The sequence below is a fragment of the Komagataeibacter ossonobensis genome (assembly GCF_057359305.1).
The window spans coordinates 1-54,828 of sequence record NZ_JBXAYQ010000001.1; the positions used below are offsets into that span (position 1 = coordinate 1).

Consider the following 54,828-nt stretch of genomic DNA (forward strand, 5'->3'; position numbering starts at 1 on the left):
AATCGTCGATCTCAGGGCATCCTGGACCATTGAGGAACGCTGGCTGGCATCGAAATGCGGCTGGTCTCCTTTCGTGGGCAAGAGGCTGACGGGGAGACCTGTCGGCACCGTCATAAGAGGGAAGCGGGTGATGTGGGAAGGAGAACTTCTCGGGGAACCCGCGGGAATGCCGCTAAGATTTGATGCGACTGACAGGCCCGCTTCCTGATGTTCCCCGGAAAATCATGTCCTCGTGAGAGGGCTGGCGACCTGATGAAAAACGATGCCATAAGGCTGATTCTGGCGAGCGGCTCGCAGACCAGACTCAAGTTACTGAAGCAGAGCGGCATAGAGTGCGCGTGCTATCCTGCGTCTGTTGACGAGGATGGGCTCAAGTCACACTGGAAAGCAGAAGGACGCAACGTCAGGGAGGTGGCTCTCAAACTCGCTGAGGAAAAAGCGTGTTTAGTGGCATCACAGCGCTGCGCACAGATGAGTTCTGAAGAGCACTGTTTGATAATCGGTGCCGATCAGATGCTGGAGTGCGAAGGAGCATGGTTCGACAAGCCTCTGAATCTTGACGCTGCTGGAGCCCAGCTGAGAAGCCTGCGGGGACGCACACATGTGCTGCACAGTGCGGTCGTTCTTTTGGACAGGACGGAGATTGTCTGGAGACATCTGTCCCATGCGACGCTGACAATGCGGATGTTCTCGGACAGATTTATCGAAAAATACCTTCAGCAGGAGGCAGAAAACTGTCTGCAGTGCGTCGGAGCTTACCGTGTGGAAGGACCGGGGGGCCAGCTCTTTGAACACGTCGGTGGCGATTACTCAACAATACTTGGATTGCCTTTGTTGCCGTTGCTGGGAGAGCTGCGAAAAAGGGATGTTCTGGAATTTTGACGGAACGAAGGGTTCGGTGGTTCAGTTATGCTTCTCAGCAGTCGTGTTTTGATGTCGACCGGAAGTGAACACGCTTGAAACTGTCCGTGCAGTTCGTACTATATCAAAGAGATTCTGTTCGCGTTGTCGTGCATTTTCACGATTATCGGATTTGTCGCGCTTTCGGGAGAATGTCACGGGATTCCGGGAGGCTCTGGCAGGATGGTGGATTGAGGCACGTAGGATATCCTGGCGGGGCCTCATGCGTGAGTCGTGTGTCGTGAATCCTGCAGGGCGATGACCACCCCGAAGCAGATCACCCCCCATCCAGGACTGCATGCGCGCGACGGTTCCGAAGACGGACCCGCGCACGTATTTCATTAATTTCGTGCATGACGCGCGAGTGCGCTTGCTTAGACGCTGGCGTGCCTCAGGCCCTTCACGCTGCTGAGATCGCTGTCCGGTAACGCTGTTCAACCATCTCCCAGTCCACCAGATCTGTCAGGAAGGCCTCCACATATTTCGGTCGCATGTTGCGATAATCGATATAATAGGCGTGTTCCCATACATCACATGTCAACAAGGCTGTTTGGCCATGTGCAAGCGGGGTGTCTGCGTTAGCTGTTTTGGTAATGGTCAGTTTCTGACCATCATGTACGAGCCAGCCCCACCCGCTCCCGAACTGGGCCAGACAGGCATTTTTGAATTCCGTTTTGAAATTACCCAGAGAACCGAAATCCGAAACAAGCTGTTTTTCGAGAGACGCAGGAATAGATCCGCCGCCTTTTGCTTTCATGCTAAGCCAGAAAAAGGAATGGTTCCAGTGCTGGCCGGCCTGGTTGAACAGAACCTTCTGCTCGGGGTCGGACGCTGTTTTCCGGATAATTTCATCAAGAGCCAGTCCGTGAAATGGACCGCTGGCAGTGAGTTCGTTGAGCTTGTCAACGTAAGCCTTATGATGCTTTCCGTGGTGGTATTCAAGCGTCTCGGCTGACATGTAGGGCGCGAGTGCGTCGGGAGCATATGGAAGCTCGGGGAGCTTAAACATGTGATATTCCAGTTCTATTTTAGAAGAGCCCTCGTTTAGGAGGGGCGTCCCGTAGCCGGGGCGTCTTCCAGCCGGGTTTGCACCACGTGGCCGGCAATCGTGTAAACGTTAAGCGCTACAGTGCGCGCGCGAGTCACAAGTGCTTCAGTTTCTTCCGACAGGGGGAGGGAGTCATTTTCATGTTCCATCACCCAGGCAACAGCCCAGCGCAGAAGCTCCGCGCAAGCGTGCCGCGCCTGCAGGGGGAGGTCAGGCAGGCTTGCGAGACGAGACAGTTCGTTACAGGCAGAATGTCGAAAATAAGCAGCTTTTTCAGCCTGCCGCTCCCTCAGAAACAGATCGGTCAGATTCTGACACGATATGCTAAAAATGGCGGGAGCAGAGAGCGGTAGTCCCGTCTCCTGAAAATCGACCAGAATCCCGGTGGCCTCCGCCAGAGCGTCCTGATAGAGCCTTTGGGCTTCTTCCAGATCCAGACGTGCATAACTCTGATTGGCTAGAGGGTGTTATGCACCTTGAGCGAGTATAGCGGCGTTTCTGAGCATGAAACATGCGAAAGCGACGACATGGAGACTTGCGAGGGTTGAAGCGTAACGCTCGTAGTCCTTGACGAGCCTGCGGAATCGTGTGGCCCATGCGAAAGATCGCTCGACGACCCATCGGCGCGGCAGCAGGACAAAGCCGCGCTTGGCTTCGGGCAACTTGACGACTTCGAGTGCGATACCGTGCGTGCGAGCCGCCTCGTCTGGTTTTGAGCCCGTATATCCCTGATCGACATAGGCCAGTTCGACGCTTTCGTCAGTGGCCTCCTGAATGGCAGCGGCGAGGCGTCCGACCTCGGCGCGATCATCCCGATTGGCTGGCGTGACATGCAGGGCCAGCAGGTGGCCCAGCGTATCCACAGCCATATGCAGCTTCGAGCCCCGTTTGCGTTTGGCCCCGTCGTAACCGGCGCGAGGCCCGCTCTCGGGTGTCGAACGTAATGTCCGGCTGTCGAGGATGGCTGCAGTGGGTTCCGGCAGGCGACCAGAAGCCATGCGCAAGACGGCACGTAGATCGCAGGCCAGCGTCTCGAAGCAGCCGGCATCCATCCAACGACGAGACTGCTGACAAACCGCCGACCACGGCGGCAGATCGTTTGGCATCGCGCGCCAGGCAATCCCGTAGCGGATCACGTAGCGCAACCCGTTGAACAGTTCGCGCAGATCATGCCGCCGCTGTTCCGCGTCCTCTCGCATCAGGACCAGATACGGAACGACCAGAGACCATTCTTCGTCTGATACATCAGAGGGATACGGTTTGCGTGCGGGTGCCATCCCTCATTACTGCACCAATCAGGAACGAAAGTACATAACACCCTCTAGCCGCGTCAGATGCTGCCAGCGGACACCGGCTTCTGGTAACCGATCGGATTGTAACATTCCTACGGCATTTCGTTCCACGGCACAGGCGCGATAATCAGTAGATGTTTTGATATATGCAATATGCTATATTGCTATGCTTGGCGAAAGTCAGGAGACGCTGGCATTTGCGCTCAGATTGCCGGCTCGCTGTCCCTGTTGGCAGCTGCGTGTCTTCCTGAAATCGAGGGACGTCTTCGCGGCGCTGTTTTGGGCGGAACTCTTTCTGAATCAACTGTTACGTTATAATATAATAGTTTGCCAAAGGCAGAGGACTGTGTGCGAAATTACTCAATAGTCAGCACCAGCAGGCGGTGTGTTTGGATGGATGTAAGATGGAATCGTCGTCATTTGAAAAGTGCCTTCGGTATGTTCGTACCATACATGAAACGTTTGCCTCGGCGGAACGCGAGGAATGGCACGTCGCCCATACGGTGATGACTCAACATGTTACGTCCGGTCCTCGCTGCGTCCTGTTCTCTCCACACCCCGACGATGAAATCATTACTGGTACGTTACCGCTTCGTCTTATGAGGGAAATGTCTGCTTCTGTGATGAACGTGGCCGTAACAGCCGGAAGCCTGCTCTGTCGACGGTCAGAACGCCTTGAGGAGGCGCGTAACGCCTGTAACAACATAGGGTTTTCATTTTATGCGCCAGAAGGCACGGGTTTTTCAGATGTCACAGATACGGCCGCGCGTGATAATCCTCGCAGGTGGCTTAATGCCGTGAGATCGATTGCGGAACTCCTGCAAAAAGAAAAGCCCGACATTGTTTTTATGCCCCACGCGGAAGACTGGAATCGTACGCATGTGGGTACGAACCGGCTGGTTATGGCGGCGCTGTCACGCTGCCCTCAGCTGAGCTGTCTGGTTGTGGAAACTGAATACTGGGCACCTATGAAATCCCCAAATCTTCTGGTTGGTGCCACTCCAGAGGTCGTTGCTCATCTTATTGATGCGCTTCTTTGTCACGGGAAAGAATTGAAACGTAACCCTTATCACTTGCGGTTGCCGGCCTGGATGATGGACAACGTCCGCCGAGGCTCAGAACTTGTTCTCGGGCAGGGGGCCCAGAGTTACCAGGGTGTTTTTGCAACGCTTTATCGAATCAGGGAGTGGAATGGAACGTCTTTGGTGGAATCTTTATTTGGGAACCAGGTGGTTCCTGCTCATGAATCCCTGGCAGGATACTTGGGACTTATGACGTGTTATGGCTCGAACTCAGAAAGCAATAGCCGCTGACGTATATCAATGTGTCTAACTCCTTGCAGGGCAGGTGCGAGGCGAATCTGCTTGTTCACGGGAGTCGTGATTAGGCTCAGCATTCATTCTTTGAGGTAGAAGATGACGCTTGCTGCGATGTGGATTGCGAACAATGAATGTATGAGTGCAGCGGTCGTATCGTGTCGCCTTCCTTCGCCAGTCTTTCCGCTTTGCACGCATGTTTTCGATCGGATGGCGCTTTTTATACAGATGCCAATTGTAAGGTCGTTTTGATTTCCGTTTCTTCGCCGGCGGAATACAGGCTGTGATATTGCGTTCTGCAAGCGATAACCTGATCTGGTTGCTGTCGCAGCCTCTTTCCCTGATGACTTCTTTTATCTCATCGGGGCGGTTTGGCAGAAGCACGTCTGCGCCTCTCAAGTCATTGGCCTGCTCCGCAGTCAGATGAAGGCGGGCAGGTCGGTCTCTGAACTTATCCATTTTCGGTGTGACCCTGATCACATCGTTCCATGAATGATATTTATGGTTTGATGAAATCAAATCATTTCTGTTCAATGGAGTCTTCCGGCATAAGACGGGTAAGGCTCTTAACTGCAGACATGATGAAGGCTTCAATGATCAGGGAAACTGCATTTGAAATAAAGCGCATTCGCTTCGATGAGAATTATCATCCATCCGACAGAACGCGTCTCACGACCAATTTCGCCAATCTGGCAAGAGGAGAAAGCCGTCAGAAAAACCTGCGCAACGTGCTCAGGATGATTGACAATCGTTTCAATGGCCTGGCGCATTGGGACAACTCCATGGGGGATCGCTACTCCGTCGAACTTGAAATCGTTTCCATTGAGATGGACCTTGCCTTTGCCGGCAAGAACGACAGCTTTCCGCTGATCGAAGTTCTTTACACAACGATTGTCGATCAAAAGCACAACAAGCGCATAGAAGGTCTCGCTGGGAACAGTTTCTCGTCATATGTCCGAGACTACGATTTCAGCGTGTTGCTGCCGAACTACAACAAAGACAAGACGGAGTTCAGCGTTCCCCACAATTACGGGGATCTGCATGGCAATCTCTTCAAGAGCGTTGTGAATTCGACTGCCTACAAGAAGAATTTCAAAAAGCTTCCGGTCATATGCCTTAGTGTCTCAACCAACCGAACCTATCATCGGACAGAAAATCAGCACCCTGTTCTGGGTGTTGAATTTGAACAGCGCGAATTTTCCCTGACCGATCAATATTTCAAAAAAATGGGGATGGAGGTTCGTTATTTCATGCCCAAGAACAGTGCGGCACCTCTGGCCTTCTATTTCTTCGGTGATCTTCTCTCTGATTACTCCACGCTTGAGCTTATCAGCACTATCAGCACGATGGAGTCCTTCCAGAAAATCTACCGTCCGGAAATCTACAACGCTAATGCTGCGGCAGCGGACTGTTATAAGCCAAGCCTGAAGCATCAGGATTATTCAAACACTCGCATTGTCTACGATCGGGAGGAGCGTACCCAGCTGGCGACCGCGCAGGGCAAGTATACGGAAGAAAATTTCATCGAACCCTATCACCATGCTCTTGAGCAGTGGTCCGCCAGCTACGCCGCCTGATCAATCAGAATACAGGGTCATCTTTCATGAAAACACTGCTCCCCACATCAACGGCTGGTAGCCTGCCCAAGCCGTCATGGCTCGCCGAGCCCGAGAAGCTTTGGTCGCCCTGGAAATTGCAGGGCGAGGAACTTGTAGAAGGTAAACAGGATGCGTTGCGTCTGACCCTGGACGATCAGGACCGGGCCGGCATCGATATCGTCAGCGATGGCGAACAGACGCGCCAACATTTCGTCACGACGTTCATCGAACACCTCAGCGGTGTCGACTTTGATAACCGTCAGACGGTCAGAATTCGCAACCGCTACGATGCGAGCGTGCCGTCCGTCGTCGGCGCCGTGACGCGTGAGAAGCCCGTCTTTGTCGAGGATGCGACGTTTTTACGCTCGTTGACGAAGAAGCCGATCAAGTGGGCGCTCCCTGGCCCCATGACCATGATCGACACGCTCTACGACGGTCACTACAAAAGCCGCGAAAAACTGGCGTGGGAATTTGCCAAAATCCTCAATCAGGAAGCGAGGGAACTGGAAGCCGCTGGCGTCGATATCATCCAGTTCGATGAACCTGCCTTCAATGTTTTCTTTGATGAGGTGAATGATTGGGGCATCGCCACACTGGAAAAGGCCATCGAAGGCCTCAAGTGTGAAACCGCCGTCCATATCTGCTACGGCTATGGCATCAAAGCCAATATCGACTGGAAAAATGCTCTTGGGGAAGAGTGGCGGCAGTATGAAGAGATTTTCCCCAAGCTCCAGAAATCCAATATCGACCTGATTTCCCTGGAGTGTCAGAACTCTCGCGTGCCGATGGATCTGATCGAACTCATTCGTGGGAAAAAGGTGATGGTCGGCGCCATTGACGTGGCCACCAACACGGTTGAGACGCCTGAAAAAGTCGCTGATATCCTACGAAAGGCGCTTCAGTTTGTCGACGCCGACAAGCTTTATCCCTGCACCAACTGCGGCATGGCACCTTTGCCGCGTGACGTGGCGCGGGGCAAGCTCCATGCTCTGGGCGCGGGTGCGGAAATCGTTCGCAGAGAACTTTCCGCCTGACAGACTGCCGCAAGTGGATTCCGAAAGAGGGAGAGAGGTAGAGACAACCATGTCGATGCGCTCTCCCTCGGGCAAGCAGGAGGCGCTTCATGTCCTCCATGACGCCAGAATTTCCAGGGACGTCAACACTCTCGTAACATCTTCCGCGCTATGCAACGCCAGCGAGAAGTGCCCCGGTCCTTTAGGACCTTGGTTGCGATCGGTCGGAGTTTCCCCTCGCGGGTTCATTGGATGCGTTCCCGACTGGAAATGCGCAGCGCGCTCTGAAGCCTGGCAGGCGTGAGGGGCGTGTGCAGATGTCCTCCATCGCTGTAATCAGGCGTTCGACATCTCTTGCCATACCTGTCATGGGCCAGGCAGCACTGAGGACATGACCGAACCGGCGCAAACGCTTTCGATACTCTTCCCGTCGGCAGTCGATCATTTTGTGAGTTTCCGAGAGGAAATCGACAAAACGGGATATCTGTTCTCCTTTGGACAGTACCTGGCGATCAGGCCTTTGAAGATAGCGCATGATGTCTGCGGCAAGGGTCTGTGGCATGGTGTGCGTCAAAGCCTGAGCCGCATTTCATCCGGCTCAACGAAACCAGGGCACCATGCAACATGGGCATCCGAACGGACTTTCATCATCAGGATTGTCGTTCTCCGGATCGTCGCAGGTCAGGGATGGACCGGTTCCATGACGGGCCTGCTCGTTCAGGGGGGGCATAATCGTCGAGGTGTCGGAAAACGTTTCCTCGTCCTGCGGCGTGCTATGAGGCGTCATCGTTCGTCCCATAATACAGCTTGCCAAGTTCGATCGCCGGGCGGCCCTGGCTGCGACGATGCGCATTGGTATCCCGCAGCGAATAGGCGCAGCCGCAATATTCCTGCTGGTAGAAGCGTTCCTGCTTGCTGATCTCGATCATCCGCGCGGACCCTCCCCCTTTGCGCCAGTTGAAATCCCAGTAGGACAGCCCGTCATAGGGAGACACGGCGCGTTGCCCGCATTCGTTGATCTGCGCCATGTTCTTCCATCGTGAAATGCCGAGCGAACTGGTCATGACCGGGAAATCATGCTCATGGGCGTAGAGGGCGGTCCGCTCGAAGCGCATGTCGAAGCACATGGTGCAGCGCACACCACGTTCGGGCTCCCACTCCATGCCTTTTGCCCGGGCGAACCAGTCGTCCTTGTCATAGTCGGCGTCGACAAATGGAACGCCATGCTTGTCGGCAAAGCGGATATTCTCGTCCTTCCGGAGGAGATACTCCCGCTCGGGGTGGATGTTCGGGGTGTAGAAGAAGATCGTGTAGTCGATGCCCGATGCTATCATCGCCTCCATCACCTCACCCGAACATGGTGCGCAGCATGAATGGAGAAGCACCTTCTTCTGCCCGTCCGGGGGTGTCAGACTCTGTCTCGGCTTCTCGTTCATCGGTTGTCTCTTCCTGTTCCGAATAATCTGCCACATTATCCGACATGCAACGGCCGGTCGTCCGCAGTCCGAGGATATGGGCGATTGCAAAAGTCGGGTCCGCGCGATTCAGCGTGGAGATATGAAATTCGTTGATACCGTTGGTTTGCAAGGTCCGGATCTGTTCCACCGCCACGATACTGGCGACAATGCGCCGGAGTTCCAGGTTTCCGTCGGTGTCTTCAAAAAGACGCGTGAGCCAGACCGGCACCGTGACCCCGCAGAGCGTCGAGAAGCGTGCCACATGCTCGTAATTCGAGACCGGCATGATGCCCGGAATGATGGGCGCGGTGATACCAGCGGACTGACACCGCTCAAGGAAGCGCAGACAGGTCGAAGCATCAAAGAAATACTGCGTGATGGCGCGTGTTGCCCCCGCATCGAGCTTGCGTTTGAGGTTGTCGAGATCGGCTTCAGGGCTCAGGGCCGCCGGATGCGTTTCCGGGTAGGCAGCGACGGAGATGTCAAAATCGGCGATGCGACGCAGCCCTGGGACAAGATCGCTGGCATAGGCGTAACCACCCGGATGGGGCGTGTAGCCGACCGCGCCGGCAGGCGGATCGCCGCGCAGTGCCACGATGTGCTTCACCCCTGCTTCCCAATACCTGCGGGCGACAGCATCGACTTCCTCCCGCGTCGCGCCGACACATGTCAGATGGGCAGCCGGTACGAGGTCAGTCTCACGCCTGAGGCGCAACACCGTAGCATAAGTGCTGGCCTGAGTGCTTCCGCCCGCACCATAGGTCACGGACACAAAGTGGGGCGAAAGCGGTGCAAGGCGCCGGATGCACTGCCATAACCGCTGCTCCATAGGTTCTGTTCTTGGCGGGATGAATTCAAAGGAAAGCGCAGGTGTCGGCATGTCGCGGCTGCACGACAGCAGGTTACCGATCCGTTGTTCCGACACCAATCCGTTCAGTCTGTCTGTCATGTCAGTTGCAGGGAAACGGCTCTTTCCGTGCATGTCTTATGCAGGAGATCGAATTTGTATTCAGAGTCAAAGCACAGGAGGCCACGATTATCGGTCGGGATCATGGAAAACTATCCGAAAGAATCATGTAAGCCATCATGATAAAAATTTATGGAAGTGAACTGAAATGATATATTTTTATGATTATATAAATTTGGTGCATTACGAGAGGTAAGCCATGGGTGTTCTGGAGCGCAATCATCTGACAATTATTCGGGAAGTCGCGCGAGAAGGCTCATTGACGGCCGCAGGGATGCGTCTGAACCTGACCCAGCCGGCGCTCAGTCACGCCATCCGCAAGATTGAACAGCAGCTTGGCGTAAAGATATGGCGGCGGGAGGGACGCTCCCTTGTGCTCAATCAGGCAGGCGAATGGCTGCTTGCTCTGGCGAACCGCCTGCTTCCTCAATTCGAGCTGGCGGAAAGCCGCCTTGAACAGTTCGCAAATGGCGGACGTGGTACACTCCGCATCGGCATGGAGTGTCATCCCTGCTATCAATGGCTTCTGAAAGTCGTCTCTCCGTATCTGGAGCGATGGCCCAAAGTTGACGTGGATGTACGGCAGAAGTTCCAGTTTGGCGGTATTGGCGCGTTGTTCAGCAATGAGATTGACATCGTGGTCACCCCTGATCCGCTTTACAAACCCGGCCTGAAATTCACACCGGTATTCGATTATGAACTCGTTCTGGCCGTTGGCCCTGAACACCCTCTGCGGAATGAGAAGTTCGTCCTGCCGGAACAGCTTGCTGGCGAAACATTGATCACCTATCCCGTTCTGTCCGAGCGGCTGGATATCTATACGCAGTTTCTGCAGCCTGCCGGTATTGGTCCGCGGCAGCAGAAACAGATTGAAACTACGGATATCATGCTGGTGATGGTGGCACATGGAAGGGGCGTTGCAGCACTTCCACGCTGGCTTGTGGAAGAGTATACACCACGCTTTGACCTTTACCCGGTCAAGCTTGGTAAAAAGGGCATTGCAAAGCAGATATTTCTTGGTTACCGCGAAACTGATGAAGAGGTTCGATATCTGCAGGATTTTATCGAATTCGCTGCTTTACCTTCTTTGGTCGTTTAAGTATTTGTTTCGAAATCCATAATTAAAACCTGGTCGTGCTTTTCTTTTACATTGCCCGGTTTCTCTGATTTCTTCTCAATTCCAGACATTCGCCATTGCTGTCGTTTCCTGCCGGGAAAAGGCTGCGGATTTTGGGCGTGTCCGGAGCTTTTAGAGTCAGAGGGCTGCGCGGATTTTCGTGACGGGTTGAGAGGATGGGAGAGAGTCTCCTGTCCGCCCGTCATGGAGTTTTCGCCATGGCGACCGCTATTCCCAAAATCAGCCTGAGTTCGTCCCGTGACATCCCGTTCAACCGGCTGGCGCTGTCCCAGTCCAACGTGAGGCGCGTGAAGTCCGGCCTGTCGATCGAGGAACTGGCCCGCGACATCGAGCGCCGCGGGCTGCTGCAGAGCCTGAATGTCCGTCCCGTTTTGAATGACGAAGGAACCGAGACCGGCACCTATGAAGTGCCCGCTGGCGGCCGGCGCTTCCGTGCCCTCGAACTGCTGGTGAAGCAGAAGAAGCTGGCAAAGACGGCCTCGGTACCGTGCGTGGTGCGCGAGGCCGGATCGGCCATTCTCGCCGAGGACGACTCCCTGGCCGAAAACGTCCAGCGCGTGGCCCTGCACCCGCTGGATCAGTTTCGTGCCTTCCGTGACATGCTGGAAAAAGGCATGTCTGAAGAGGAAATCGCCGCAGCGTTCTTTGTCGCACCGGCCGTGGTTAAACAGCGTTTGCGGCTGATGACCGTTTCCGACACGCTGCTGGATATCTATGAGCAGGATGGCATGAAGCTGGAGCAGTTGATGGCCTTTTCCATCAGCGATGACCACGCCCGCCAGGAACAGGTCTGGGACATCGTGTCCCAGAGCCATAACCGTGAACCCTATGTCATTCGCCGCATGCTGACGGAGAAGACCGTGCGGGTTTCGGATGCCCGTGCCCGTTTCGTCGGGCTGGAGGCCTATATCGTAGCGGGTGGCCACGTCATGCGCGACCTGTTCGAGGCCGATGACGGCGGCTGGCTGCAGGATCCGGCTATTGTGGACCGGCTGGTCATGGAAAAATTGCATGCAGCCGCAGAGGATATCCGCGCCGAGGGCTGGAAATGGGTCGAGACGGCCCTATCTTTCCCATGGGGTCACACACGGCAGTTCGTCGAGATCGATGGCACGGAAGTGCCCCTGACCGATGAAGAGACGGCCCGTCTCGAGGCCCTTCATACCGAGCAGGAAAGTATCGAGGCTGAATACGCCCAGGCCGATGAATATCCGGACGAGGTCGAGGCGCGGCTGGGCGAGATCGAACAGGCCATTCTTGCCCTGGAAGAACGGCCCCTGACGTTCGATTCCGCTGACATGGCGCGGGCGGGGGCGTTCGTCAGCCTCGACAGTGATGGCACGCTGCAGGTGGAGCGGGGCTTCGTCCTGCCCGAGGACATGCCGGCCGAGCCCGAAGAGACCGATGATGCGGGCAGCGCCGATGAATACGGTCATCATCCGCATGATCAGCACGACGACGATACCACAGGCCATGGCTATGATGAGGATGGGGAGGGCGACGGTATCTCTCCCGACGTCGAACCCGAGGAGGAAGACGGGATCAAGCCGCTGCCAGACCGGTTGCTCACCGAACTGACGGCCTGGCGCACGCTGGCCCTTCGGGACGCGTTTGCCAGCAACCCGCATATCGCCCTGACTGAATTCCTGCATACGCTGGTGCGTGATGTTTACTGGCAGACGCCGGGTGCGGATTGCCTTGAAGCCTATGTCCGGGAAATCCCGCTGCCGGTCCAGTCGCCCGACATGCCGGGCAGCCTGCCAGTCCACGCGCTGCGCCAGCGCAACGAGGGCTGGAAGCACGATCTGCCCGAGGACGAGGATGCGCTGTGGTGCTGGATCGACGGGCTGGACGATGCCAGCCGCATGGCACTGCTAGCGCATTGCCTGTCCTTCGGCATCAACGCGCTCTACGAGCGCATGCCCGCCTATGGCGCGGTGTCCCAGCGCAGCGTCACCGAACGTCTCAAGCGTGCAGACCGTCTGGCATCTGCCCTCAGCCTCGATCTGGTGGAGGCAGGCTGGCAGCCCACGGTCGAGAACTATCTCGGGCGCGTCACCAAGGCCCGCATCCTGCAGGCGGTGCGGGAAGCACGCGGTGACGAGGCGGCTGACCGTATTGCCCACCTGAAGAAGCCCGACATGGCGCGCGAGGCCGAGCGGCTGCTCGATGGTTCGGGCTGGCTGCCCGAAGCGTTGCGCACGACAGGTGGTGCAGAGCAGGTGTCGGTTGAAACGGCAACGGTGGACGAGGGTATGGAGGCCATCGCCGCCGAGTAGCCCTTATGAGATCTAGGAACTTTGAGACAGCGGCTTCCGGTGACCGGAAGCCGCTTTTTTCATGTCCGGTGTCCCGGAAAGAGGGAGAGGGCGGCTTCGCCTTGGGTGCCGAATAACCGGCATAGAGGAGAGTTTTCCATGACCACAACCACCATCCTGCCCCCTGCGTCCCGTGGCGCCGCGTCCGGCAGCTTCCGGATCGATCCTTCGCGTGGGGAGCGTAGCGCCCGCGTCTCGTCCGAATGGTTCTCGCGGCCCGATGACGAGCGCTACCTGTCGCTGTCCGACCTGCATGCCGCCACACTGGCGCGGGCGGATCGGGCCACCGCCCGTACGGTGGAAAGCCGCGCCATTCGCGTCGAGGCCTCGCGCGACAATGCCGAGCGCCTGACCCTGACCGTGCCGGGGCAGAATGACCCGGTTGCGCCCACGCACTGGTCGTTTGGCCAGATGTGCAGCCTGGTCGGCGCGCCATCGTCGTACCTGCGTAACCTGCCGGCCCCACTGGCGGCGATCAATCTGCAGCACGGGCTGCTGTCGCACCGGGCCGAGCTGGTCAAGACGCTGGAAACCGAGGACGGACGCGTAGAACTGCGCGCCGTGACCGGCCCCGATTACGGCCGCATCTGGGACCATGAACTGGTCGGTGCGGTGCGGAAAATTGCCGGTAACGGCACAGGTGATACCAACTGGAAGGTGCCGGGTGTGATCGACTGGGCCACCATGACCCATAATCCGTATGTGGATATCACCAAGGAAACTACGACGCTGTATGCGTCAGACAGGGACGTGTTCCTGTTCCTTGTGGATGATACACACCCGATCGAAGCCGGGCGTCTGCCCAACGGCGATCCCGATCTCTATTTCCGGGGCTTCTATGCCTGGAATTCCGAAGTTGGCAGCAAGAGCCTCGGCATTGCGTCATTCTATCTGCGTGGGGTGTGTCAAAACCGCCTTTTGTGGGGCGTAGAAAATTTCGAACAGATCACGATCCGGCATAGCAAGTTCGCGGCCTCGCGTTTCGTGCATCAGGCCACACCGGCCCTGCGGAATTTCGCCACGGCTAGCCCGGCGTCGTTTGTCTCGGGCATTCAGGCCTCGCGTCGAGCGCTGGTGGCAAAAACCGACGAAGATCGGGAAAGTTTCCTGCGTCGTCGTGGGTTCTCCAAACCGGAAACCACCAGGATCATCGAAACAGTGCTGAACGAGGAGGGACGCAAGCCCGAGAGCGTGTTCGATTTCGTACAGGGAATTACGGCGTTGGCCCGTACGAAGACCAACCAGGACACACGACTGGATCTGGAGGGCAGGGCACGCAAGCTGATGGAGAAGGTCGGATGAACGCGCCCATCATCAGAAAGTGGCATGATGGGGAAGGGGCGGCGGACGAGGTCCGCCGCCTTTTGCCTGTCGGCAGGTCAGTCGTTCAGGTTGTCCTTGAGCGCCTTGGCGGGCGTGAAGGCCAGCTTGCGCGAGGCCGCGATCTGGATGGTCGCTCCCGTGGCCGGGTTGCGGCCTTCGCGGGCGGCGACTTCCCTGACCTTGAACTTGCCGAAGTTTGGCAGGGTGATTTCATCACCGGCCTTGGCGGCAGTGGTCATCGCCTCGATCAGGGCGTCCAGCACCTTGCGGGTATCGGTCTTGCTCGTGTCGGTGGTGGTGGCGATATGATCGACCAGATCGGCAATCTTCATGAAACTATCCTTTTGCATTCGGGCCTGTGCCCGTTGCCTCTGCCGTTACGGGGGAATCATGGCGGCATCAAGCCTGCAGGGAGGGTGAGATGACAGATACGCAATCATGGGGTGCTGGCGATCTGGCCCGCAGGCTGGCCGAGAACGCCGAGGCGGTCTGTCGCCATTACCTCTCGGCCGGGCGACGGCACGGCAATTACTGGCTGGTCGGGGATGTTCATAACACCCCGGGGCGGTCGCTCTATGTCCGCCTGCATGGTGGACCGGACGGGCGTGGTCGCGCGGGGAAATGGACGGATGGCGCGACGGGACAGCATGGCGATCTGCTCGACATCATCCGTGAAAGCCTCGGGCTGCTGGATTTTCGTGATGTCGCCGACGAGGCCCGGCGCTTTCTCTGTCTGCCGCAGTCCGAGCCACGATCGGCCCCTGATCGCGGCCGTTCCCATGCGTTCAGCCACGATACTTCGGGGCAGGCATCTGGCACCGCAGACGCCGCACGTCGGCTCTGGTCCATGTCCCGCCCGATTGCGGGCACACGGGCGGAAACCTGGCTGCGGCATCGTGACCTGACCCGCCTGACGGACCTGTCGTCCCTGCGTTTCCACTCGGATTGCTACTATCGCGTCGATGCCGATAGTCCGACTGAGACATGGCCCGCGCTGATCGCCGCTGTCACCGATCTGAATGGCCGCGTCACCGGTATTCATCGTACCTGGCTGGCGCGGGACGGAAAAGGCAAGGCCCCCGTCGCCATGCCCCGTCGGGCGATGGGTGACCTGCTCGGCCACGCCGTACGCTTTGGCATGGTGTCCGACGTTCTGGCCGCGGGCGAGGGGATCGAGACGGCGCTGTCGCTCCATGAGATCATGCCCGCTCTGCCACTGGCCGCCTGCCTGTCCTCGGCGCATCTCGCCGCCCTGATGTTTCCGTTCACGTTGCGCCGCCTCTACGTGCTGCGCGATGATGATCCGGCCGGGGATCATGCGGTGATGACCCTGCAGGCCCGGACGCAGGAGGCCGGGATCGAATGCCTTGTGCTGTCACCGCGTCTGGCAGATTTCAACGATGATCTCCGCTATCTCGGGCGTGGGGCGATGCGGGCGATCCTGCATCCCCAGCTTGCCCCGCAGGACGTGGTGCGGTTCCTGCATCCGGTCACGCACTGAGGCGGGCCGGGAAAGGGAGGAGGGTCATCGTCGTTTCCTGCCGTGCGGGGGCTGTCCCATTTCCTGATGGGGCGCGCCCGCGGCCTTTCAGGAAGGGGAGCGGGCGTCAGCCAGACCGGGCCTGCAATGGCGGAGACGGCTATTTTCCGCCGCGCGTGCCGCGCTTTGCATCGCGAAGCAAAATAGCCGTCTCCCTGCCATCCTCCACTGCGTTCCGGCCGCGCGTTGCGCGGTTCCGGCCCGGCCCTCGTCTGCCGCTATCCGCCCCCGGAAAGGCCGCGAGGGGCGCGGCCAGAACCGGAGGACAGACCCATGACCCGCACACAGGACGATTTCGAACCCGCCCACGCTACCTCTTCCACCGCCCATGTGCTGACGGAACTTCAGCTTTACGGCCACCGTCCGTTTGAGGACGAGCCGGACGCGAGGCCGCTGCCCGACGCCAGCCAGATCGAGGGCGCGGTTGCCGATATCTTCGACGCCCTGTCAGCCACTCTGACGGACACGCGGCTGGAACCCGATCTCGAACCGTTGCTCTGGTCCACGGTCAACGTCTTTCACCGCATGGTCGGGCAGGTAGAGCGTGATCTTGACCGCAACGAGGTGGCGCAGAAACGCAGCCAGCAGGAGCAGGATGGCAGCGAGATCCGCTCGGTGGAACTGGAGCGCCTCATCGCCGAGGGCCTGACCCTGCTGGAGCGACGCAATGCTTACGAGATCTTCCGCGACCTGGCCTGCGACCAGTTCGAACGCCTGACGATGTCGCCCTGGCGGCCACGTTCCGGTTCGCTGGTCAGCCGCAGCACCCTGACGGCGTCGATGATCGACAGCCGCGATTTCCTCAACGCCCGCCGCAAGGCCGAAACCGAATTGCTCGTGCCCCCCGGACCGAAGGTCGCGGTCACCGGCGGGCTCGACTACGAGGACCATCACCTGATCTGGAACCGTCTCGACAAGGTGCGGGAGAAGCACCCCGATATGGTGTTGCTGCATGGTGGCTCGCCCAAGGGAGCGGAATTCATCGCTTCCCGCTGGGCCGATCATCGTGATGTCGCGCAGATTGCCTTCAAACCTGACTGGAACCGGCACGGCAAGGCCGCCCCGTTCCGGCGCAACGACGCCCTGCTGAAAGTCCTGCCCATCGGGGTCATGGTGTTTCCGGGTTCCGGTATTCAGGATAATCTGGCCGACAAGGCGAAACAGATAGGCATCCCGGTCTGGAGGTTTCGCAAGGATAGTGGCGCGTAAGCGCCATTGTCTCTTTCGACTACATCCCGAAAACGATGATCGCTGCTTACGATTTTTCGCTGAGCGTCGATCGATCAGAAGTATCCGTCGGGCTCCCCGTTGCCCGCGCTTCCGGTTGAAGCAAACGGGACTGCCCGCGCGCCGGGAGGCCCCACCCGGAGAGAACGGGTGCGGGGCGTGACCTTTCGCCCCATTCCAACTGCGGGGACGATGGATGAGGGAGGCGGTGGCCCCCTTCCTCGGCGGTGAACAGGTCGAAACAGCAGCGGCGAAGGAGGGATCGTCCAGCGGGCAACCGGCTGGCAGGCCTTCGTTGGAACGACGGGTCCGTAGGATGCGGCCCGAACCGTTCGCAGCAGGGACGTGGCAGTCGGGGGCGGGTGTCAGGCCGCAGCCCGTGTCACCAGCATGGAAGACGGTCGCACCGGGCGAGCGCGATATTCTTCTGTGTCGCACGTTCCCCACCTGTCGGACCGGTCATGCCGGCATCGTCTCTCCTGGGGGGCTGTCGGGTCCGCACACCATGGCCTCTGTTGGATGGCTGATCTAGCCGAAGACCGGCTGCGCCTCGATCGGCTGGCCGCAACGGCGTTCCGGAACTTTCTTCCCCTGACGGCTGCGCCGTCATTCCTCGCGAGACAAGAAAGTTCCGGCCCTGCCGTCCTCCGCTGCGCTGCGGCCCTGAAGGGTGCTCTGCCGCTCGCCTCCGGCTGGTCGATCGCCATCGAGGCCACGGTGGTCGCGGCCCGATAACAGCATGGAGACACGACAATGGCTAACATCGGTTCCTTCAAGAAGGTGGGCGAAGGCTTCGAAGGCGAAATCGTCACCCTGGCCCTGCAGGCCCGCAACGTCCGGCTGGTGGCCGAAACCAACCGTCCCAACGACAACGCCCCCAACTACCGCGTCTATCTGGGCAGGATTGAACTCGGTGCGGCCTGGACCCGCCGCTCCAGCGAAGGGCGCACCTATCTGAGCCTGAAGCTGGATGATCCCTCTTTCGCCGCCCCGATCTTCGCAAACCTGTTCACCGACGAGGACGGCGAGGGCTACTCCCTGATCTGGACCCGGCCCCGCAGCCGGAACGGGGACTGACCCTCCCACACCCAACCCCGCCCGGTCTCCCCGGGCGGGGCCTTCCGGGTCTTTTTTTCCACGTGCTTTTCCGGGGTGTGGGTGGCAATCCTGGTCGCCCCACGTGGGACGCAGGAGGAACACGAGGCTTTCCCTTAGCCTTCCCATTGTACCATGCGCGAGGGCGAACCGCGTCAAGGACGCGTGGTCCCCCCAATTTTGCCCGACGCACCCGTGCCGGGCACGCCGAACAAAATCGGCTCCCCCACGCGCCGGCGAGCCGGTCGCCTGCGGCGATCCTTGACCCGGTCCGCCCCGGCATGAGCCGTGCGTCCTGTCTTCGAGAAACGAAAGGAGCAGGACGATGACCACGCTATACGACCACATCCAGATGCTGTGCGCCGAACTGACCAGCTTTCACCTCAGCCGGCGCGAGCGCCGGCAGATCGAGCGCGAACTCAAAGAAGCGCTTGCCCGACGCGATGCCGAGCCCCCCGCCTGACGGGGGCTTTTTTCTGGTCAGCCCGACGGTCTTGTCCGACAGGACTGGAGCCGCCTGAATGGTGCGTGGACGCCGATTCCTTTTTCCTATCGTCCGGAAAGAACGACGTTGAATATTCACAATGCGACTATTATAGTCGTATTTCTGGTGTGCAGGCCTTGCGTGTCGGATGTGATCGCGGATGATCACTGGCCGACAGGTAAGGGCGGCACGGGCACTTCTGAACTGGACACAGGAAAGGCTCGCTGAAAAGGCCCTCGTAGCATTGACCGCGCTCAAGCGCCTTGAATCCGAACGCGGTCTGGGCGTTCATGAGGGCACAATCGATCAGGTCCGTCGCGCGCTGGAAGCGGCGGGCATTCTGTTCATCGAGTCCGGACAGGGACGCGGCGTCATGTTTCTAAACGAGACTTCCGATATCCAGACGCGGCAGGGTCGGGGACGTGGCTGAGCGGATTTCTCCTGATCCGCTCCGTTCATGTCGTTCTTTTCCCCTTGCGTGCGCTGATTTCTGGCGGGGCGTGCGAGCCAGGCCGGTCAGCAATCCCGATCTTTGTTATCGAACCGATCTGGCAGCGGTATCATGAGGAGCCGCCATGACCGACCCGTCTTTCCTCGACCATCCCCCTCTCACCGTACGGGTGAACGCCTACGACGAAGCGCATCTCGGGCTCTACCTGCGCCTTCTGGTTGCGGAAGAAGAAGGGGCGGACTGGCGCGAAGTCGTTGCCGTGCTGTTCGAAATTGATCCGGTTCGTGAACCGGTGCGTGCGAAGGCTGTTCATGACAGGCATCTGGCACGGGCGCGCTGGATGACCGAAGCCGGTTTCCAGCATCTGTTGCAACCGCGCCTGCAATAGCCGGGCTTCGCCCCGGCTCGCGCATCGGCCCTGCGCTTCTCTCCCTGATAAGAAATCAGGGTCTATGCACTCCCGTTTCCGATCTGGCTGATGGAATCTCCCCCTTTTGCCGCATGGGGGACAGACAGGGAGGCCCGTATGCCCACATCCTTCTGGCGTTCACCGGAACTGCGCGACCATATCAGCCGTCTGGACCGCTCCGGTTTCGCCGTCGAATTTCTCCGCCGTAACACCACCTATCGCCGCGATTATGCCCGTCTGCAACGGCGGCTTGGCCGCCGGGGCGTGGATTCCGCTGCCGAGTGCGCGGCGTTCGCCCAACGCTGGGGGCTCTGTTTTTGTCCATGCGCCCGATAAGCCCGCTCCTCAGGGGCGCATGGTCTGGCGGCCCGAGGTTTCACCGGCCACGCTGATCCTCACACCCGCGCCACCGGATTTCGCCATTGTGACCCCGATCAATCCGGCGGTGCTCGGAACCATCCTGGCCCGTCATGATGCGGAAGACGACACGTGGCTGGTGATCGGCGATGCGACGGGCGATCTTTACCTCCGGCTTCTGAACCCGCTGGCCATCGGTCGCCCCGCTGTGCTTCTGCCGATGGATGACGCCGCCGAACTGCGTCTCGACGTGGCGCTGCGTTTCTTTCGCAGGCAGCGCGGTCAGCGCGTTGGCCTGCTTCCGCGCGCTCTTCAACTCACGCCGCTGCAGCGCGCGCGGCAGATGCAGCTCCTGCTCGCCTTCGATATTCACGAAGCGGGCGGCACCACCCGTGATATCGCCATCGCGGTCAATCGTTCATGGCAGGCCGCTTTACCGGCGGTCGAATGGCGCAACACGGCGGCGCGTCGCCATGCGGAGCGCCTGCTTCTTGACGCCCGGAACCGGGTCAGCGGCGGCTATCTGGATTTTTTACGCGGGCGATAACATAGCCGGTTTTCGCTCCTTCCCGCTGCTTTCCCCCATTTTCCTCACGCTGCTTCACGTCCGGCTCCGCCCGGCACCTCCTGCATACGCTCCGACGCGCGGGGGTGGACACTGACCTCGAAAAATCTTCGTCCACCCCCAACGCCCGCTTTCTCCGCCACCGTCATCCCGATCCGCCGCACCATCCCCGCGGCGCTTCGAGACCAGATGGAGGTATACCATGCTCGACAGACACGCGCCGTCACCGGCGCGCTACCTGCGCACACATCAGGCCGCGCAGATTCTTGGCCTTTCTCCCCGCACGCTGGAGAAATACCGCTGCCATGGCAGTGGCCCGACCTTCCGCAAGCTTGGCGGTCGTGTCGTCTACCTGATCGACGACCTCGACGCCTGGGCTGCCGCCAGCGCCTGCCGGTCCACGTCTGATCCGAATTATGACGAGGCCCGCTCCGCCGGCCTTGATCGCCGGTGAGGGGAGGATGGACATGCAGGCCCGTCATACCCTCACGGCCAGCGAGCGCAGCAGGCTCCTGCCGTTCGTTGTCGCCAGTGGCGAGATCAGCCCGCGCGACCAGCGCGATCTGATGGAGCGACCGTTTTTCTCGCTGTCCAAAACGAAGCGCACGACGCCAATCCTCTACGCGGCAGGGGACACGCGCGTCGAGGTGTTCGGGATGCCCGAGCACGGCATGGCGACGATCTGGGACGCTGACGTGCTGATCTGGGCTGCCAGCCAGATTGTCGAGGCGGAAAATCTCGGCCTTACAACGTCACGCTTCCTGCGCTTCACCCCCTACCAGTTGCTCACCGGTATTGGCCGACAGACCGGGGCGCGGGATTATGGGCTCCTCAGGGCGGCACTTGCCCGGCTCCAGTCCACCGTGGTCGCCACCACGATCCGCCACGGCCAGAACTGGCGACGGCAGCAGTTTTCCTGGATTACCGAGTGGGAAATCTGCGCCAGCCGCAACGGTCGCGCCGCTGGTGTCGAGATCGTCATTCCGGAATGGCTCTATCGTGGCGTGATCGACCGGTCGCTGGTGCTGGCCATCGACCCGGCCTATTTCCGGCTGACGGGCGGCATCGAGCGCTGGCTTTACCGCGTGGCCCGCAAACACGCGGGTCGCCAACCTACCGGCTGGACTTTCGAGATCGGGCATCTGCACCAGAAATCCGGCAGCCTGATGCGTCCCTCGGACTTTGCCATCCAGATCCGGCGTGCCGCCGCCAGCCAGCCCTTGCCAGGCTATCGCCTGAGCATTGAGCGTGCCGGCGTGCGCGAGTTGTTGCGCATCCTGCCAACCGACTTATCCACACATCCTGTGGATAATTATGTGAATAGTATCAGGACATCACACGCATCCACTATCGGGACATCACACGCAGGACTATCGGGACTTCACACGCACAAACCCCAGCTAAGTCTTTGGCCTGAAACGGCGATTCCGGCCCTTAACTTATCTAACTTAGACTCTAACTCTTATGTTGATGGGAAGCGCCGTTCTGCGGATAACCCCTCTTGCCCGTCCATTGCCCCCTTCACGGGGCCGGGAGACGGGCCATGACCCGGCATCCTCCCATCTCCCATCGGCATCCGGCGGCACTGACGCATGTCGAACTGACCTGGATCGACAGGCGCATCGAACACTGGCTGCGCTTCGGGCATTGCAGCGACGAGCAGATACTTGATGACCGCCGTCGCATTTCCAGTTTTGCGCCAGGAAGTGTTTTCGCCTTTGTGCGCTGGGCGTCCAATGACCTCGGTATCACCGTCTCCCGGCTGGATATCGTGCGCGCGGTCAGGGCTGGCGAAGTGTTCCAGACTTTGCCGTTCGTGCGTCCCGGCGGCGAAATCCTCCTGCGTGTCGATAGCTGGCCACGGGTCGAACATGTGCTTCGGGTGGTCGACGCCATTGAGGCGCTGGGTCTCGATCCGGCGGATGCGGCGCCCGAATACTGGCGGCATCTGCACCATCGCATCACGGCCGGACATGAGCCGCGTGCCTATACGCGCGAGCAGCATTCAGCATGGCTCAAGCGGCGGCAGGTGATGTCATGACCCGGCGTGGCTGGTTCTTTGCGACCTATTTCGCCGTGCTCGGTGTTGGCGCGTCGATGGTCGTTCATCCTGCGCCACGCCTGATCTGGAACGAGACGGCGAGCGTGCCCGTCGGGCTCTACCGATTGCACCCGGTTCCCGCGCCGCATGTCGGTGATCTGGTCGCTGTCCGCCTGCCCGAGCGCGAGGCGAGGCTGCTTGCAACGCGCGGTTACCTTCCTCTCGCTGTTCCCCTGCTCAAGCCCGTAGCGGCTGTCGCGGGGCAGTCCGTGTGCCGTACCGGGCAGCGCGTCACCATCGACGGAAAATTCGCAGGCGATGCGCAATCCCTCGATCACCGGGGCCGTCCATTGCCCGTCTGGCAGGGGTGCCAGCACCTCGCTCCAGACCAGCTCTTCGTCATGAACCCGGCCGAGCCACGCAGTCTCGACGGTCGGTATTTTGGCCTGTTGCCCCTGTCCACCGTCATCGGTCGCGCCACCCCGGTCTGGCTTCTGTCCGGGAGCAGGCAGCCTGTCACCGTGACCTTCAATCCGTCCCCGAAAGGGCAATGAAATGGCACAGATCGGTCTTTTCACGCGCACGAAAACCGGTTTTGCCGGGCGCATCCGCACCCTCACCGTGGCGCAGGATATCCTTCTCGTTCCGGCCGAGTTTTCCGACGCCGAACATGCCCCGGATTACCGCATCCATCTCACCGATGCCGATGGCCCGGAGGTTGGTGCTGGCTGGAAACGCACCGGCGAGAGGGCTGGTGAATACATCGCCGTAGCCCTCGACGACCCCGCCTTTGCACAGCCGATCCGTGCCAATCTCTTCCGTGCCGGTGGGGAGCGTGCGGTCTGGGTGCTGAACTGGACGCGTCCGTCACGGCGTGTCGAACGCGGGGAATGAGACCATGCGACGCACGGTTTTCCTCGCTGTTGGTGTCATTGCAATCGGTGTATCGGGCGTCATCGATCCGTCACGGGCAGCATCGGTTCCAGCGCCCGCTGACACCGATCCTTATGCTGCCGTGATCGCTGAAGCCGTGCAGCGCTTCAACATTCCCGCCACATGGATACGGGCCGTCATGAGCGCTGAGAGCGGTGGTGATATTGGCGCGATTTCATCGAAAGGCGCGCTCGGCCTCATGCAGATCATGCCCGCGACCTGGAGCGACCTTCGTACCCGTTACGGGCTGGGAAGCGATCCGTTCGATGTGCATGACAACATCCTCGCGGGCGCTGCGTTCCTGCGCGAGATGCACGATCGTTACGGCTTGCCGGGTTTCCTGGCAGCCTATAACGCCGGGCCGGGGCGCTATGAGGACTACCGTGATCGGCAACGTCCGCTGCCACCCGAAACGCGCGCCTATGTCGCCGGATTGCTGTCCCTGATCGGTCAGGGCGGTGCTGAATCGTTGCTGCCGGTTTCGCATCCTGATCCGCTGTTCTGGACCCGTGCACCGATTTTCGTCATGCAATCGGACGACGCGAGGAAAGGCGTTCCGGTTGCAATGAAGCTGCCGTCGAAGGATGTTCGAAGTGACATCATCGCGCATGGTCTTGCACCTGTCAGGCCGCTTTCCGATGGGCTTTTTGTCGCTTCTTCCGCATCGGTGGCAACGCCATGAATACGCGTTCACGCATCCTTTCCCTTGCCGGTTTGCAGTGGTTCGCGCACGGCCATTGGAGCAGGCACCAGCATCGCGGATTGGGTGCTGGTAGGGTGGAACAGGCACTTTGGGGCATGGGGAATGAGAGGCGAGATAAAAGGGCGCACATTGCGCCTCGGTTGGGGTGTTGGTTTTCCTGCATTTTTTCGTTCTCCCAGCAATGTTTCCTCTTCTTCGGCAATGTTTGCCGACCCTGTTTTGCCCTGTTGCTCCGGGCTTTTTCGCACATTGGAGGGTCCGATGGCGCGCGAGAATGACTTCCAGCCCCGTCTGGGTCGTATCCGCTCGCCGCGCGCCCAGCGGCTCAAGCCCTTCGTCGCCCAGGCCCTCGCTTCGGCCCAGCGCGCCGGAGGTGGCGGGTTCCGATCGGGCCGCAGCGGCGGCGGTTCCCGTTCGTCCTTCGGGCGTGGCCGTGTCGCGGCAGCCAGGGCCAACCGCCTACTGACCAGCCGTGCCCGTCGCGTGACCGTTAAGGCCCGTGTCGTACGCCACAGTGGGCGCAAGGCGCCACTCGCCGCCCATCTTCGCTACCTGCGCCGGGACGGGGTGACGAAGGATGGCGAGAAGGCGCGGCTCTTCGGCCCCGGCATCGACGATGCCGACCCGAAGGCGTTCGCCGAACGCTGCGAGGACGACCGTCACCATTTCCGTTTCATCGTCTCGCCTGAAGATGCCCCCGATATGGCTGACCTCAAGGGTTACGCCCGCGAACTGGTCGGGCAGATGGAAAAAGACCTCGGCACGAAGCTGGACTGGGTGGGGGTGGACCACTGGAACACCCAGCACCCCCATGTCCACATTCTTGTGCGTGGCGTGGCCGAGGATGGTAGCGATCTCGTAATCTCCCGCGACTATATCAAGGAGGGCCTGCGTGCTCGCGCCCAGGATCTGGTGACGCAGGAACTCGGGCTGCGCAATGATGTTGAAATTCATCGTGCGCTGGAACGTCAGGTCGATGCCGAATACTGGACCCAGCTTGACCGGCAACTGACCCGTGATGCGGGCCGCAACGGCATCATCGACATGGCGCCAGCGCCGGATCGGCAGCCTGATCCGTTCGGGGCATTGAAGGTCGGACGTCTGCGTCGGCTGGAAGGGCTTGGTCTCGCCCATCAGGTCGGGCAGGGGCAATGGATGCTGGATGAGTCCGCCGAGGCGACGTTGCGCGAACTGGGCGAACGCGGCGACATCATCAAGCGCATCCACCGATCGCTGACCGAGCGCGGGATCGAGCGGAGCACGTCGAGTTATGTGCTGGCGGGCGAAAGCCTGGATGTTCCCGTCATCGGCAGGCTGGTTGATCGTGGTCTGGACGATGAACTGAAAGGCACGGCCTATGCGGTCATCGACGGCGTGGACGGGCGTACGCATCATATCCGCTTTCCCGATCTCGATGCGACGGGGGACAGTGTAATGGGTTCGGTGGTGGAACTGCGCGCCTTCGATGACAGGAAGGGGCAGCGTCGTGTTGCGCTGGCTGTTCGTTCTGACCTGTCGATCGAGGATCAGGTGATGGCGCGCGGGGCTACCTGGCTCGACCGGCAGGCAGTGGCGCGCGATCCTGTTGCATTGGGGCAGGCGGGCTTCGGTGCCGAAGTGCGCGAGGCGATGGAGCGGCGCACGGAGCAGTTGATCGAGCAGGGGCTTGCCGAGCGCCGCGCACAGGGATTGGTGTTGGCGCGCAACCTGATCGGGAAATTGCGGGATCGCGAGGTTCAGGAAGTCGGAGAGCGGCTGGCCACCGAGACGGGCCGGACGTTCAGCCAGTCGGCATCGGGAGATTACGTCACGGGTACCTATCGTCAGCGCATGGTGCTGGCCTCGGGTCGCTATGCGATGATCGATGACGGGCTTCAGTTCCAGCTCGTGCCGTGGACGCCATCGCTGGAGAAGCAGCGAGGCCAGCATGTGTCCGGGGTTACGCGCGGTGATGGCGGGATTGACTGGAGCTTTACCCGTAATCGGGGGCTTGGTTTATGAGTGGCGCGCAAGTTAGTCCGGTTGAGGTTCCCACGGATTGAGCAGGGGGACGCCGCATGGCAGGAAATCCACGATGTTGCGGGTCACGACCGTCTTGCCATGCACCAGCGCGGTCGCGGCGATGAGCGCATCACGCTCTGAGCGGGGGTTAGGCACATGCAATCGGGCGCAGCGCAGGGCCACCGATGCATCGACGGGTAAAATCCGCCCCTCGAACGCCGGAAGGACATACCGATCCAGCCACGTCCGCAGGATCATACCCGTCGTTTCGTCCCGCCGCTCCATACGCAGGATTCCGGTCTCCAGTTCCATGACGGTTATGGCGGAGAGGTACAGACTTTCCGCGTCGACACTATCGGCCCATTTCGCGACGTTCGGATCGGACTTTCCGGCGCGGACCTTTCTCAATTCTGAAACGACGTTCGTGTCCAGCAGGAACATCAAGAAAAATCGGCCGATCGAAGCGTGATATTCGCGCGGGGTGGGTCGAACTCGATATCTGCCAGTCCCGGCATCGCCAGCGCGTCCGCGATTTTTCGTGGGTGGTTCGTCAATCGCCGGTATTCCTCAATGCTGAGGAGGACGTGGGCAGTCCTGCCCCTGTCGGTGATGAACACCGGTCCATCGGCTGCCGCCTTTTTGGCTCGGCTGGTATCCTGGTTAAACTCGCGGCTTGAAAGTGTGGTGATGCTCATGTCATCGCCTCCCTGTCATAATGTAGTCACGTTACTACATTTGGGGCGGGGAGGCCAGTAAATTCAATGCTCGTCCGTTTGGGCCATGCATAGGTATCCTGCCATGCGGGCCGCCAGCCCGGCGCAGATGCTGGCAGAAAAGGGAAATATAGGTTAAATTTGTGGTCGCATTTTCTCTCGATTAAAAACAAAACGGAAAAGTAATTAACACTGTGAATGTGATGGAAAAAATACCTACCAGCATTATTGGGTTGTTAAGTCAGATTTTCCCTGATCGTTATACTCAGGCTGAAATAGATGCGTTGTTTCTATTCTCGGGTGCTCCAGAGCCAATCCCAGACGGAAGCAAGGCGACGAAAGTTCAGGCATGGCTGAGACAGATTAATTCAAGGTGCAATGAACCGCTGAAAATTCTCGGCTCCATATTAGATGATTTTTTGGAAAAACAGTCACCTGGGAATACGTTCTGGCTGAATTCCACTGATGACCATGTTGCGAAGCTGGCGGCAGAAAAAGATCGTATCCGCGAGACCCTGACACGCGAAGGGCTGACATATGTTCGGGGTGGCAATATCGTTAAAGGAGGTGCCGTATCGACCCTATCGCTTGATGAGAGCGTCAAGAAATATGGACTCAAATCTGTTGATATCGAGATTCAGAGGGCACTTTCGCAGATCGAACAAGATCCGCATGCTGCAGCCCAATATGCCGGGAATGTTCTTGAGGCTGTGCTTAAGGCGTATCTTGATCACAAACGAAAGGCCTATAATACAACTGATACGCTTGCAGAACTCTGGAAATCGGCAGCAGACGTGATCGGGCTGAGGCCAGCCGATTGGGATAATAAAGACCTCAAGAGGATTGCATCAGGTTTGTACGGTATCGTTGATGGCATTGCACATCTGCGTAATGCCAAAAGCAGTGCGCATGGGAGATCGGAAGAACAGTTTCAGAACATTACAATCAAGCCGCGTCATGCAAGGCTTGCAATACATTCGGCACATACGGTGTGCGCATACGTCTTGGAGCTTTTTGAGTAATCCCAAGGATCACACGAATTTTGTGTCGAGTAAGGAAAAACGGTCTTCCTGTATATGCTATGTGGTCGGAATAATAGCGAAACACGGTGACGGGTTAAAGGTTGAAGAACTTGTTGCTCAGAAAGCCCAGTTGTTCATGCAATTCTTTCATTGCGTCGATCACGCCGTCAAGTATCTGCTGATCTTCTTCGACGTTTCCGCTAGTAACTGCCGTCTTGGCATCCTGTTGTGCATGAGACGCTGGGGTATGAATAACTTGCCTTGCCAAGTCTCGACTCCTTAATGCAGATCGTGCGCGTATTCTGAGAGAATTCGAGAGCCTGCCGCACCCTGCAAGTATTTTTTCGCTCCTGAACGACCGGGCACGATCGGGGCAACAAGCTGCTTGCTTCCGATAAAATGACGGCTGTCCGCTGTTTCTCCTATGGATCGGAGAGCGCAGATGGAACAGCCCGGAACACGTATTCAATGGGGACAGGTCGCGGTGGTCCTGTCCATGATCGTCCTGTCCTGGTGGACTGCAACCGAATGGACAGCATGGGAACTGGCCTTTCAACCTGAACTCGGGCGGCCCTGGTTCGTGCTGTTTCACCGTTGGCCGGTCTATGCCCCACCGCTGTTCTTCTGGTGGTGGTATGTCTTCGATGCCTATGCCCCGGCTGTGTTCGCACGCGGCGCCTGGATCGCTGGATCTGGCGGCGTGCTGGCCTTTGCCGCTGCCGTCGCATTGTCTGTCCATCGCGCCCGCGAGGCAAAGAAGATCGAGACCTACGGATCGGCGCGCTGGGCAGGGTCGGATGAAATCGCCCAGGCCGGGCTGCTTGACCCGGATGGGGTGGTGCTTGGCCGGTACGGCAAGGCCTACCTGCGGCATGACGGGCCGGAGCATGTCCTGACCTTCGCACCGACCCGCAGCGGCAAGGGTGTCGGCATGGTCATTCCTACGCTTCTGACCTGGCCGGGTTCCGCCATCGTCCACGACATCAAGGGCGAGAACTGGGAACTGACGGCGGGATTCCGTGCCCGTTTCGGTCGCGTCGTGCTGTTCGACCCCACCAATGCGGCCTCCGCTGCCTACAACCCGTTACTGGAAATCCGGCGTGGGGAGCGGGAAGTCCGCGATGCCCAGAACGTCGCCGATATCCTCGTGGACCCGGAAGGCAGTCTGGAGAAGCGCAACCACTGGGAGAAGACTTCGCACTCCCTGCTGGTCGGCGCCATCCTGCATGTGCTCTACGCCGAGCCCGACAAGACGCTGGCCGGTGTCGCCAGTTTTCTGTCGGACCCGAAACGCCCGATCGCCACAACGCTGTCAGCGATGATGCGGACAAACCATCTCGGGAAGAAAGGACCGCACCCCGTCGTTGCCTCGGCTGCGCGCGAATTGCTGAACAAGTCTCCCAACGAGCGGTCAGGCGTGCTGTCCACCGCCATGTCCTTTCTCGGCCTCTATCGCGATCCCGTGGTTGCGGAGGTGACGCGGCGCTGCGAATGGCGGATATCCGACATAGTTGATGGTGATCGCCCGGTGACGCTCTATCTGACCGTGCCGCCATCGGACATCAGCCGCACCAAGCCACTGATCCGTCTGGTGCTGAACCAGATCGGCCGGCGCCTGACGGAAGACCTTGATGCCGCGGCGCGGCGGCGACGTGTGCTGCTGATGCTCGACGAATTCCCGGCCCTCGGGCGGCTGGATTTCTTTGAATCGGCGCTGGCCTTCATGGCGGGCTACCGGATCAAGAGCTTCCTGATCGCCCAGTCCCTCAACCAGATCGAGCGGGCCTACGGGCCGAACAATTCGATCCTCGACAACTGTCATGTCCGGGTGAGCTTCGCCACCAACGACGAACGGACGGCAAAACGTGTCTCCGACGCGCTCGGGACCGCCACCGAGATGAAGGCGATGAAGAACTACGCGGGCCACCGTCTTTCGCCCTGGCTGGGCCATCTGATGGTTTCGCGCTCGGAGACGGCACGCCCGCTGCTGACGGCGGGAGAAGTCATGCAGCTCCCGCCAGCGGATGAGATCGTCATGGCCTCCGGCCTCTATCCGATCCGTGCGAAGAAGGCCCGTTACTTCGAGGATGCGCGCTTCCAGGAACGCATTCTGCCGCCGCCAAAGCCTACGCCCCCGAAGGATGGGTGCCCGGACGACTGGAGTAGCCGTCCCCTGCCGCCCAGGCCGCCGGCACCCGATGCGGCGGCCGAAACGCGGACAGGGGACGATGAGGAAGAAGACCCGAAGCAGTCCGCCCGACGCCATCAGCCCGAACTGGACGAAGGCACTGTCGAGAAAAAGGAGCCGTTGGAGAACGAGTTCACGCCCGATCCGGTCGATGAGTTCGACGACATCGCGCCCCGCAACAACCGGATGAACGATCTCAGGCGCGGCATCGCCCGGCAGGCGTCGCTCGACCGTGGCGATGAGCTTGGACTGTGAGGCAGACATGGCGATACCGAAAAAGAAGGCCCAGATCTCCGTCTATCTCGATCCCGATGTGATGAAGACCCTGTCTGCCTATGCCGCGCGACGCGCGCAGCCGATGTCGCTGATCGTCGAGGCCGCCGTTGCTTCCTTCCTCTCGCCCGACGGGGAAGAGCGCCGCGAGGCTGCTACATCGAAGCGCCTCGACCGGCAGGACCGACGTCTCGCGCGGCTGGAGCGCGATATCGGCATCACGGTGGAGACACTAGCGCTGTTCATCCGTTTCTGGCTGACCACGACCCCGCCGCTGCCCGAACCGGCCGCGAAGGCGGCGCGCGCGCAGGCCGGGGTGCGCTACGATAATTTTGTCGCCGCCCTCGGCCGTAGGCTGGCCCAGGGGCCAAGACTCCAGCAGGAAATCCCGGAGGATGTTTTGGACCCCGGCGCACGGGATGAACCGGAGGCGTAAAATCCGCACCCCGCAAGTATTTTTGCCCTGTGTTTCGCCGCCGTTCTACGACCTCTGAATTCTTGTTGAAACGCGCTGTTTCCAGCCTTTCTTAATGATCCCCGTCGCTGTTCGTCCGTCGCGTGCGGCCCATACGGGGGAAGGTCATGTCGGTTTCCGTCATCCATGAAGGGGCCAGAGTGCGCGGCGTGTCCATGCTGCGCACAGCGATGGGGCCGGCGATTGCCCGGCACCTTGCCGATCCCTCTGTGGTCGAGGTCATGCTTAATCCCGATGGGCGGCTGTGGATCGATCGGCTGTCAGAGGGCATGGCCAACACGGGCGAAACCATCACACCTGCCGACGCCGAGCGCATCGTGCGTCTGGTTGCACACCACGTCGGGGCTGAGGTGCATGAGGGTGCGCCCCGTGTCTCGGCCGAGTTGCCAACCGGCGAACGGTTCGAGGGATTGCTGCCGCCCGTGGTGACGGCCCCCAGTTTCGCGATCCGCAAGCCCGCCGTCGCGGTGTTCACCCTCGATGACTATGTCGCCGCCGGGATCATGACAGAAGGGCTGGCGGTATCTCTGCGCCGCGCTGTTTCGGAACGGAAGAACATCCTGGTCGCAGGCGGCACATCCACGGGCAAGACCACGCTGGTCAACGCCCTGCTGGCCGAGGTCGCGAAAACCGGCGATCGCGTCGTCCTGATCGAGGACACGCGCGAGTTGCAATGCATGGCGCCCAATCTCATCGCCCTGCGGACCCGTGAAGGCGTGATTACCCTTTCGGACCTTGTCCGGTCCGGTCTACGTCTGCGTCCTGACCGTATTCCCATCGGTGAGGTGCGCGGGGCCGAAGCCCTCGATCTGGTCAAGGCATGGGGCACCGGCCATCCGGGTGGCATCGGCACCCTGCACGCCGGATCGGTGCTGGCTGCTCTGTATCGGCTGGAACAACTCATCCAGGAGGCGGTGGTCACGGTGCCGCGCGCCATGATCGCCGAAACCATCGATGTGATCGCGGTCCTGTCCGGGCGCGGCAATTCCCGCCGCCTGTCCGAACTGGCGGAAATTGACGGTCTCGATCCCACGACCGGAACCTATCGCATCCGTCCGGTCAGCCTCTCTTCTCCCGAAACACCATTCTCTGCCAATGGAGAATCATCATGATGCCGCCTTCACGTCTGCGCGCCGTGGTGCGCGCTGTCGCACGTCCTGACCGGCATGTGCCGGATCTGCGTGTGTTTGGAACCTCCATGCTGCTGTCGCTTGCTTTCGCGTCATCGGCATGGGCGTCAGGATCCAGCATGCCGTGGGAAACGCCCCTGAACGAGATTCTGGAATCCGTGCAGGGACCGGTGGCGAAAATCATCTCGGTGATCATCATCACGGTCACGGGTCTGACCCTGGCCTTCGGGGAAACATCCGGCGGGTTCCGCCGCCTGATCCAGATTGTCTTTGGACTAAGCATCGCTTTTGCAGCGTCCAGCTTCTTCCTGTCGTTCTTCTCCTTCTCGGGCGGAGCGCTAATCTGATGGCGGGATATGACGATGACGCGGTGCCGGGCTTCCATGTCCCGGTGCATCGCTCGCTGACCGACCCGATCCTGCTGGGTGGCGCGCCCCGTGCTGTCGCCATCGCTAATGGCACGCTGGCGGCTGCGATCGCCCTTGGCCTGCGGCTGTGGCTGATCGGGGCCGCATTCTGGATCGTGGGTCATGGGCTCGCGGTCTGGGGTGCCAGGCGCGATCCTTTCTTCATCGAGGTGGGGCGGCGGCATCTGCGCTATCCCGCCTGGTTGCGGGTCTAAGGAGGGCAGGGCGATGATGTCGCTTGGCGAATATCGCAGTCGTGCCGCCCTCCTGTCTGATTTCCTGCCCTGGGCCGCGCTCGTTGAGAAAGGTGTAGTGCTGAACAAGGACGGCAGTTTCCAGCGCACGGCAAAAATTCGTGGCCCTGATCTGGACAGTGCGACACCAGCGGAACTGGTCGGTGTGACCGGTAGGTTGAACAATGCCCTGCGTCGCCTTGGCTCCGGCTGGGCGGTGTTCGTGGAGGCGCAGCGCGTTCCCGCCACGCTTTATCCCGACAGCGATTTTCCCGATGCGGCTAGTCAGATGGTCGATCTGGAGCGCCGGGAGCAGTTCGAGGACGACGGCGCGCATTTCGAGAGCCGGTATTTCCTGACCCTGGTCTGGCTGCCACCGGCGGAATCATCGGGCCGAGCCGAGCATTTTCTCTATGAAGGCAGGGAACGGGACGGCCCCGATCCGCACGGCATATTGAATTCCTTCATTGATCGTAGTGATCGTCTTCTCGCTTTACTCGATGGTTTCATGCCCGAAGCAACGTGGCTGGATGACGGCGAAACCCTGACCTATTTGCATTCGACCATTTCAACCCGGAACCAGCGCGTCAGAGTGTCGGAAATTCCGATGCATCTTGATGCGCTCCTGGTGGACCAGCCGCTGGCGGGTGGTCTGGAGCCGAAACTCGGCGATGCTTTCCTCAAGACGCTGACGATCACCGGTTTCCCCAGCCGCACCTTTCCCGGAATTCTGGACGATCTGAACCGGCTGGCGATGCCGTATCGCTGGTCTACCCGTGCCATCCTGCTCGACAAGACCGACGCCACCAAGGTTCTGACGAAGATCCGGCGGCAATGGTTTGCAAAGCGCAAGAGCATTGCAGCCATCGTCCGGGAGGTGATGACCAATGAGGCTTCGGTCCTCGTGGACAACGACGCCGCCAACAAGGCGGCCGACGCCGATCTGGCTTTGCAGTCCCTTGGTGCTGACGATGTCGGGCAGGCCTATATCACCGCGACCGTCACGGTCTGGGATGGGTCAGCCTCCATCGCGGACGAAAAGCTTCGTCTGGTCGAAAAGATCATTCAGGGCCGCGACTTCACCTGCATGGTGGAAAGCCTGAACGCGGTGGAAGCGTGGCTGGGGAGTCTGCCCGGCCATGTCTACGCCAATGTGCGTCAGCCCCCGGTCTCGACCCTGAATCTGGCGCATATGATTCCGCTCTCTGCCGTGTGGGCCGGGCCGGAGCAGGACGGGCATTTCAGGGCAGCCCCTCTGTTCTACGGCAGGACGGCGGGTGCCACACCGTTCCGGTTCAGCCTTCACGTCGGCGATGTGGGGCATATGCTGATCGCGGGACCGACAGGCGCGGGCAAATCTGTCCTGCTGGCGTTGATGGCGTTGCAGTTCCGTCGCTATGCGGGATCGCAGATTTTCGCCTTCGATTTTGGCGGGTCGATGCGGGCGGCAACGCTGGCGATGGGCGGTGACTGGCACGATCTCGGCGGTGGGCTGACAGACGCTGATCTGTCGGGAGAACAGGGTGGCAGTGTCTCGCTCCAGCCTCTGGCGCGAATTGATGATCCCGACGAACGGAAATGGGCCAGCGAATGGCTCGGCCAGATCCTTGTCGGTGAAGGGGTAACGCTGACCCCGGAGGTGAAGTCTCACCTTTGGTCGGCCCTGAATTCCCTAGCGTCTTCGCCCGATTATGAACGCACGATCTCAGGTCTGGTCGCACTCCTCCAGTCCAACGCTCTGAAGCAGGCCCTGACGCCATACTGCCTGGGTGGCCCTTATGGTCGCCTGCTCGACGCGGATGTCGAGCGTCTGGGCGATGCCGATGTGGTGGTGTTCGAGACGGAGGGGCTGATCGGTTCTGGCGCAGCCTCTTCCGTGCTGTCCTATCTGTTCCATCGCATTGAGGGCCATCTGGATGGCCGGCCGACCCTGCTGGTGATCGACGAGGGCTGGCTGGTGCTGGATGACGGCGATTTTGCCGGCCAGCTCCGGGAATGGCTGAAAACGCTGCGCAAGAAGAACGCCAGCGTCATCTTCGCCACGCAGTCCCTGTCGGATATTGCCAATTCCCGCATTGCCCCGGCGGTGGTGGAAAGCTGTCCGACGCGCATTTTCCTGCCCAATGAGCGGGCGATCGAGCCGCAGATCATGGCGCTTTATCGGGACTTCGGCCTGAACGACCGGCAGATTGCCATCATCGCCCGTGCGGCCTCGAAGCGGGAGTATTACTGCCAGACGCAACGGGGCAACCGGTTGTTTGAACTTGGGCTTGGTCCTGTTGCCCTGGCGCTGTGCGCGGCCTCCGGCAAGGACGATCACCGGCAGATCGACAGTGTGCTGGCGGAACACGGACGTGGTGGCTTTCTGTCTGCCTGGTTCGACGTGCGTGGCGTGTCATGGGCTGCGGACCTTCTGCGGGAAGGGGACGTGTCATGAGGCAGGTGATCTTTTTCTGCGGTGCAGCGGCCCTGTTGTCGATTGGCGTGCCGGAGGCCCGGGCACAATGGGCTGTGTATGATGGAGCCAACCATGTCCAGAATGTTCTCATCGCGGCACGGACCCTCCAGCAGATCGATAATCAGATCACCTCGCTGGCCAACCAGGCACAGATGCTGGTCAATCAGGGACGTAATCTGGCGAGCCTGCCGCTTTCGACATTGTCATCGTTGCAATCAACGATTTCCCAGACCACGGCACTGCTCGCGCAGGCGCAGAACATTGCCTACAGCGTCCAGTCCGTCGAGCAGCAATATCAGCAGTCCTATACGTCGGTCTCATCGGGCATGTCCGACAGCGCCCTGTTCAGCCAGGCGCAGACAAGGTGGCAGAATTCCGTAGGCGGCTTTGAAGATGCTCTGAAACTGCAGGCGCGTGTTGTGGGGAATATTCCTTCCGACAGCAGTGCCATGACCCAACTTGTTTCGGCCAGCCAGGATTCCACAGGTGCCCTGCAGGCGGCGCAGGCCGGCAATCAGCTTCTAGCACTTCAGTCGCGCCAGTTGTCCGACATCCTGGCCGAACTCGCCGCCAACGGGCGTGCCACGGCGCTGGAGCGGGCGCGAAATGCTGCCACCGAAGCCGAGAGCGAAGCTCAGTATCAGCATTTTTCCCAATATAATGCCTATAGCCCGACTTCGGTCTCCATGTTCGGCAGCAGCGGGAACTGACCGCCATGGCGATGGGCAATGTGGGCGTTATCGACACCTTCCTGAATACCTTCACCACCACCATCGACAGCGGCTTCGGTCTGGTGAAGGGGAATGTGATTTCGCTGGCAGGTACGCTGTCGGTGCTGGATATGGTACTGGCTGGCCTGTTCTGGGCCTGGGCTGCGGATGAGGACATCATCCAGCGGCTGGTGAAGAAGACGCTGTATATCGGCTTCTTTTCCTTTCTGATCAGCAATTTTTCCAGTCTGTCGAAGACCGTCTTTGACAGTTTTGCGGCCCTCGGCCTGAAGGTCGGAGGTGGGAGTCTGGCACTCGGAGACTTCCTGCGGCCCGGCCGACTGGCATCCACGGGCTTCGATGCGGCGCAGCCGCTCCTGGACTCTGTCCACAATCTGCTTGGTCCTGTCGCCTTCTTTACGAACTTCATCCAGATCTTCGTGCTCTGCCTGTCCTGGCTGATCGTGCTGGCGGCGTTCTTCATTCTGGCCGTGCAGCTTTTCGTGGCGCTGATCGAGTTCAAGCTGACCACGCTGGCGGGTTTCATTCTGATCCCGTTCGCCCTGTTCAATCGCACGGCTTTCCTTGCCGAGAAGGTGCTGGGCAATGTCGTCTCCTCGGGCGTGAAGATCATGGTGCTGGCGGTCATTTCCGCCATTGCGTCCGTTCTGTTCGCCCAGTTCACGACGTCCTATGGCAGTGACGTTCCCACGATCGGGCAGTCCGTCTCGGTGGTGCTGGCCTCGCTTGCAATTGTCGGCCTGTCCATTTTTGGCGGCAGCATCGCCAATGGCCTGATCTCCGGTGCGCCCCAGCTTGGGGCTGGCGCGGCCGTCGGCACGGGCATGGCGGTGGGTGCCATGGGCGCTGCTGCTGCGGCCGGTGTCGGGGCTGTCGCATCCGGTGGTGCCGCAGCCCTCGGCGCCACGGCTGCCGCCGCGCGGGGCGGGGCCGCGATCGCCGGGGCCGCCACCTCCGCCTATTCGGCTGGTGCTGCTGGCGCATCAGGTGGTGCGGGCAGCATGGCCGCCGGGATCGGAGGTATGGGCCGGGCCGTCGGCGGGAACGTCGCGAATGCCGTCAAAGGGGCGGCCTCACGTGCCGGTTCATCGCTCAAGGAAAGCTATGCCGCCGGTGGACGCTGGGCCGCGCGCGGGATGGGGGAGGGAGGCGAAGGCGGCGAAGGCGGAGCCGGGGATAGTGGACCGGCACCTTCTGGAGGCGGTGGCCCGGCTGGAGGAGGTGATGGCGGTGGAAACGGCGGTCCTTCTGGTGGCGGTTCCGGCGAACCGCCCCGCTGGGCGCAAAAGATGAAGCGCCGCAATGCCGCAGCCCATGCCGCCGAGGCGGCGCATGTCATCCGCTCCGCCGATGGCGGGGGCGGAAGTTCCAGCATTGATCTTTCGGAAAAGGAATGAGGACGATGTTCCGTCGCTCCACCACACGCTACGGGACCACACCCGAGCCTGTCACCCCGTACCAGAAAGCCGCGCAGGCGTGGGATGAACGGATCGGTTCCGCCCGCATCCAGGCCCGTAACTGGCGGCTGATGGCGTTCGGCTCCCTGTTTCTGTCCGCGGGCCTTGGCGTAGGGCTGGTCTGGCAATCCGCGCGCGGCACCATCACGCCGTGGGTCGTGCAGGTGGACCGGCTGGGGCAGGCGCAGGTCGTGGCCCCCGCAACAGCGGGCTATATGCCCGCTGATCCGCAGATCGCCTGGTATCTGGCGCAGTTCGTTCACGACGTGCGCGCCCTGTCGTCGGACCCCGTTGTGGTCCGGCAGAACTGGCTGCGGTCCTATGATTTCACCACCACGTCAGGCGCGCAGACGCTCAACGATTATGCCCGTCTGAATGATCCGTTCTCGCGCATCGGGCATGAGCAGATCGAGGTGGACATCGCCTCGGTGATCCGGGCCTCGCCCGGCAGCTTCCGGGTCGCCTGGACCGAGCGTCATTACCGCGACGGCGCTTTCACCGGCACCGAGCGCTGGACCGCCATTGTGTCGGTCGTTCTGCGTACACCCCGCGACGCGGATCACCTTCGGAAAAACCCTCTGGGCATCTACGTCTCTGCCATCAACTGGTCGAAGGAGCTGAGCCAATGATCCGTCGTGCTCTTCGTGTCCTGCCGCTGCTGATCCTGCCCCTGGCCGGCTGCGCGCAGCATTACCATCCGCCGGTCATCCGCTATGATGACGCTGTTCAGGCGACACGTCTGCCGGATCCGCCGAAACCGGTACAGGTCGTCGAAGTCCCGCAGCCACTTCCCCTGCCGGGGCAGCTCAAGCCGCTGCCGTCGCGACGCACGGCCCATCCGGCCCCCGAGGCTGCCGACCCGACAGCGCGTGTGACACAGGCCAATCTGGCAGCGCGCATCCAGCCCACGCGAGCCGGGTTCATCAACGCGGTGCAGGTCTATTCTTATTCTCCGGGTGCCCTCTATCAGGTCTATGCATCGCCCGGCGAAATCACCGACATCATGCTCCAGCCAGGCGAGAAGCTGGTCGGCACCGGACCCGTGGCGGCAGGTGACACCGTACGTTGGATCATCGGTGATACCGAAAGCGGGGCAGGGGCGACGAAGCGTATCCATATCCTGGTCAAGCCGACCCGGCCGGACCTGACCACCAACCTGATCGTTAACACCGACCGGCGGACCTATCTGGCGGAACTGCGTGCCACCCCCGCCACCTATATGGCGTCGGTGTCGTGGGATTACCCCGAGGACGACCTGATCGCCTTGCACCGGCAGGACAGCGCCGCCGATGATGCCAGCCCACTGGATACAGGGCTGGACCTGAACGCGCTGAATTTCCGCTATGCCATCCAGCCGGTGAAAGGCGGGACGCCGCCCTGGCTGCCTGGCCGGGCGTTCGATGACGGTCATAAGGTCTATATAGCCTTTCCATCAGGGATCGGGCAGGGGGAACTGCCCCCTCTGTTCGTGCTGGGGGCGGATGGCGGGCCGGAACTGGTGAATTACCGGGTGCGGCAGAACTGGATGATCGTGGACCGGCTGTTCGCTGCCGCCGAACTGCGGCTGGGCGACAAGCATTCCGAGCAACGGGTGCGCATTGTTCGAACCGATGGACGGAAGTCATGACCGGGCAATCACCGGCAGAGGGCGGGACGTCCTCGCCCCCACATCCATCACCACCGCCCGATCTGCGCCTGCGGGCGGAACGGCCGCGCGTCGTGCGGCTGTCGCGCACTGTGGTCTGGGCGCTCGGTGGGGGAGGGATGCTCGCCATTGGTCTGGCACTTGGCTACGCGCTGGAGAACAGCAGCCACAAAGCGCCACTGGCCGCCAGCCAGGACACGGATGTGCGTCCGTCCGCCGATGGGCTGGCGGGGCTGCCCTCAGACTATGTCGGCAGTGGCGTCCCGAAGCTCGGTCCCGCGCTGCCCGGCGATCTCGGGCACACTATCCTGAAAGCAGAGGAGCAGGGAAAAGTCGCATCCGGTGGGGAGGATCGCCGGGCAGCGCAGGAGGTGGAGGCGGCAATCGCCAGCAAATTGTTCGTGCAGACAGGGGAGCGTGACCGTGTCGGCACACAGGCGGCGGCGCCTGTATCGGGTGCCTCAACTTCTCCGGGACCAGCAGCCCCTGCGACCGACGCACAGTCTGGCAATCGCGCTTTTCTGGCGGGTCAGCCTGACCGCGCGACGCTCAGCCCCGATCGGATCGCGCCTCCTGCTTCGCCTTATATCCTTCAGGCAGGCACCGTGATCGCGGGTGCGCTAAACACGAAAATCAGTTCCGACCTACCGGGCCAGATTACCGGCCATGTGACTCAGAACGTCTATGACAGCCCGACCGGCCACTATCTCCTGATCCCGCAGGGAAGCCTGCTGTTCGGGGCCTATAACAGCGGGATTGCCTTCGGGCAGCAGCGCACCCAGATCATCTGGACCCGGCTGATCTTTCCCGATGGCGAAAGCCTGGTGTTGGAAAAACTGCCGGGCGGCGGCGCTATCGGCCAGTCTGGCCTGTCCGACGAGGTGAACAATCACTGGGGTCAGCTTTTCAAGGCGGCTCTGGTCACGACCCTGCTCAGCGTGGGTTCGGAGGCGGGCACGTCGTGGAATGAAAACAATCTCATGCAGGCAATCCGCTCCGGCGCCAGCAACGGCTTCTCCATGGTCGGCAACCGCCTGATCGACCGCAGCCTCAACGTCCAGCCCACCCTGACCGACCGGCCGGGGCTGCCGTTCACCCTCATTCTGAATCGCGACCTGATCCTGAAACCTTGGCACGTAAAGGCACTGCCTCGATGACGAAGTTGCGTATCACCGAAATACCTGATGAAAAGCCGGTTCGTGTCACTGTGGACCTCCCGGCGGATCTCCATCGCGATCTCGTCGCCTACGCGGCGCTGGTCAGCCAGAACGGCCAGCCCGTCGATCCGACCCGTCTCGTACCGCACATGATCCGTGGATTCATTGCATCTGATCGAGCTTTCGCGAAGCTTAGGCGTGCGCGAGTTAAGCAGATACTAAGCAGAGAAAGTTAGTCTATTCAATATTCTTCTTTCTCAAGAAAGAAAGTATTTTATGTACGACGGTCGACGAATTTCTATCACGCCATCCAATGCCGTAATCAAGATGTGAAAAACCGTCGCCGTCGCGCACTTCCAGCACAGTTACCTGCTCAAGGATCGTATCTGGAAAAAACGCGAGCCAGCCAGTCGGCATAAGCGTAATACCATGCCCGTTTATAACGAGAGCGATCGTCCGCAGACTTCTGATTTCTTCCCTACGCACTGTTGGCAGAAAGCCAGCAATGCTCGCTTTGCGTTTTAACAGTGTATGCATGTCCTCTCCTGTATCATCATTGCCGAAGACAAAAGTTGCTTCCTGTAAATCGCTCCAACACGTTGTTACAGATGAGGCAAGAGGATGGTGTGTCGGTGTCACAGCGACAATTCGATCGCTCCACAGTGGTAAGGTAGCTGCGCCAGGTTCGTTCAGTGGAAGGGTTATAATTACTAAATCAACGATACCGTCGAAAAGCGCCGAAATTACATCTCTGTGGGATGCGTCACGATATATAAAAGAGATACCGGGGTGAAGAATTCTATAAGGTTCGATGAAGTCCGATACTCGTCCTGGCGGTATATTGCTTTGTATTCCTATTGATACGATAACGCTTTCGCCAAAGGCGCATCTCCGAGTATATTCATAAAGAGTATTTGTGTCGTGCAGCAGAGCCTCAGCCTGTCGGAGGAATGCTTCGCCGACTGGCGTAGGCGTTGTGCCAGATGATGTCCTGCGGAAAAGCTGAATTCCGACGCGCTCCTCAAGTAGTCGAAGTGAACGACTGACTGCGGACTGTTTGGAATTTAGAGCGCGCGCCGCGCCATGGATACTTCCTTGAAGAGCAATTGCGCACACGCATTGCAGTTCCCGTAGATCAAGAGGAGGGTGTCTTACCATTTTATTTCTGCCCTCACATACAAATTAAAATTAGATATTTTGTAGTGTGAGTGTTGTAGAATGCGAGAATATGATTCATTGATACCTAAAAAATATAAGGAAATATTGGAATAAATATGATACTCCATAATTAAGCTCCCATTCGATTCATTTGCATATATAGCTATGTCGACATGGCTCTAGTTTGTAGGTAGAGATAAGGTTGTCGGGTCCATTCGCCCAGCAACGGCAACAATTGCAATAATAGCAGCAGAAAATGCAATTTCGGCTATTGTTCCGCGTTGAAGATATTTAAGGCTTGCCGTAATGTTTCTCTTCTGTCGTAGATTTCTTACGTAAACATATCGGTTGACGCAGGCGATACAGACCATACCGCTCGTTAATCCCAGCTTGAGAATGAGTAGTGTAGAATAGACAGTGAAATGCTTCGGCCATCCGCCCAGGATGTTCAGGCCCAGTCCAGAACCGGTAAGTAGGACCAAAGGCACCGCGATATGTCCCGCAGCCGAATACCGTGCTAACGCCATTTGCATGGAGAGATCCCACTTCTTTTTTCGTGTATCACTGACAAGCATGGCAACGGGGATGAGGCCCCCGCACCAGAAACCACCTGCAAGCAAATGCACGGCCTGGAAGAACATCGCGCCCATACCGATCATGCGCACGTGACCTGTCAGAGCTGTCGCCGTCAGAAGCAAGCATGCGGGTATGACCGACAGGAGCGCGCCGCATTTACGCCAAGTTAGAAGTAGAAGACAGACACCAGCTACGGCCTGAATGATCCACGCCTGTCCAATGGTGGTGTCAACAAGCACGGCTTTGCTTAAAGTCGGCGAGAAGGCATCCTGCCACCCATCTCCGACCTCGGAGACTTCGGCTGGCAGTGTTGCAATGACTATTACTGTCGTAAAAACGCTCCCCCATGCCCAAAACTTTCTCAGGCGGGCAGAGAGTGCGATTCCGAGGTCGCGCGGAGCCAGCCACCCTGCAAAAAGCAGGCTACCTGTAAGAAAGAGCGCCAGGCTGTCTCGTGCGGCGCGACATAGGATCAGGAAAGCATCCGGTGTCATCGGTTAGTAACTGTGAACCCATAGACGCCATGAGTCTTGTGTCCATCGACGGCAAGGGCGTGCCAGGTTACGGAATACCGTCCAGGCACGAGCTCAATTTTGAGCGGGACCGTCAGAGTCTTGCCGTCATCCGACAGGGCAACGTTTCCTGTTTCTATAACATTACCCTTGGGGCCAGTGACAACGACGCCGGTGAGCTTGACAACTACTGCTTCAGTAAAGCCTAGCGTCAGGCTCTGCGGTGCCGTTCCCGTGCTATCCGCAGCGGGTATTTCGGCGTTCAGGTGGGCATGTGCATAGGCAGGGTCCCCCATCTGCAGAACGAAGTTCCCTGCGAGACACATAGAGGCAACGATTTTACGGATAGAAGTCATGTTTACTTTCCTTGCTTGGTGTGAATTACAGCAGAAAGACAAATATTTTCAGAGAAAAAAGTCTCTTATTGACCAACGAAAGGGATACCTTCGACGCAGCTATGCTGTTGAAAACAGAATAGTATTGAAAGCTTTCGTCATGCGTTGCTCAAGCTCATCAATGTCTTTTTTAGAAATAATGAGAGGAGGTGCTAAAATTATGCTGTCGTATGAGATTCTTATCAGCACGCCGTGTTCCATACACGCTTTCACAACTGACCGTTTTATGTCTGTCTTCTCATCATTTCGGAAATCAAGCTCCCTGTAGCTACAAAATCCGACTTCAATCGCGCTTAATAATCCGATTGTCCGTGTGGATCGGACCAGCTCGTGTGCCGCAAGTTTCGAAATCATCTTTATCCAATGTTCCGAAATATCCTGCACATGATCTACTATTCTTTCATCCTCGTAGATTTTTAGCGTTTCAAGGGCGACGGCAGCGGCAACAGGATGTGCGTGATATGTGCCGCCATGATGAAACCCATGGTGCATAATCGAGCAGTCCACCAATGCGGAGTGAAAATCATCATTCATGACGACCGCCGAAATCGGTTGATAGGCCGCTGAAAGCCCCTTCGATGCGACGAGGCAGTCGGGCGTCTGGTTGACGGTCTGGCTTCCCCACATCTTTCCGGTTCGACCGAAGCCCGTCACGATTTCATCGAAATAAAGAGGAATATCGCGCATCGACAAGACATTGCGTATTGCTTCAAAATATCCTTTCGGCGCTGGGTACATGCCGCCAGCAATCGAGACTGGCTCGCAGAGGAAGGCCGCGATATTTTCGGCACCCGTGTGATCTATCAGTTCTGCCAGTTCCCGCGCCAGGCGATGTGCATAATCTTCTTCTGTTTCTCCAGCCAACGCGTCGCGTGGCCAGCGCGGTTGCGCAGCATACAGAATATCGTCACCCGTCAGATCGAATGAATTGATAATGCTTTCGATCCCGCCAAGTCTCGTGGCAAATATCGTCGATCCATGATAGCTCCCCCGACGCGTGATTATTTTATGCCGTTTTGGATTTCGTTGTTTATTGATGTACCACGTTGTTTTAATGAGAGTTTCGATTGCTTCCGATCCGGTTGTGGCGAAAAGAACGTGAGCGTCCGGTATCGGCGCTGCCGCGCTGAGCGCGTCCGAAAGCGCGTGGACGACAGGGACCGTCCGGTTTAGCGCGGTGGGATAGACTGGCAGCTCTCGCATCTGGCGTGTGGCGGCTTCGATCAGGCGTTCATTATGAAAGCCGAGCGTGGCACAAAACAGTGCCGACACCGCGTCGATATAGTCTTTACCCGAAGAATCGAAGACGAAGACACCAGATCCAGATACCATATCGACGCCTGATGACATGGCGGAGTTGCTAAGATGCGATAAGCCGTACACTAGTCGCGAAGTCATCATTGTGCGCCTTTACCAGAGGGAGAGGCTGAGGGCAGAGCCAAAGGGCAGGTCTTTCCCGGATCTGAGAACGCCGGGTTAGTGAGGAAGCTCTGATCCGTTAGGGAGTTCAGGAAGGCGATCACGTCCGCGATCTCCGCCTCGCTGATTTCGAACGGCTCGATGAACTGGTCGCGTAACGGGTTCTCTCCGTGTGGCCCTGTCGCCGACCGACCTCCCTTCGAGTAATGTGCTGCCAGCACGTCGTGCAGCGTGGCGATGGAGCCATCATGCATATAGGGACCCGTCAGGGCGACGTTACGCAGGCTTTCCGTGCGGAATTTCCCCTCATCGTCGGCATTGCCCGTCACAGTCCGCAATCCGTGATCACTGGCAGGATAGGCCCCCTTGCTGTCCTCGTTATACAAGCCGGTATTGTGAAAACCTGTTTCCGGGAAAGGCATGTTCGCGGAGCGGATATTGTCGGTCAGGTTCAGGCCGTTATGGCAATGTGAACATTCCAGCTTCTCGCCGAAGAACAGCGCCTCGCCCCGTTGCGCGGCCGGGGACAGCGCCGTCTTGTCGCCATGCAGCGAGTGGTCGTAGGGGCTGTCGAAGGACAGCAGTGTGCGCTCGAAGGATGCAATCGCCTTCGTGACTGTGGAAAGTGTGATCGCGCCCTTCGCCTCGGGAAAGGCGATGCGAAACAGGTGCGTATAGCAGGGATCACCCGAGAGCCTAGCGAACAGAGCTTTTTCCTGGCCGCCCATGCCCAGCTCGACCGGTTGGTCGCCGAACATCGGGATCAGCATCTGTTTCTCCAGCGTGGTGAGTTGTGGATTGGCCCAGGTATAGCTCGGCAGATAGGCTACGTTCGCTAGCGGCATCGGTGTGCGTAGTCCTGGCTCGCCATGCGCGCCTACATGCGTCGGGACACCAGAGGCGAAGCCCAGATTCTGGAGATGGCACGACGCGCAGGCAAGCGTCCCGTTCTCCGATAGCCGCTTGTCGTAAAACAGCCGCCGCCCCAGTGCGACCTTCTCCGCCGTCATCGGATTGTCGGACGGGACGACTGGCGCAGGCGCCCAGGAAGGGATATCCCAATGCCACGTCGCGGGCTGGGCTGCGGCCGATAGAAGCAGCGCGCCCCCACCCATAAGGGCCATCTGGAGAACTTTGCGAATAAACGTGCGCATCCTATCGACCCCGAAATACCGACTGAGCGGGTGGGGAGGTCTCTGATCCGAATGGCAGGCCGAACTCACGGAATACACCTGCGCAATCCTTGTCGTCCGGTCCAGACATGCAACCTGGCGCACTATTAATCTGGTTGGTGCTGACATTACTCAGAGCGAGCAGTCGACTTATGTCGAGCTTCACGGTCTGATGCGCCGGATTGAACTCCGGCAGCGTGACCGTGACGAGGTTCGGGGCCGTGCACGCGCCCTTCGGCGCCTCGACCGGACTGGCGGACTCACAGCCGGTGCTACCGATGTGGACAGGGAAGCCATGGGGTCGCGCTTTGTCGCCAGGCTTCGGAATCATCATGATATCAAGTGTAAAAAAACGATATCCTGACTGCCAGGTCCAAAACATGCTCGTCATGTTCAGCGGTGGCTGTGCAATCGTAGGATCGCCGTGATTGGCGGCCATAGGTAGCCCAACGGTGAAGCGCAGGCCGGCGAAATGGCCTTGCGGCCAGACAAAACTGATAGTCGAGTTCGGCGACGGAGCCGTATCGCTGCATGGAATATTGCGATCAATCAGGTCGATCAGCGCGATCCCGTCACGCTGCCAGAGGCCTGACGGCCCTGGCTTGACCGGCACCGCACGACCGTCCTTTGTGAGTAGCGCCACATCGTGGATGTAAAAGCGTAGATCGTTGACCCGGACCGTGTCGCCCTGCGTGCCGACCGGCGAAAGCGTGCGGGTGCAGCTTATCGGCTGATCGCCGAATACAGCTTGGAACGTCAGGTGCCCGAGTTTTGGCGCCGCATAGGTGTTTGACGACACCCCCGTTATCAAAGCGCTAGCGAACAACGCTCTAAACATCATCAACGATTTCATTACCATCTCCCGATAACGGTCCAAAACGCGACTTATACGTCTCAATTCTGCGATGCGGCGTTATTCAGCAACGTCCACCCTGGAAATGTTTCCAAATCCCATGACGGAATTAGAAAGTATCCGAATCCGTTCTCTGGTGGGGACGGTGGCGAGCCGATATTTATTTCTTCGATGCTCCTTACTAGGTGGACGTTCCGTGCCTTGAATGCGACAGTCCATGTCGGATCGGAGCTATGTGCTATCGCAATCCCCAGAAAGGACGAGCGGTCGAGGGCCGCCCATTGGGCAGCAGCAACAGCACGCACTTCACGGCAGACCTGTTTTGTTAATTTCCCGGCCAATGGAGATTGAGCAAGCCAGTCATAGACTGACAAGTGAAGGGTCCAATCCAAGGGATCGCGGTGCTCATAGGCCCATTCCATAAACGGCCTGAATATGACGCCGTTATTTTCGTCATCTATTTCCTGTAAAGAAGGGCAGGGATCGAATATCGCGTGCCACGTTCCTCGTAACGCTATATTTATCCTTACCTGTTGGCGGTGAGAAAGATTGAAATCTCTTTCTCGTGAAGGGCGCGTCATGCTGCTGATAACATCGCAATCACGCTCTAAATTATGGTCAGAAGTCATTTAACAGCGTTCTTCTGCAATGTAAGTTGTTGTCGTATTCTTGTGATATCTTGAACAATACTGTCATATTCAACATTACGATCTCGTTCGTACGTGATAGTCGTTTCTGAATGGCAAAGCCTTGATCTCAGGTCGGAGAGAAAACTCAGTGTTTCCACAGAAATCTCGGTGCCGTGTGTGTCGATCATTACATTCGGATCACTTACCGACGGCTCGTAACTTCCTACATGAAAATGCCGTGTTTCGTTTGCTTCGCTGATCCAGCTTTCCGTGGAGGCGCCACAATTTATCTCGGAACAGACAGCGTTCGATATATCAAACAATAGCCCTGTCCCGACTTCCCTTCGCAGATCAGAAAAGAATTCGGGCGCTTCAAATCCACCATCTAATATAGACGGAAAATTTTCTAGAAATAATTTCTCACCAATTTGCTCCTGCCACCACGATGCTTTCTCAATTAAAACTTTTCTGTTCCTGTAGTCTATCTCGGAAAGGAATGAGAGATTTTGGCCATTGCACGAAAAAGACGCAAGGTGGTCAGAAATGTATATAGGCTTTAGAATATGTGCATGATAGCGAATTTGTTCAGCCATCTGGCTCAGAGATTCTCTATCATTTTCTAAAAATCTGGAGCGCATAATGTGGAAAGAAACTGGACATTTGACAGTTGCCAGTAGCTCGTGCGGATCTAGATGAAGAAAGTTATCTATAAGAATTTCGTAGTAATCTATATGACCATCATTTAGTAATTTGTTTGCAATTGGCAGAACTTCGCTTCTGGTAAAATTAAAACCGATGCGCATGATGGTCTCCCTTAATTAGAATAGGAAAGGGTGCGCGCATGGCGCGCACCCCCTATGGTTCAGTTATAACCACCACAGACCGTACCCGGACCGCAGATCGAACCGGCCATTGTTGAGACCTTGATCTCGCGACGAGAAAGAATGGTGATTTTCATTGATAGACTCCTTGTCTTTGAAATTGCCGATCATCACATCGATGTATCGGCAAAGTATAATAACATATATTGTTCAAGTAAACAAAGTAAAAATGCAAATTTAAAACTTATATGAAATATTGAACCTGAAGCTTCGTCCAATTTCAGGTACGTCATTATTGCTGGCGATAGATTTGTACATATAATATGTCTTATTGGTCAGATTGGTGACGGCAAAATTTACGCGCCACGGCTTGCCTGGCATTTGCCAGTCAAAAAGAATGTCATGCAACATATAGCCTGGTCTTCTGCGTGCTATCGTAGAGTCATAGTCTTGGGCTTCTACAGCGGTGAGGTTATACGTGGCGGTCAACCCAATTTTTGGAAAAGTGTAACTCGCATCTGCTGCTACTTTATCTGGTTGAGCCAGAAGGTTGGCTCCGGTGTTTGCATCTCTCACACGGAGGTGGCTGTAACTTACGCCAAGATTGATGTTCTCTATATTGTAGGTTGCGCGAAGTTCAATTCCATAGCGGGTGGCGTGTTGAATGTTCGTATATTGATAGTTTATCTCGTTTGTTTTGTAGAGTGGGCTCCAGTGATGTCCGACCACAGATAGCTGAATAAGGTTCGTAGCATCTTCGTAGAAGCCTGTAGCACGCACCAATGCATGATCCTTGCGTGAGAACAATCCACTTTTATTATAACTAAATCCACCTTCGTATGTACGAGCGCTTTCTGGTCTTAAGTTATTATTTGGAAGAAAATAATAACTATTTGGCGTTATGGCATAGTTCATATTTGTTTCTTGAATTGTTGGGGCGCGGTAATTTTTTCCCCAACTAAGATAGACCATCCAATTTCGATTTGGATGCCATGCTAAGGTAATTTTGGGTAGAATTGCACCGCTAGTGCTGGTGGACGAGCCAGACCCAAAGGTATTGTAGCGATCGTAACGAAGGCTTGGCGTTAGTACGATGCCGTACGGAAGTTTAATCTCATCTGATCCGTAGAATCCGTAAACTTGCTGTTGCCCGTCGGGGATAGTTCCTCCTCCTTGCCCGTTTTTTTGAAGAGTATGATTGATGTCTCGATAGTAATTTGCTCCAACTACAAACATATGTGAACCAAGATAGCCAAAATTTTCCCTGAATATTTTTTGAATATCAGCCCCATAAGTTTCCAGTGTTTGCGTCTCGCCCACTATTGATGTCTTAATAAAAGGACCGTACCATGACGTCATTTTTGATCTATAGAGCGTCAGTCTTCCATCTTCTTTTCCGTCAGAGTCCTTAGTGGTTAGGTGAATATTTGAGTCGTCTTGCCTGGTTCCGGTTTGTCGATAATAAGGAATATATGTCTTTGTTGACGAATTATAAACGGTAAATTTTTGTGCTTGTGCGTTGGCTGGACGATAATTTTCAATATAATAAAAACTCTGCCCGAAATCGACTCTGATCCGGTCTGTAATGTCGTAGCCCAGTTTTAAGAGTGCGCTATTGCTCGTACCGTTGTTCGGAGATAATTTTTGTCCTCCGCCTAGAGAAATCGGCCCGAATGACTGTCCTGCATACGCCAGCAGTCCGTCGAACTTTCCCCATTTTCCATACACTTTGGCAGCACCTTTGGCATTTTCATTTGCACTCTGATAACCGCCGTCTAACTCTGCACCCCATTTTCGGCCAGGCGCGAGGAGATCTTTGGCTTCGAGCGTCTTGATTGACATGACGCCTCCCATGGAGCCGCTGCCGTAAAGAGTTGATGCGGCCCCCATTACGACTTCGACAGACTGCACGAATGCTGGATCGATATAGAGCGGTGTCTGGAAGCCGGCAAAACCATTGTCCGCATTGCGGCGTGCGCCATCGACCAAGAGGATAATGTCTCTTCCGTTGAAGCCTCGAATTTCAGGGATCTGGCCTTCGGTCCGTGCTCCGCCTGCCATATCAGCGTCAGGTAAACGATTGATGACATCAGCGAGCGTTGAAGACATACGTCTTTCAATATCCTGACGGGTTATCAGGCTGACCGAGGCGGGAACATCCTGGATCCGCTGTGGCGTTCGCGTAGCTGTGACAACGAGCCGCTCAGCTGCGTTACTGGATATGGGGATGGCGGCTCCTGTTCTTACATGAGCACCAAGTTGTTTTGACGTGTTTCGCGATGACTGTTCCGGAGTTTTTTTAATCGCCGCCTGCCTGGTTGATGCGGCATTCTCACGCTCTTTTCCGGGCAGTTCATTGGCATGCGCCGCGAAGGACGGGATAAGAAAAATTGCGGCGGCAGAAAGTAAGTGCGCGCGGTGGAACGTGTGTGCGCAAACATGTGTCGAAGACATGGAAGCTGATCCTGAGCTGAGAATATCGTTCAGCCAGCAGGACGGTCATTGTCTTTTTCGTCATTAGTTTATGACGTCAGCGACGCACTATGCGTTAAGTGAACGCGTACGGTCGATGAATGACAGCTTAAACGGCCTGCGGGCGCTAGAAGACCGCAGACACAGGGGGGCCACAGGAGAAAGGAACACCAAGTGTGATGACAGGTGGAGCACGGGGGTTAACGATGTTGACGTGGCGTTGCCAACGAATAAACGCCAGTGCCAGCAAGATAACGAGAGCTGTGAACAGGAATACTGGCAGGTGCAGGAGAGGGCATAACGGACAGCTTCCATCGTGATGAGAAGGATGCCCGGACATGTGGTCGTGGTCGCCCTCATTGTCGGCTGACACAGCCTGCGTCACATTGTCCATTGTCATGCCAGGCATATCCGCACAGACGGAGTGCTTATCTGGCGTGTGATAAACATGTGGAGCGATATCAATGCCTGTCAGGCGCAGGATGGTAGCACGAGGCATTTCTCCCGGCATTGCCTGACTCTGGATCAGGAGTTGCCCCAGAAAGCCCATGAGCGTGAACGCGACCAGAAACCAACGGCTCAATGAAGAGCGGGGCGCAGGATGTATGGCATGGGCCATCTTTTGAAAACATATGCTCCTGTCACGGTAGACTTTTTATAAAATCCATTGTGGTTGCGAGCCTGTCAACCCGATATTGCACACACATGGCAGGCATTCCTACCAGGATGCTTGAAGAGCCCATTTTGGCTTGGCGGCAGTCGATTTTATAATCTCTGCCTGAGGAATGTGGAGGGATCGAAGAACCCTTGATTGATACGCTTGGCTGTTGATTTCAGGTTTTTGGCGATTTGATTGACTACTTTTGGGTTGGTTTTCGATCTGCGTTTTAAGCAGATCGAGTGCTGCCCCCGCTGGATTGCTATGCATTCGCGCTGATCCGCTCCAGGAAGAGGAAGCGGCGCATATTATAGACGATATTGGCCAGGCCGATCCTCATGGTGGCCCGGGTGATACCGACAGTTCGGACGAACAGACCCATTTGCGATTTCTGGTCAGCAAAGACATGCTCGACGCGTGATCGGATCACGGACTTTCCGGCGTTGGATTTCTGGAGATGCCTGGGCATAGGCTTGAGATGCGGCTTTTTCCTGTGAACTTTCGAGACAAAGCCCTGCTCCTCCATGAAGTCCTCATTCGCTTTTGAGCGATAGGCCGTGTCAGCCCAGACCGTTGAGGCCGTATTGGTTTTATCCAGCAGCCCCTCTCTCAATCGCGCGCCATCACTGGCGGCGGCATGCGTTGTTTTCCATTTCCGGATGAACCGGTATTTCCGATCGATGGAAACATGCGATTTATAGCCAAAGAACGGGATGGCGAGATCGCTGGAGGGCATGGCTCCATCATCCTGCCGCTTCGCCTTCGTGAACTTCAGTGTCCAGCGCGCATGACGATCCTTGTGCGACAGCTTTGCGGGTTTGTCCTGCCAGTCTTCAGGAATACGTCCTTCCCGAAGATCGGCTTTCTCTGCATTGGTGTTCCGCTGCTTCGGAGCCGCTACCAGCGTGGCATCCAGGATCTGGCCTGACATCGGTAAATACCCGGCGTTACGCAGGGTCGCATCAAAGCGGTTGAACAGCCCATCGATCGCACCCGCCTGGGTCAGACGCTTTTGATACAGCCAGACCGTTTTGGCATCCGGCACCCGATCTGAAAGTCCCAGACCAAGGAAACGCATAAAGGAGAGGCGATCGTTGATCAGATATTCCGTCCGCTCATCAGACAAATTGTTGAGCGTCTGGATCACCAGGATCTTGAACATCAGCACCGGATCAAATGGCGGTCGTCCGCCTTTGCTTCCGTCAGAATACGCCAGAGCCTTCTCCAGGTCAGGGCGGAAGACTTCAAAATCCACAGTCCGGGAAAATGCTTCGAGCTGATCACCAAGCCCGCTCAACCGAGCAAGCCGCTCTTCAACGTCAAAAAATCCCGCCTGCTTCATGATCCATACTCCAATCAACTAAGGGGAAATGGAATCACAGAGCAGACCTCAATACCAGGGGGTTTTTCGAACCCTCCACGTGTTCAGACGTTGCTCTTGCTGTCTCCTGAAACAAGTGCCGTAAAAATTTTCAGATCGATCTCTTTGACTGCACGCTGGATTGGTTCTTTCTTGAGGTGAGCATAACGTGCAGTCGATTTGAGATCGCGATGGCCCAGCAGTTTCCCGATCATGATCAGATCTTCGCCGAGTTCAAGCGCATCGGATGCGAAGGAATGACGAAGATCGTGAATGCGGACGTCCACTAGCCCGGCTTCCTTTCGGATGCGTCGCCACGGCTTCTCCAGATCGGTCAGATGACCACCGTCCTTCCGTCCAGTGATGACATACGGATTGCCCGCGATCATGGGAATGCTCTTCAGCAGGCCTACTGCACTCTCGCCCAACTGAACGGTTCGAGCGCCATTTTTGCTGTCGGGTAGTCTGATTACCCCTTCGTCCAGAAAAACATATTCCCATTTCAGACGTTGAATTTCCCGAAGGCGGCAACCTGTTAAAAGCAGGAGTTGAAACGCATTGACGGCTTCCGGCATCGCGGAACGGGCGTCGTCGAGTGCTTTGCCGAGACGCTGATGTTCTTCTGTTGTGAGGTAGCGCTCGCGCTTCTGCTCCTTATAGCGTTTCACGCCCCTGCATGGATTGACGTTGTCTGTCCGCACACCCCATAGGATTGCCAGAGAGAACATTTTCGACAGTACCCCCAGCGTTCGGTTCGCCTGATATGGGATATGCCGGTAGGTATGGTGAAATGTAACGATATCAGAATGAGTGACAGAGGCTAGCTTCCGGCTGCCAATTTTTTTCGTAATGAACAGGTCAATCGCGCGTTGATATTCGCCTTGTGTGGTTTGTTTCAGATGCGTCTTCACATGCCGTTCAATGAAAATCTTACAGAACTGGCTGACGGTGGGAGAAGCCCGCTCTTCGTCGCGTTCTGTGTTTGGATCGTTGCCGTCTTTCACGCGGGCGAGGATTTTGATCGCTTCGTCGCGTGCTTTGTCTGCCGTCCAGGGACCATGATGGCCAATCGTATAACGTCGGAACCGGCCATTGGCTCGATAATGGACCACGTAGCTCATTCGGCCTGAAGGCCAGACCCGCAAGGCGAAGCCGGCGACTTGATCGTCCCAGACGATGTAGTCCTTCTCAGCAGGCTGGAGGGTGGCGATTATGCGCTTTGATATCCGGGGCATGGCTGCCTCCACAGGATGCGTATAGGATGCAAATGGGACTGAAACGTCAGTGTGAGTAAGCGTAGACAGAAGAACCAAAATGAACAACTTATTCAATTAAAATAATGGGATAGTAGTGGTTCTTCGGGATGCATCGGGGAGTTTCGTGGCAGGGCGTAGCTCTTGCCTACAAACTCATAACCTGAAGGTCATAGGTTCAAATCCTATCCCCGCAACCAAGCCGAACATACTGATATCTAACAAAAAACGCCGCCCCCTGAGGCGGCTTTTTTGCGTACGGCGTAAAAAACGTCCTGTATGGCCAAATGCAGCCCTGCCTAACGGTTTTGCGATCTCCTGCTCTCCATTTCCTTACAGTATCCTAACGGCAGGTATGTGTGGGAAAGGGGAAGCCACATGAATCAGACATGGGGAGATTTTCAGGCGGTCGTGCAGCTATCGGCTGGCCTGAACGTGGCAATTCTCAGCTTTGTGGATATCAGTCTGCCTGCCATAAAAGAACGTCGGCGTGTATTTGCCAAGGCACAGCAGGAACTCGACATGCACCGTTCCGCCCCCGGCAAGCTGACCAGCGCGGCACAACTGGAACATGATTGCCAGGTGGATGAAATGAACGAAAAACTATACATGTTGTGGAAGGAATCATCCGACTTCAGCAATGAAGAAGACTCCCTTATTCACTCCACAGGCATTCTTGGTTTTCTTGGTGCTGTTCTTAGCATGTTCCTGCTGTGGTATTCAGCAGAATATTATGATGCCGTTATTGGTATGACCGGTAAAATAATGATTTCCCTGTCATTCTGTTCGCTTGTCGGGGCATTCATCATCAATTTCATGACGGCATCACAAGCCAGCGTCTTTACCAAGAAGTGCAACGCAATCCGGCAGGAAATGCGTCAGAACCTCTAGGGCATCCTAACGGGATGAACTGGTGGATGTATCGCAGTCCTGCTGGAAGCCTGCCAGGAAAATTCGCGCCGCATGCTGAAAACGCGGTCGCATGTTCTCTTCAATCCATGTTGATTCAGATGCGCAGGCCAGGCTCTGCAGCATCAGGTCGCCTATGGTCATGCCGAACAACATGTTGCTGTAAATACATATATCACCTTCCACGACATAGTGGTTCTGGCGCACATAACGGTCCAGCCAGCCTGTCAGCACGTTTTCCTTTCCGCCTGCGCGCAGGCTGGTCAGGATCTGCCGGATATCCGCTGATTCCTGAGATTCGGTAATCAATGCCCGGATCAGGCTGATCCGGTCGGGCCGGAGAATGATTTGGCCAAGGTTCATCAGCAGTTCGGTCAGTTCCTCTGCCGGGTTTTCGCGGTAATGGCATTCATCTGGCGTGACGTTGAACAGCCGACTGTTGATCAGGGTATGGAACAGGTCCTGCTTGGAATGGAACATCTGGTACAGCGTGCGCTTGGACATGGCGGAATGCTGCGCCACCTTGTCCATCGAGGCGGCATGGTAGCCACATTGCTGCAGTACCTCGCTTGCGGC

The 54,828-nt window shown here is 57.9% G+C and carries 59 protein-coding genes and 2 pseudogenes (1 of these 61 only partly in view); 38 read left to right on the top strand and 23 right to left on the bottom strand.

Annotated elements, in window-relative coordinates; all coding sequences use genetic code 11:
- A pseudogene (locus AC1RQ9_RS00005) lies at window positions 1-208 on the top strand (dihydroorotase); the annotation flags it as partial.
- Window positions 209-252: 44 nt separating this feature from the next.
- Window positions 253-882: a Maf family protein gene (locus tag AC1RQ9_RS00010; RefSeq protein WP_078528163.1), complete on the top strand. Its 630-nt coding sequence runs from the start codon at window positions 253-255 to the stop codon at window positions 880-882.
- 418 nt (window positions 883-1,300) lie between these two features.
- On the opposite strand, the gene AC1RQ9_RS00015 is transcribed toward AC1RQ9_RS00010, so the two are convergent.
- Together AC1RQ9_RS00015 and AC1RQ9_RS00020 are read right to left on the bottom strand one after the other, a co-directional pair.
- Window positions 1,301-1,909 (bottom strand): superoxide dismutase, encoded by a 609-nt coding sequence (locus AC1RQ9_RS00015; RefSeq protein WP_078527130.1) that lies wholly within the window; start codon window positions 1,907-1,909, stop codon window positions 1,301-1,303.
- Window positions 1,910-2,415: 506 nt separating this feature from the next.
- Window positions 2,416-3,225: an IS5 family transposase gene (locus AC1RQ9_RS00020; RefSeq protein WP_078527133.1), complete on the bottom strand. Its 810-nt coding sequence runs from the start codon at window positions 3,223-3,225 to the stop codon at window positions 2,416-2,418.
- 419 nt (window positions 3,226-3,644) lie between these two features.
- On the opposite strand from AC1RQ9_RS00020, the gene AC1RQ9_RS00025 reads away from it, so the two are divergent.
- Entirely contained in the window at window positions 3,645-4,553 is a 909-nt protein-coding gene (locus AC1RQ9_RS00025) for a PIG-L deacetylase family protein (protein ID WP_078527135.1), read from the top strand.
- An 83-nt stretch (window positions 4,554-4,636) separates the two neighbouring features.
- On the opposite strand, the pseudogene AC1RQ9_RS00030 reads toward AC1RQ9_RS00025, so the two are convergent.
- A pseudogene (locus tag AC1RQ9_RS00030) lies at window positions 4,637-4,838 on the bottom strand (IS5/IS1182 family transposase); the annotation flags it as partial.
- 311 nt (window positions 4,839-5,149) lie between these two features.
- Between AC1RQ9_RS00030 and AC1RQ9_RS00035 the strand changes: the two are divergent.
- Window positions 5,150-6,133: a DUF1852 domain-containing protein gene (locus tag AC1RQ9_RS00035; protein WP_078528166.1), complete on the top strand. Its 984-nt coding sequence runs from the start codon at window positions 5,150-5,152 to the stop codon at window positions 6,131-6,133.
- A 26-nt stretch (window positions 6,134-6,159) separates the two neighbouring features.
- The gene (locus AC1RQ9_RS00040) at window positions 6,160-7,188 is read left to right on the top strand and encodes a methionine synthase (protein WP_078527137.1); all 1,029 of its coding nucleotides are present in this window, start codon (window positions 6,160-6,162) and stop codon (window positions 7,186-7,188) included.
- A 752-nt stretch (window positions 7,189-7,940) separates the two neighbouring features.
- On the opposite strand, the gene AC1RQ9_RS00045 is transcribed toward AC1RQ9_RS00040, so the two are convergent.
- Together AC1RQ9_RS00045 and metF are read right to left on the bottom strand one after the other, a co-directional pair.
- Entirely contained in the window at window positions 7,941-8,510 is a 570-nt protein-coding gene (locus tag AC1RQ9_RS00045; RefSeq protein ID WP_236944517.1) for an epoxyqueuosine reductase QueH, read from the bottom strand.
- Between the two features lie 4 nt (window positions 8,511-8,514).
- Entirely contained in the window at window positions 8,515-9,573 is a 1,059-nt protein-coding gene (gene metF / locus AC1RQ9_RS00050) for a methylenetetrahydrofolate reductase [NAD(P)H] (RefSeq protein ID WP_078527141.1), read from the bottom strand.
- Window positions 9,574-9,790: 217 nt separating this feature from the next.
- Here metF and AC1RQ9_RS00055 point away from each other — a divergent pair, with 217 nt between their 5' ends.
- The 3 genes from AC1RQ9_RS00055 to AC1RQ9_RS00065 all read left to right on the top strand — a co-directional run bounded on the left by AC1RQ9_RS00055 (window position 9,791) and on the right by AC1RQ9_RS00065 (window position 14,349).
- Window positions 9,791-10,690, top strand: coding sequence for a LysR family transcriptional regulator (locus AC1RQ9_RS00055; protein WP_078527143.1), 900 nt, complete (start codon window positions 9,791-9,793; stop codon window positions 10,688-10,690).
- A gap of 236 nt (window positions 10,691-10,926) precedes the next feature.
- The gene (locus AC1RQ9_RS00060; protein ID WP_078527145.1) at window positions 10,927-13,008 is read left to right on the top strand and encodes a ParB/RepB/Spo0J family partition protein; all 2,082 of its coding nucleotides are present in this window, start codon (window positions 10,927-10,929) and stop codon (window positions 13,006-13,008) included.
- Between the two features lie 138 nt (window positions 13,009-13,146).
- Window positions 13,147-14,349: a DUF932 domain-containing protein gene (locus tag AC1RQ9_RS00065; protein ID WP_078527147.1), complete on the top strand. Its 1,203-nt coding sequence runs from the start codon at window positions 13,147-13,149 to the stop codon at window positions 14,347-14,349.
- A gap of 77 nt (window positions 14,350-14,426) precedes the next feature.
- Here AC1RQ9_RS00065 and AC1RQ9_RS00070 read toward each other — a convergent pair whose 3' ends face one another.
- Window positions 14,427-14,702, bottom strand: a complete 276-nt coding sequence (locus AC1RQ9_RS00070) for an HU family DNA-binding protein (protein WP_078527149.1) — start codon at window positions 14,700-14,702, stop codon at window positions 14,427-14,429.
- Between the two features lie 89 nt (window positions 14,703-14,791).
- Between AC1RQ9_RS00070 and AC1RQ9_RS00075 the strand changes: the two genes are divergently transcribed.
- The 16 genes from AC1RQ9_RS00075 (at window position 14,792) to AC1RQ9_RS00150 (ending at window position 26,176) form a co-directional block, all read left to right on the top strand.
- Complete coding sequence (locus AC1RQ9_RS00075; protein WP_078527151.1) at window positions 14,792-15,871, top strand: DUF7146 domain-containing protein; 1,080 nt, start codon at window positions 14,792-14,794, stop codon at window positions 15,869-15,871.
- 312 nt (window positions 15,872-16,183) lie between these two features.
- Window positions 16,184-17,119: a DUF2493 domain-containing protein gene (locus tag AC1RQ9_RS00080; protein ID WP_078527153.1), complete on the top strand. Its 936-nt coding sequence runs from the start codon at window positions 16,184-16,186 to the stop codon at window positions 17,117-17,119.
- 537 nt (window positions 17,120-17,656) lie between these two features.
- A complete protein-coding gene (locus AC1RQ9_RS00085) occupies window positions 17,657-17,872 on the top strand; it encodes a hypothetical protein (RefSeq protein ID WP_078527155.1) in 216 nt (71 codons plus the stop codon).
- A gap of 18 nt (window positions 17,873-17,890) precedes the next feature.
- Window positions 17,891-18,214 carry a DUF736 domain-containing protein gene (locus AC1RQ9_RS00090; RefSeq protein ID WP_007396851.1) on the top strand — a complete coding sequence of 108 codons (324 nt, stop codon included), beginning with the start codon at window positions 17,891-17,893 and terminating at the stop codon, window positions 18,212-18,214.
- Window positions 18,215-18,557: 343 nt separating this feature from the next.
- A complete protein-coding gene (locus AC1RQ9_RS00095; protein WP_167370233.1) occupies window positions 18,558-18,695 on the top strand; it encodes a hypothetical protein in 138 nt (45 codons plus the stop codon).
- 181 nt (window positions 18,696-18,876) lie between these two features.
- Window positions 18,877-19,146, top strand: a complete 270-nt coding sequence (locus tag AC1RQ9_RS00100) for a helix-turn-helix domain-containing protein (RefSeq protein ID WP_078527157.1) — start codon at window positions 18,877-18,879, stop codon at window positions 19,144-19,146.
- Between the two features lie 145 nt (window positions 19,147-19,291).
- On the top strand, window positions 19,292-19,555 hold the full coding sequence (locus AC1RQ9_RS00105; protein ID WP_078527159.1) for a DUF2285 domain-containing protein: 264 nt from the start codon (window positions 19,292-19,294) through the stop codon (window positions 19,553-19,555).
- Window positions 19,556-19,693: 138 nt separating this feature from the next.
- A complete protein-coding gene (locus AC1RQ9_RS00110) occupies window positions 19,694-19,912 on the top strand; it encodes a transcriptional regulator domain-containing protein (protein ID WP_078527161.1) in 219 nt (72 codons plus the stop codon).
- A 19-nt stretch (window positions 19,913-19,931) separates the two neighbouring features.
- Window positions 19,932-20,480, top strand: coding sequence for a DUF2285 domain-containing protein (locus AC1RQ9_RS00115; RefSeq protein WP_230975644.1), 549 nt, complete (start codon window positions 19,932-19,934; stop codon window positions 20,478-20,480).
- A 220-nt stretch (window positions 20,481-20,700) separates the two neighbouring features.
- Window positions 20,701-20,952 carry a helix-turn-helix transcriptional regulator gene (locus AC1RQ9_RS00120; RefSeq protein ID WP_078527163.1) on the top strand — a complete coding sequence of 84 codons (252 nt, stop codon included), beginning with the start codon at window positions 20,701-20,703 and terminating at the stop codon, window positions 20,950-20,952.
- 7 nt (window positions 20,953-20,959) lie between these two features.
- Entirely contained in the window at window positions 20,960-22,045 is a 1,086-nt protein-coding gene (locus tag AC1RQ9_RS00125; RefSeq protein ID WP_205836618.1) for a replication initiator protein A, read from the top strand.
- The gene (locus tag AC1RQ9_RS00130; RefSeq protein ID WP_078527165.1) at window positions 22,042-22,539 is read left to right on the top strand and encodes a DUF2840 domain-containing protein; all 498 of its coding nucleotides are present in this window, start codon (window positions 22,042-22,044) and stop codon (window positions 22,537-22,539) included. The genes AC1RQ9_RS00125 and AC1RQ9_RS00130 overlap by 4 nt, the downstream gene beginning before the upstream one ends.
- A complete protein-coding gene (locus AC1RQ9_RS00135; RefSeq protein ID WP_078527167.1) occupies window positions 22,536-23,093 on the top strand; it encodes a S26 family signal peptidase in 558 nt (185 codons plus the stop codon). Before AC1RQ9_RS00130 ends, AC1RQ9_RS00135 begins: the two co-directional genes overlap by 4 nt.
- A 1-nt stretch (window position 23,094) precedes the next feature.
- On the top strand, window positions 23,095-23,433 hold the full coding sequence (locus tag AC1RQ9_RS00140) for a DUF736 domain-containing protein (protein ID WP_039733991.1): 339 nt from the start codon (window positions 23,095-23,097) through the stop codon (window positions 23,431-23,433).
- A 4-nt stretch (window positions 23,434-23,437) separates the two neighbouring features.
- On the top strand, window positions 23,438-24,154 hold the full coding sequence (locus tag AC1RQ9_RS00145; protein WP_078527169.1) for a lytic transglycosylase domain-containing protein: 717 nt from the start codon (window positions 23,438-23,440) through the stop codon (window positions 24,152-24,154).
- 282 nt (window positions 24,155-24,436) lie between these two features.
- On the top strand, window positions 24,437-26,176 hold the full coding sequence (locus AC1RQ9_RS00150) for a relaxase/mobilization nuclease domain-containing protein (RefSeq protein WP_078527171.1): 1,740 nt from the start codon (window positions 24,437-24,439) through the stop codon (window positions 26,174-26,176).
- Window positions 26,177-26,188: 12 nt separating this feature from the next.
- Here the strand turns inward: AC1RQ9_RS00150 and AC1RQ9_RS00155 are convergent, their stop codons facing one another.
- Both AC1RQ9_RS00155 and AC1RQ9_RS00160 read right to left on the bottom strand, forming a co-directional pair.
- On the bottom strand, window positions 26,189-26,617 hold the full coding sequence (locus AC1RQ9_RS00155) for a type II toxin-antitoxin system VapC family toxin (RefSeq protein ID WP_078527173.1): 429 nt from the start codon (window positions 26,615-26,617) through the stop codon (window positions 26,189-26,191).
- A complete protein-coding gene (locus tag AC1RQ9_RS00160) occupies window positions 26,617-26,871 on the bottom strand; it encodes a type II toxin-antitoxin system Phd/YefM family antitoxin (protein WP_078527175.1) in 255 nt (84 codons plus the stop codon). The genes AC1RQ9_RS00155 and AC1RQ9_RS00160 overlap by 1 nt, the downstream gene beginning before the upstream one ends.
- A gap of 221 nt (window positions 26,872-27,092) precedes the next feature.
- Here AC1RQ9_RS00160 and AC1RQ9_RS00165 point away from each other — a divergent pair, with 221 nt between their 5' ends.
- Window positions 27,093-27,911, top strand: coding sequence for an abortive infection family protein (locus AC1RQ9_RS00165; protein ID WP_078527177.1), 819 nt, complete (start codon window positions 27,093-27,095; stop codon window positions 27,909-27,911).
- A 94-nt stretch (window positions 27,912-28,005) separates the two neighbouring features.
- On the opposite strand, the gene AC1RQ9_RS00170 is transcribed toward AC1RQ9_RS00165, so the two are convergent.
- On the bottom strand, window positions 28,006-28,179 hold the full coding sequence (locus tag AC1RQ9_RS00170; RefSeq protein WP_165399215.1) for a hypothetical protein: 174 nt from the start codon (window positions 28,177-28,179) through the stop codon (window positions 28,006-28,008).
- A gap of 174 nt (window positions 28,180-28,353) precedes the next feature.
- Between AC1RQ9_RS00170 and AC1RQ9_RS00175 the strand changes: the two genes are divergently transcribed.
- The 12 genes from AC1RQ9_RS00175 (at window position 28,354) to AC1RQ9_RS00230 (ending at window position 40,301) form a co-directional block, all read left to right on the top strand.
- A complete protein-coding gene (locus AC1RQ9_RS00175) occupies window positions 28,354-30,354 on the top strand; it encodes a conjugal transfer protein TraG (protein ID WP_078527179.1) in 2,001 nt (666 codons plus the stop codon).
- Between the two features lie 7 nt (window positions 30,355-30,361).
- Complete coding sequence (locus AC1RQ9_RS00180) at window positions 30,362-30,808, top strand: hypothetical protein (RefSeq protein ID WP_023979799.1); 447 nt, start codon at window positions 30,362-30,364, stop codon at window positions 30,806-30,808.
- Between the two features lie 194 nt (window positions 30,809-31,002).
- Window positions 31,003-31,959 carry a P-type conjugative transfer ATPase TrbB gene (trbB, locus tag AC1RQ9_RS00185; protein ID WP_078528175.1) on the top strand — a complete coding sequence of 319 codons (957 nt, stop codon included), beginning with the start codon at window positions 31,003-31,005 and terminating at the stop codon, window positions 31,957-31,959.
- Window positions 31,956-32,324 carry a TrbC/VirB2 family type IV secretion system protein gene (locus tag AC1RQ9_RS00190; RefSeq protein WP_078527181.1) on the top strand — a complete coding sequence of 123 codons (369 nt, stop codon included), beginning with the start codon at window positions 31,956-31,958 and terminating at the stop codon, window positions 32,322-32,324. Before trbB ends, AC1RQ9_RS00190 begins: the two co-directional genes overlap by 4 nt.
- Complete coding sequence (locus AC1RQ9_RS00195; protein WP_078527183.1) at window positions 32,324-32,599, top strand: VirB3 family type IV secretion system protein; 276 nt, start codon at window positions 32,324-32,326, stop codon at window positions 32,597-32,599. The genes AC1RQ9_RS00190 and AC1RQ9_RS00195 overlap by 1 nt, the downstream gene beginning before the upstream one ends.
- Window positions 32,600-32,612: 13 nt before the next feature.
- A complete protein-coding gene (trbE, locus tag AC1RQ9_RS00200) occupies window positions 32,613-35,054 on the top strand; it encodes a conjugal transfer protein TrbE (RefSeq protein WP_078527185.1) in 2,442 nt (813 codons plus the stop codon).
- Window positions 35,051-35,785 (top strand): P-type conjugative transfer protein TrbJ, encoded by a 735-nt coding sequence (gene trbJ, locus AC1RQ9_RS00205; protein WP_078527187.1) that lies wholly within the window; start codon window positions 35,051-35,053, stop codon window positions 35,783-35,785. The genes trbE and trbJ overlap by 4 nt, the downstream gene beginning before the upstream one ends.
- A gap of 5 nt (window positions 35,786-35,790) precedes the next feature.
- Window positions 35,791-37,203 (top strand): P-type conjugative transfer protein TrbL, encoded by a 1,413-nt coding sequence (gene trbL, locus AC1RQ9_RS00210; protein WP_078527189.1) that lies wholly within the window; start codon window positions 35,791-35,793, stop codon window positions 37,201-37,203.
- A 5-nt stretch (window positions 37,204-37,208) separates the two neighbouring features.
- Window positions 37,209-37,892 carry a conjugal transfer protein TrbF gene (gene trbF, locus AC1RQ9_RS00215; RefSeq protein WP_078527191.1) on the top strand — a complete coding sequence of 228 codons (684 nt, stop codon included), beginning with the start codon at window positions 37,209-37,211 and terminating at the stop codon, window positions 37,890-37,892.
- Entirely contained in the window at window positions 37,889-38,890 is a 1,002-nt protein-coding gene (gene trbG / locus AC1RQ9_RS00220; RefSeq protein WP_207845737.1) for a P-type conjugative transfer protein TrbG, read from the top strand. Before trbF ends, trbG begins: the two co-directional genes overlap by 4 nt.
- Window positions 38,887-40,065: a TraB/TrbI/VirB10 family type IV secretion system protein gene (locus tag AC1RQ9_RS00225; protein ID WP_078527193.1), complete on the top strand. Its 1,179-nt coding sequence runs from the start codon at window positions 38,887-38,889 to the stop codon at window positions 40,063-40,065. The genes trbG and AC1RQ9_RS00225 overlap by 4 nt, the downstream gene beginning before the upstream one ends.
- The gene (locus tag AC1RQ9_RS00230) at window positions 40,062-40,301 is read left to right on the top strand and encodes a DUF2274 domain-containing protein (RefSeq protein WP_078527195.1); all 240 of its coding nucleotides are present in this window, start codon (window positions 40,062-40,064) and stop codon (window positions 40,299-40,301) included. Before AC1RQ9_RS00225 ends, AC1RQ9_RS00230 begins: the two co-directional genes overlap by 4 nt.
- Before the next feature lies 1 nt (window position 40,302).
- Here the strand turns inward: AC1RQ9_RS00230 and AC1RQ9_RS00235 are convergent, their stop codons facing one another.
- The 13 genes from AC1RQ9_RS00235 to AC1RQ9_RS00295 all read right to left on the bottom strand — a co-directional run bounded on the left by AC1RQ9_RS00235 (window position 40,303) and on the right by AC1RQ9_RS00295 (window position 53,325).
- Entirely contained in the window at window positions 40,303-41,223 is a 921-nt protein-coding gene (locus tag AC1RQ9_RS00235) for a LysR family transcriptional regulator (RefSeq protein ID WP_078527197.1), read from the bottom strand.
- Between the two features lie 179 nt (window positions 41,224-41,402).
- Window positions 41,403-42,293, bottom strand: a complete 891-nt coding sequence (locus AC1RQ9_RS00240; protein ID WP_078527199.1) for a CopD family protein — start codon at window positions 42,291-42,293, stop codon at window positions 41,403-41,405.
- Window positions 42,290-42,667: a copper homeostasis periplasmic binding protein CopC gene (gene copC / locus AC1RQ9_RS00245; RefSeq protein ID WP_078527201.1), complete on the bottom strand. Its 378-nt coding sequence runs from the start codon at window positions 42,665-42,667 to the stop codon at window positions 42,290-42,292. The genes AC1RQ9_RS00240 and copC overlap by 4 nt, the downstream gene beginning before the upstream one ends.
- A 99-nt stretch (window positions 42,668-42,766) precedes the next feature.
- A complete protein-coding gene (locus tag AC1RQ9_RS00250) occupies window positions 42,767-44,038 on the bottom strand; it encodes an aminotransferase class III-fold pyridoxal phosphate-dependent enzyme (protein ID WP_236944518.1) in 1,272 nt (423 codons plus the stop codon).
- Window positions 44,039-44,103: 65 nt separating this feature from the next.
- The gene (locus AC1RQ9_RS00255) at window positions 44,104-45,279 is read right to left on the bottom strand and encodes a methanobactin export MATE transporter MbnM (protein ID WP_230975646.1); all 1,176 of its coding nucleotides are present in this window, start codon (window positions 45,277-45,279) and stop codon (window positions 44,104-44,106) included.
- Window position 45,280: 1 nt separating this feature from the next.
- The gene (locus tag AC1RQ9_RS00260; RefSeq protein WP_230975647.1) at window positions 45,281-46,150 is read right to left on the bottom strand and encodes an MbnP family copper-binding protein; all 870 of its coding nucleotides are present in this window, start codon (window positions 46,148-46,150) and stop codon (window positions 45,281-45,283) included.
- Window positions 46,151-46,191: 41 nt separating this feature from the next.
- Entirely contained in the window at window positions 46,192-46,779 is a 588-nt protein-coding gene (mbnC, locus tag AC1RQ9_RS00265; RefSeq protein ID WP_124297930.1) for a methanobactin biosynthesis protein MbnC, read from the bottom strand.
- On the bottom strand, window positions 46,776-47,582 hold the full coding sequence (gene mbnB / locus AC1RQ9_RS00270; RefSeq protein WP_078527205.1) for a methanobactin biosynthesis protein MbnB: 807 nt from the start codon (window positions 47,580-47,582) through the stop codon (window positions 46,776-46,778). The genes mbnC and mbnB overlap by 4 nt, the downstream gene beginning before the upstream one ends.
- Window positions 47,583-47,641: 59 nt before the next feature.
- A complete protein-coding gene (gene mbnA / locus AC1RQ9_RS00275; RefSeq protein ID WP_120357830.1) occupies window positions 47,642-47,737 on the bottom strand; it encodes a methanobactin in 96 nt (31 codons plus the stop codon).
- Between the two features lie 100 nt (window positions 47,738-47,837).
- Window positions 47,838-50,054 (bottom strand): TonB-dependent receptor domain-containing protein, encoded by a 2,217-nt coding sequence (locus AC1RQ9_RS00280; protein ID WP_110571425.1) that lies wholly within the window; start codon window positions 50,052-50,054, stop codon window positions 47,838-47,840.
- A 145-nt stretch (window positions 50,055-50,199) separates the two neighbouring features.
- Complete coding sequence (locus AC1RQ9_RS00285; protein ID WP_078527209.1) at window positions 50,200-50,691, bottom strand: DUF2946 family protein; 492 nt, start codon at window positions 50,689-50,691, stop codon at window positions 50,200-50,202.
- 301 nt (window positions 50,692-50,992) lie between these two features.
- On the bottom strand, window positions 50,993-52,075 hold the full coding sequence (locus AC1RQ9_RS00290; protein WP_167370262.1) for an IS5 family transposase: 1,083 nt from the start codon (window positions 52,073-52,075) through the stop codon (window positions 50,993-50,995).
- Between the two features lie 80 nt (window positions 52,076-52,155).
- A complete protein-coding gene (locus AC1RQ9_RS00295; RefSeq protein ID WP_078527213.1) occupies window positions 52,156-53,325 on the bottom strand; it encodes a site-specific integrase in 1,170 nt (389 codons plus the stop codon).
- 396 nt (window positions 53,326-53,721) lie between these two features.
- Between AC1RQ9_RS00295 and AC1RQ9_RS00300 the strand changes: the two genes are divergently transcribed.
- Window positions 53,722-54,234, top strand: a complete 513-nt coding sequence (locus AC1RQ9_RS00300; protein WP_193732868.1) for a hypothetical protein — start codon at window positions 53,722-53,724, stop codon at window positions 54,232-54,234.
- Window positions 54,235-54,240: 6 nt separating this feature from the next.
- On the opposite strand, the gene AC1RQ9_RS00305 is transcribed toward AC1RQ9_RS00300, so the two are convergent.
- Window positions 54,241-54,828, bottom strand: the 3' portion of a protein-coding gene (locus AC1RQ9_RS00305; protein WP_485985152.1) for a TetR/AcrR family transcriptional regulator. Its footprint extends 120 nt past the window's final position; the window shows 588 of its 708 coding nt (coding positions 121-708); the start codon falls outside the window, past its right edge; its stop codon occupies window positions 54,241-54,243.

Bases quoted from the DNA above. Each gene is read 5' to 3' on its own strand.
- AC1RQ9_RS00130 (WP_078527165.1), top strand. From the start codon at position 22,042: ATGACCCGGCATCCTCCCATCTCCCATCGGCATCCGGCGGCACTGACG.
- AC1RQ9_RS00240 (WP_078527199.1), bottom strand. From the start codon at position 42,293: ATGACACCGGATGCTTTCCTGATCCTATGTCGCGCCGCACGAGACAGC.
- AC1RQ9_RS00295 (WP_078527213.1), bottom strand. From the start codon at position 53,325: ATGCCCCGGATATCAAAGCGCATAATCGCCACCCTCCAGCCTGCTGAG.
- AC1RQ9_RS00010 (WP_078528163.1), top strand. From the start codon at position 253: ATGAAAAACGATGCCATAAGGCTGATTCTGGCGAGCGGCTCGCAGACC.
- AC1RQ9_RS00235 (WP_078527197.1), bottom strand. From the start codon at position 41,223: ATGGTAAGACACCCTCCTCTTGATCTACGGGAACTGCAATGCGTGTGC.
- trbB (WP_078528175.1), top strand. From the start codon at position 31,003: ATGCTGCGCACAGCGATGGGGCCGGCGATTGCCCGGCACCTTGCCGAT.
- AC1RQ9_RS00070 (WP_078527149.1), bottom strand. From the start codon at position 14,702: ATGAAGATTGCCGATCTGGTCGATCATATCGCCACCACCACCGACACG.
- AC1RQ9_RS00250 (WP_236944518.1), bottom strand. From the start codon at position 44,038: ATGGTATCTGGATCTGGTGTCTTCGTCTTCGATTCTTCGGGTAAAGAC.
- AC1RQ9_RS00285 (WP_078527209.1), bottom strand. From the start codon at position 50,691: ATGGCCCATGCCATACATCCTGCGCCCCGCTCTTCATTGAGCCGTTGG.
- AC1RQ9_RS00225 (WP_078527193.1), top strand. From the start codon at position 38,887: ATGACCGGGCAATCACCGGCAGAGGGCGGGACGTCCTCGCCCCCACAT.
- trbG (WP_207845737.1), top strand. From the start codon at position 37,889: ATGATCCGTCGTGCTCTTCGTGTCCTGCCGCTGCTGATCCTGCCCCTG.
- AC1RQ9_RS00040 (WP_078527137.1), top strand. From the start codon at position 6,160: ATGAAAACACTGCTCCCCACATCAACGGCTGGTAGCCTGCCCAAGCCG.
- AC1RQ9_RS00015 (WP_078527130.1), bottom strand. From the start codon at position 1,909: ATGTTTAAGCTCCCCGAGCTTCCATATGCTCCCGACGCACTCGCGCCC.
- AC1RQ9_RS00075 (WP_078527151.1), top strand. From the start codon at position 14,792: ATGACAGATACGCAATCATGGGGTGCTGGCGATCTGGCCCGCAGGCTG.
- mbnC (WP_124297930.1), bottom strand. From the start codon at position 46,779: ATGACTTCTGACCATAATTTAGAGCGTGATTGCGATGTTATCAGCAGC.
- AC1RQ9_RS00190 (WP_078527181.1), top strand. From the start codon at position 31,956: ATGATGCCGCCTTCACGTCTGCGCGCCGTGGTGCGCGCTGTCGCACGT.
- AC1RQ9_RS00300 (WP_193732868.1), top strand. From the start codon at position 53,722: ATGAATCAGACATGGGGAGATTTTCAGGCGGTCGTGCAGCTATCGGCT.
- AC1RQ9_RS00115 (WP_230975644.1), top strand. From the start codon at position 19,932: ATGGTCTGGCGGCCCGAGGTTTCACCGGCCACGCTGATCCTCACACCC.
- AC1RQ9_RS00085 (WP_078527155.1), top strand. From the start codon at position 17,657: ATGGCTGATCTAGCCGAAGACCGGCTGCGCCTCGATCGGCTGGCCGCA.
- AC1RQ9_RS00160 (WP_078527175.1), bottom strand. From the start codon at position 26,871: ATGAGCATCACCACACTTTCAAGCCGCGAGTTTAACCAGGATACCAGC.
- AC1RQ9_RS00255 (WP_230975646.1), bottom strand. From the start codon at position 45,279: ATGCGCACGTTTATTCGCAAAGTTCTCCAGATGGCCCTTATGGGTGGG.
- trbJ (WP_078527187.1), top strand. From the start codon at position 35,051: ATGAGGCAGGTGATCTTTTTCTGCGGTGCAGCGGCCCTGTTGTCGATT.
- AC1RQ9_RS00060 (WP_078527145.1), top strand. From the start codon at position 10,927: ATGGCGACCGCTATTCCCAAAATCAGCCTGAGTTCGTCCCGTGACATC.
- AC1RQ9_RS00175 (WP_078527179.1), top strand. From the start codon at position 28,354: ATGGAACAGCCCGGAACACGTATTCAATGGGGACAGGTCGCGGTGGTC.
- mbnA (WP_120357830.1), bottom strand. From the start codon at position 47,737: ATGAAAATCACCATTCTTTCTCGTCGCGAGATCAAGGTCTCAACAATG.
- metF (WP_078527141.1), bottom strand. From the start codon at position 9,573: ATGACAGACAGACTGAACGGATTGGTGTCGGAACAACGGATCGGTAAC.
- AC1RQ9_RS00180 (WP_023979799.1), top strand. From the start codon at position 30,362: ATGGCGATACCGAAAAAGAAGGCCCAGATCTCCGTCTATCTCGATCCC.
- AC1RQ9_RS00105 (WP_078527159.1), top strand. From the start codon at position 19,292: ATGACCGACCCGTCTTTCCTCGACCATCCCCCTCTCACCGTACGGGTG.
- AC1RQ9_RS00035 (WP_078528166.1), top strand. From the start codon at position 5,150: ATGATCAGGGAAACTGCATTTGAAATAAAGCGCATTCGCTTCGATGAG.
- AC1RQ9_RS00145 (WP_078527169.1), top strand. From the start codon at position 23,438: ATGCGACGCACGGTTTTCCTCGCTGTTGGTGTCATTGCAATCGGTGTA.
- trbL (WP_078527189.1), top strand. From the start codon at position 35,791: ATGGCGATGGGCAATGTGGGCGTTATCGACACCTTCCTGAATACCTTC.
- AC1RQ9_RS00045 (WP_236944517.1), bottom strand. From the start codon at position 8,510: ATGGAGGCGATGATAGCATCGGGCATCGACTACACGATCTTCTTCTAC.
- trbE (WP_078527185.1), top strand. From the start codon at position 32,613: ATGATGTCGCTTGGCGAATATCGCAGTCGTGCCGCCCTCCTGTCTGAT.
- AC1RQ9_RS00135 (WP_078527167.1), top strand. From the start codon at position 22,536: ATGACCCGGCGTGGCTGGTTCTTTGCGACCTATTTCGCCGTGCTCGGT.
- copC (WP_078527201.1), bottom strand. From the start codon at position 42,667: ATGACTTCTATCCGTAAAATCGTTGCCTCTATGTGTCTCGCAGGGAAC.
- AC1RQ9_RS00020 (WP_078527133.1), bottom strand. From the start codon at position 3,225: ATGGCACCCGCACGCAAACCGTATCCCTCTGATGTATCAGACGAAGAA.
- AC1RQ9_RS00140 (WP_039733991.1), top strand. From the start codon at position 23,095: ATGGCACAGATCGGTCTTTTCACGCGCACGAAAACCGGTTTTGCCGGG.
- AC1RQ9_RS00230 (WP_078527195.1), top strand. From the start codon at position 40,062: ATGACGAAGTTGCGTATCACCGAAATACCTGATGAAAAGCCGGTTCGT.
- AC1RQ9_RS00055 (WP_078527143.1), top strand. From the start codon at position 9,791: ATGGGTGTTCTGGAGCGCAATCATCTGACAATTATTCGGGAAGTCGCG.
- AC1RQ9_RS00155 (WP_078527173.1), bottom strand. From the start codon at position 26,617: ATGTTCCTGCTGGACACGAACGTCGTTTCAGAATTGAGAAAGGTCCGC.
- AC1RQ9_RS00195 (WP_078527183.1), top strand. From the start codon at position 32,324: ATGGCGGGATATGACGATGACGCGGTGCCGGGCTTCCATGTCCCGGTG.
- AC1RQ9_RS00150 (WP_078527171.1), top strand. From the start codon at position 24,437: ATGGCGCGCGAGAATGACTTCCAGCCCCGTCTGGGTCGTATCCGCTCG.
- AC1RQ9_RS00065 (WP_078527147.1), top strand. From the start codon at position 13,147: ATGACCACAACCACCATCCTGCCCCCTGCGTCCCGTGGCGCCGCGTCC.
- AC1RQ9_RS00120 (WP_078527163.1), top strand. From the start codon at position 20,701: ATGCTCGACAGACACGCGCCGTCACCGGCGCGCTACCTGCGCACACAT.
- AC1RQ9_RS00125 (WP_205836618.1), top strand. From the start codon at position 20,960: ATGGACATGCAGGCCCGTCATACCCTCACGGCCAGCGAGCGCAGCAGG.
- trbF (WP_078527191.1), top strand. From the start codon at position 37,209: ATGTTCCGTCGCTCCACCACACGCTACGGGACCACACCCGAGCCTGTC.
- AC1RQ9_RS00165 (WP_078527177.1), top strand. From the start codon at position 27,093: ATGGAAAAAATACCTACCAGCATTATTGGGTTGTTAAGTCAGATTTTC.
- AC1RQ9_RS00280 (WP_110571425.1), bottom strand. From the start codon at position 50,054: ATGTCTTCGACACATGTTTGCGCACACACGTTCCACCGCGCGCACTTA.
- AC1RQ9_RS00025 (WP_078527135.1), top strand. From the start codon at position 3,645: ATGGAATCGTCGTCATTTGAAAAGTGCCTTCGGTATGTTCGTACCATA.
- AC1RQ9_RS00095 (WP_167370233.1), top strand. From the start codon at position 18,558: ATGACCACGCTATACGACCACATCCAGATGCTGTGCGCCGAACTGACC.
- AC1RQ9_RS00090 (WP_007396851.1), top strand. From the start codon at position 17,891: ATGGCTAACATCGGTTCCTTCAAGAAGGTGGGCGAAGGCTTCGAAGGC.
- AC1RQ9_RS00260 (WP_230975647.1), bottom strand. From the start codon at position 46,150: ATGAAATCGTTGATGATGTTTAGAGCGTTGTTCGCTAGCGCTTTGATA.
- mbnB (WP_078527205.1), bottom strand. From the start codon at position 47,582: ATGCGCATCGGTTTTAATTTTACCAGAAGCGAAGTTCTGCCAATTGCA.
- AC1RQ9_RS00100 (WP_078527157.1), top strand. From the start codon at position 18,877: ATGATCACTGGCCGACAGGTAAGGGCGGCACGGGCACTTCTGAACTGG.
- AC1RQ9_RS00110 (WP_078527161.1), top strand. From the start codon at position 19,694: ATGCCCACATCCTTCTGGCGTTCACCGGAACTGCGCGACCATATCAGC.
- AC1RQ9_RS00080 (WP_078527153.1), top strand. From the start codon at position 16,184: ATGACCCGCACACAGGACGATTTCGAACCCGCCCACGCTACCTCTTCC.